General features: G+C 69.5%; 53 protein-coding genes and 7 pseudogenes (2 of these 60 only partly in view). 27 read left to right on the top strand and 33 right to left on the bottom strand.

Translation table 11 applies throughout. The features are described 5' to 3' along the window. Positions 1–192: the 5' end (the start) of a peptidoglycan-binding protein gene (locus tag A6A29_RS46205; protein ID WP_073718707.1), read on the bottom strand. It extends 888 nt beyond the left edge of the window; the window shows 192 of its 1,080 coding nt (coding positions 1–192); the start codon lies at positions 190–192; its stop codon lies beyond the left edge, outside the window. Further along, the gene (locus A6A29_RS46210; protein WP_073718708.1) at positions 189–860 is read right to left on the bottom strand and encodes a hypothetical protein; all 672 of its coding nucleotides are present in this window, start codon (positions 858–860) and stop codon (positions 189–191) included. The genes A6A29_RS46205 and A6A29_RS46210 overlap by 4 nt, the downstream gene beginning before the upstream one ends. A 134-nt stretch (positions 861–994) precedes the next feature. On the opposite strand from A6A29_RS46210, the gene A6A29_RS05440 reads away from it, so the two are divergent. From A6A29_RS05440 to A6A29_RS05450, 3 genes are read left to right on the top strand one after another with little or no spacing between them, the layout of a single operon-like run. Then, on the top strand, positions 995–1,705 hold the full coding sequence (locus A6A29_RS05440; RefSeq protein ID WP_073718709.1) for a response regulator transcription factor: 711 nt from the start codon (positions 995–997) through the stop codon (positions 1,703–1,705). Continuing rightward, positions 1,702–3,225, top strand: a complete 1,524-nt coding sequence (locus A6A29_RS05445; RefSeq protein WP_079182576.1) for a sensor histidine kinase — start codon at positions 1,702–1,704, stop codon at positions 3,223–3,225. Before A6A29_RS05440 ends, A6A29_RS05445 begins: the two co-directional genes overlap by 4 nt. Next, the gene (locus tag A6A29_RS05450) at positions 3,213–3,716 is read left to right on the top strand and encodes a hypothetical protein (RefSeq protein ID WP_338012853.1); all 504 of its coding nucleotides are present in this window, start codon (positions 3,213–3,215) and stop codon (positions 3,714–3,716) included. Before A6A29_RS05445 ends, A6A29_RS05450 begins: the two co-directional genes overlap by 13 nt. 39 nt (positions 3,717–3,755) lie before the next feature. Here the strand turns inward: A6A29_RS05450 and istB are convergent, their stop codons facing one another. The 9 genes and pseudogenes from istB to A6A29_RS05490 all read right to left on the bottom strand — a co-directional run bounded on the left by istB (position 3,756) and on the right by A6A29_RS05490 (position 11,527). Next, complete coding sequence (istB, locus tag A6A29_RS05455; RefSeq protein ID WP_241838325.1) at positions 3,756–5,120, bottom strand: IS21-like element helper ATPase IstB; 1,365 nt, start codon at positions 5,118–5,120, stop codon at positions 3,756–3,758. A gap of 746 nt (positions 5,121–5,866) precedes the next feature. After that, positions 5,867–6,286 (bottom strand): hypothetical protein, encoded by a 420-nt coding sequence (locus tag A6A29_RS44665; protein WP_143196949.1) that lies wholly within the window; start codon positions 6,284–6,286, stop codon positions 5,867–5,869. A gap of 550 nt (positions 6,287–6,836) precedes the next feature. Beyond that, positions 6,837–7,178 (bottom strand): glutamate ligase domain-containing protein, encoded by a 342-nt coding sequence (locus A6A29_RS05460; RefSeq protein WP_198952987.1) that lies wholly within the window; start codon positions 7,176–7,178, stop codon positions 6,837–6,839. Continuing rightward, on the bottom strand, positions 7,175–7,702 hold the full coding sequence (locus tag A6A29_RS05465) for a C39 family peptidase (protein WP_073718711.1): 528 nt from the start codon (positions 7,700–7,702) through the stop codon (positions 7,175–7,177). Before A6A29_RS05465 ends, A6A29_RS05460 begins: the two co-directional genes overlap by 4 nt. A gap of 36 nt (positions 7,703–7,738) precedes the next feature. Beyond that, positions 7,739–8,830 carry a D-alanine--D-alanine ligase family protein gene (locus tag A6A29_RS05470; RefSeq protein ID WP_073718712.1) on the bottom strand — a complete coding sequence of 364 codons (1,092 nt, stop codon included), beginning with the start codon at positions 8,828–8,830 and terminating at the stop codon, positions 7,739–7,741. Beyond that, the gene (gene dapF / locus A6A29_RS05475) at positions 8,827–9,627 is read right to left on the bottom strand and encodes a diaminopimelate epimerase (RefSeq protein WP_073718713.1); all 801 of its coding nucleotides are present in this window, start codon (positions 9,625–9,627) and stop codon (positions 8,827–8,829) included. Before dapF ends, A6A29_RS05470 begins: the two co-directional genes overlap by 4 nt. 313 nt (positions 9,628–9,940) lie before the next feature. After that, positions 9,941–10,785 (bottom strand): annotated as a pseudogene (locus A6A29_RS05480) (helix-turn-helix domain-containing protein). A 27-nt stretch (positions 10,786–10,812) separates the two neighbouring features. Beyond that, complete coding sequence (locus A6A29_RS05485; RefSeq protein WP_198952988.1) at positions 10,813–11,322, bottom strand: DUF6879 family protein; 510 nt, start codon at positions 11,320–11,322, stop codon at positions 10,813–10,815. Next, positions 11,300–11,527, bottom strand: a complete 228-nt coding sequence (locus tag A6A29_RS05490; RefSeq protein ID WP_073719021.1) for a hypothetical protein — start codon at positions 11,525–11,527, stop codon at positions 11,300–11,302. Before A6A29_RS05490 ends, A6A29_RS05485 begins: the two co-directional genes overlap by 23 nt. 358 nt (positions 11,528–11,885) lie before the next feature. Between A6A29_RS05490 and A6A29_RS45135 the strand changes: the two genes are divergently transcribed. Continuing rightward, complete coding sequence (locus tag A6A29_RS45135) at positions 11,886–12,086, top strand: hypothetical protein (protein WP_158074364.1); 201 nt, start codon at positions 11,886–11,888, stop codon at positions 12,084–12,086. Between the two features lie 972 nt (positions 12,087–13,058). Here A6A29_RS45135 and A6A29_RS45720 read toward each other — a convergent pair. Both A6A29_RS45720 and A6A29_RS05500 read right to left on the bottom strand, forming a co-directional pair. Next, the gene (locus A6A29_RS45720) at positions 13,059–13,274 is read right to left on the bottom strand and encodes a hypothetical protein (RefSeq protein WP_198952989.1); all 216 of its coding nucleotides are present in this window, start codon (positions 13,272–13,274) and stop codon (positions 13,059–13,061) included. Positions 13,275–13,447: 173 nt separating this feature from the next. Continuing rightward, the gene (locus A6A29_RS05500) at positions 13,448–13,870 is read right to left on the bottom strand and encodes a DUF6003 family protein (RefSeq protein WP_073718714.1); all 423 of its coding nucleotides are present in this window, start codon (positions 13,868–13,870) and stop codon (positions 13,448–13,450) included. Between the two features lie 243 nt (positions 13,871–14,113). Between A6A29_RS05500 and A6A29_RS05505 the strand changes: the two genes are divergently transcribed. Then, positions 14,114–14,524: an FhaA domain-containing protein gene (locus A6A29_RS05505; RefSeq protein WP_073718715.1), complete on the top strand. Its 411-nt coding sequence runs from the start codon at positions 14,114–14,116 to the stop codon at positions 14,522–14,524. A 26-nt stretch (positions 14,525–14,550) separates the two neighbouring features. Here the strand turns inward: A6A29_RS05505 and A6A29_RS05510 are convergent, their stop codons facing one another. Beyond that, a complete protein-coding gene (locus tag A6A29_RS05510; protein ID WP_073718716.1) occupies positions 14,551–15,396 on the bottom strand; it encodes an RNA polymerase sigma factor SigF in 846 nt (281 codons plus the stop codon). A 245-nt stretch (positions 15,397–15,641) separates the two neighbouring features. Between A6A29_RS05510 and A6A29_RS05515 the strand changes: the two genes are divergently transcribed. The 3 genes from A6A29_RS05515 to A6A29_RS05525 all read left to right on the top strand — a co-directional run bounded on the left by A6A29_RS05515 (position 15,642) and on the right by A6A29_RS05525 (position 18,209). Further along, complete coding sequence (locus A6A29_RS05515; protein WP_079182579.1) at positions 15,642–16,055, top strand: ATP-binding protein; 414 nt, start codon at positions 15,642–15,644, stop codon at positions 16,053–16,055. A 129-nt stretch (positions 16,056–16,184) separates the two neighbouring features. Further along, the gene (locus tag A6A29_RS05520) at positions 16,185–16,424 is read left to right on the top strand and encodes a hypothetical protein (RefSeq protein WP_073718717.1); all 240 of its coding nucleotides are present in this window, start codon (positions 16,185–16,187) and stop codon (positions 16,422–16,424) included. Positions 16,425–16,964: 540 nt separating this feature from the next. After that, positions 16,965–18,209, top strand: a complete 1,245-nt coding sequence (locus tag A6A29_RS05525) for a PP2C family protein-serine/threonine phosphatase (RefSeq protein WP_073718718.1) — start codon at positions 16,965–16,967, stop codon at positions 18,207–18,209. Between the two features lie 224 nt (positions 18,210–18,433). Here A6A29_RS05525 and A6A29_RS05530 read toward each other — a convergent pair whose 3' ends face one another. Beyond that, the gene (locus tag A6A29_RS05530; protein WP_073719024.1) at positions 18,434–18,823 is read right to left on the bottom strand and encodes an ATP-binding protein; all 390 of its coding nucleotides are present in this window, start codon (positions 18,821–18,823) and stop codon (positions 18,434–18,436) included. Positions 18,824–19,972: 1,149 nt separating this feature from the next. On the opposite strand from A6A29_RS05530, the gene A6A29_RS05535 reads away from it, so the two are divergent. After that, a complete protein-coding gene (locus tag A6A29_RS05535) occupies positions 19,973–20,299 on the top strand; it encodes a helix-turn-helix domain-containing protein (protein WP_073718719.1) in 327 nt (108 codons plus the stop codon). Between the two features lie 914 nt (positions 20,300–21,213). Here the strand turns inward: A6A29_RS05535 and A6A29_RS46215 are convergent. Further along, positions 21,214–21,431: pseudogene (locus A6A29_RS46215) on the bottom strand (hypothetical protein); the annotation flags it as partial. Next, complete coding sequence (locus tag A6A29_RS05545; protein WP_073718720.1) at positions 21,424–22,689, bottom strand: PP2C family protein-serine/threonine phosphatase; 1,266 nt, start codon at positions 22,687–22,689, stop codon at positions 21,424–21,426. The pseudogene A6A29_RS46215 and the gene A6A29_RS05545, both read right to left, overlap by 8 nt. Positions 22,690–23,653: 964 nt before the next feature. On the opposite strand from A6A29_RS05545, the gene A6A29_RS05550 reads away from it, so the two are divergent. Then, positions 23,654–24,847, top strand: a complete 1,194-nt coding sequence (locus tag A6A29_RS05550; protein ID WP_073718721.1) for a PP2C family protein-serine/threonine phosphatase — start codon at positions 23,654–23,656, stop codon at positions 24,845–24,847. Positions 24,848–25,612: 765 nt separating this feature from the next. Here the strand turns inward: A6A29_RS05550 and A6A29_RS05555 are convergent. From A6A29_RS05555 to A6A29_RS46220, 5 genes are all read right to left on the bottom strand, one after another. Further along, positions 25,613–25,837, bottom strand: coding sequence for a ferredoxin (locus tag A6A29_RS05555; RefSeq protein ID WP_241838326.1), 225 nt, complete (start codon positions 25,835–25,837; stop codon positions 25,613–25,615). A 4-nt stretch (positions 25,838–25,841) separates the two neighbouring features. Then, entirely contained in the window at positions 25,842–27,083 is a 1,242-nt protein-coding gene (locus A6A29_RS05560; RefSeq protein WP_073718722.1) for a cytochrome P450, read from the bottom strand. 110 nt (positions 27,084–27,193) lie between these two features. Then, entirely contained in the window at positions 27,194–27,343 is a 150-nt protein-coding gene (locus A6A29_RS45140) for a hypothetical protein (RefSeq protein WP_158074365.1), read from the bottom strand. Between the two features lie 271 nt (positions 27,344–27,614). Further along, complete coding sequence (locus tag A6A29_RS05570) at positions 27,615–27,836, bottom strand: hypothetical protein (RefSeq protein ID WP_143196950.1); 222 nt, start codon at positions 27,834–27,836, stop codon at positions 27,615–27,617. A 358-nt stretch (positions 27,837–28,194) separates the two neighbouring features. Beyond that, positions 28,195–28,341, bottom strand: coding sequence for a hypothetical protein (locus A6A29_RS46220; RefSeq protein ID WP_241838327.1), 147 nt, complete (start codon positions 28,339–28,341; stop codon positions 28,195–28,197). Positions 28,342–28,466: 125 nt separating this feature from the next. On the opposite strand from A6A29_RS46220, the pseudogene A6A29_RS05580 reads away from it, so the two are divergent. From A6A29_RS05580 to A6A29_RS47925, 6 genes and pseudogenes are all read left to right on the top strand, one after another. Further along, a pseudogene (locus tag A6A29_RS05580) lies at positions 28,467–30,148 on the top strand (ISAzo13 family transposase). A 112-nt stretch (positions 30,149–30,260) separates the two neighbouring features. Next, positions 30,261–30,458, top strand: a complete 198-nt coding sequence (locus A6A29_RS45145) for a hypothetical protein (protein WP_158074366.1) — start codon at positions 30,261–30,263, stop codon at positions 30,456–30,458. Positions 30,459–31,261: 803 nt separating this feature from the next. Then, positions 31,262–32,821, top strand: coding sequence for an RICIN domain-containing protein (locus A6A29_RS45150; protein ID WP_073718726.1), 1,560 nt, complete (start codon positions 31,262–31,264; stop codon positions 32,819–32,821). Positions 32,822–33,154: 333 nt separating this feature from the next. Further along, positions 33,155–33,832 (top strand): annotated as a pseudogene (locus tag A6A29_RS46225) (tyrosine-type recombinase/integrase); the annotation flags it as partial. Positions 33,833–34,246: 414 nt separating this feature from the next. Next, positions 34,247–34,903 carry a hypothetical protein gene (locus A6A29_RS45725; RefSeq protein ID WP_198953013.1) on the top strand — a complete coding sequence of 219 codons (657 nt, stop codon included), beginning with the start codon at positions 34,247–34,249 and terminating at the stop codon, positions 34,901–34,903. Continuing rightward, a pseudogene (locus A6A29_RS47925) lies at positions 34,900–34,962 on the top strand (DNA-binding protein); the annotation flags it as partial. The gene A6A29_RS45725 and the pseudogene A6A29_RS47925, both read left to right, overlap by 4 nt. A gap of 3 nt (positions 34,963–34,965) precedes the next feature. On the opposite strand, the pseudogene A6A29_RS05600 reads toward A6A29_RS47925, so the two are convergent. After that, positions 34,966–35,837 (bottom strand): annotated as a pseudogene (locus A6A29_RS05600) (ISAzo13 family transposase); the annotation flags it as partial. Between A6A29_RS05600 and A6A29_RS05605 the strand changes: the two are divergent. From A6A29_RS05605 to A6A29_RS05640, 8 genes and pseudogenes are all read left to right on the top strand, one after another. Then, positions 35,825–36,130, top strand: a pseudogene (locus A6A29_RS05605) (tyrosine-type recombinase/integrase); the annotation flags it as partial. The pseudogenes A6A29_RS05600 and A6A29_RS05605 sit on opposite strands and share 13 nt — an antisense overlap. 118 nt (positions 36,131–36,248) lie before the next feature. Beyond that, positions 36,249–37,145 (top strand): HipA family kinase, encoded by an 897-nt coding sequence (locus A6A29_RS05610; protein ID WP_073718727.1) that lies wholly within the window; start codon positions 36,249–36,251, stop codon positions 37,143–37,145. Further along, positions 37,145–37,528, top strand: a complete 384-nt coding sequence (locus A6A29_RS05615; RefSeq protein WP_073718728.1) for a DUF3037 domain-containing protein — start codon at positions 37,145–37,147, stop codon at positions 37,526–37,528. The genes A6A29_RS05610 and A6A29_RS05615 overlap by 1 nt, the downstream gene beginning before the upstream one ends. 228 nt (positions 37,529–37,756) lie before the next feature. Beyond that, a complete protein-coding gene (gene fabG / locus A6A29_RS05620; protein WP_073718729.1) occupies positions 37,757–38,518 on the top strand; it encodes a 3-oxoacyl-ACP reductase FabG in 762 nt (253 codons plus the stop codon). A 20-nt stretch (positions 38,519–38,538) separates the two neighbouring features. Continuing rightward, positions 38,539–39,294: an SDR family oxidoreductase gene (locus tag A6A29_RS05625; protein ID WP_073718730.1), complete on the top strand. Its 756-nt coding sequence runs from the start codon at positions 38,539–38,541 to the stop codon at positions 39,292–39,294. A 118-nt stretch (positions 39,295–39,412) separates the two neighbouring features. Next, positions 39,413–40,993 carry an ABC transporter substrate-binding protein gene (locus tag A6A29_RS05630; protein ID WP_073718731.1) on the top strand — a complete coding sequence of 527 codons (1,581 nt, stop codon included), beginning with the start codon at positions 39,413–39,415 and terminating at the stop codon, positions 40,991–40,993. 77 nt (positions 40,994–41,070) lie between these two features. Beyond that, complete coding sequence (locus tag A6A29_RS05635) at positions 41,071–41,754, top strand: uracil-DNA glycosylase (protein ID WP_073719026.1); 684 nt, start codon at positions 41,071–41,073, stop codon at positions 41,752–41,754. Between the two features lie 303 nt (positions 41,755–42,057). Further along, positions 42,058–42,531 carry a hypothetical protein gene (locus A6A29_RS05640; protein WP_073718732.1) on the top strand — a complete coding sequence of 158 codons (474 nt, stop codon included), beginning with the start codon at positions 42,058–42,060 and terminating at the stop codon, positions 42,529–42,531. Between the two features lie 78 nt (positions 42,532–42,609). Here A6A29_RS05640 and A6A29_RS05645 read toward each other — a convergent pair whose 3' ends face one another. Together A6A29_RS05645 and A6A29_RS05650 are read right to left on the bottom strand one after the other, a co-directional pair. Next, positions 42,610–43,080, bottom strand: a complete 471-nt coding sequence (locus tag A6A29_RS05645; protein WP_073718733.1) for a hypothetical protein — start codon at positions 43,078–43,080, stop codon at positions 42,610–42,612. A gap of 240 nt (positions 43,081–43,320) precedes the next feature. After that, positions 43,321–43,833 (bottom strand): DinB family protein, encoded by a 513-nt coding sequence (locus A6A29_RS05650; RefSeq protein WP_073719027.1) that lies wholly within the window; start codon positions 43,831–43,833, stop codon positions 43,321–43,323. Between the two features lie 193 nt (positions 43,834–44,026). Here A6A29_RS05650 and A6A29_RS05655 point away from each other — a divergent pair, with 193 nt between their 5' ends. Beyond that, positions 44,027–44,932 carry a Gfo/Idh/MocA family protein gene (locus tag A6A29_RS05655; RefSeq protein ID WP_073718734.1) on the top strand — a complete coding sequence of 302 codons (906 nt, stop codon included), beginning with the start codon at positions 44,027–44,029 and terminating at the stop codon, positions 44,930–44,932. On the opposite strand, the gene lnt is transcribed toward A6A29_RS05655, so the two are convergent. The 4 genes from lnt to A6A29_RS05675 form a co-directional block, all read right to left on the bottom strand. Beyond that, positions 44,856–46,505 carry an apolipoprotein N-acyltransferase gene (gene lnt, locus A6A29_RS05660; RefSeq protein WP_073718735.1) on the bottom strand — a complete coding sequence of 550 codons (1,650 nt, stop codon included), beginning with the start codon at positions 46,503–46,505 and terminating at the stop codon, positions 44,856–44,858. The two genes, A6A29_RS05655 and lnt, sit on opposite strands and share 77 nt — an antisense overlap. A 325-nt stretch (positions 46,506–46,830) precedes the next feature. Beyond that, positions 46,831–47,325 (bottom strand): nuclear transport factor 2 family protein, encoded by a 495-nt coding sequence (locus A6A29_RS05665; protein WP_073718736.1) that lies wholly within the window; start codon positions 47,323–47,325, stop codon positions 46,831–46,833. Between the two features lie 138 nt (positions 47,326–47,463). Further along, positions 47,464–48,330, bottom strand: a complete 867-nt coding sequence (locus A6A29_RS05670) for a universal stress protein (protein ID WP_073718737.1) — start codon at positions 48,328–48,330, stop codon at positions 47,464–47,466. 221 nt (positions 48,331–48,551) lie between these two features. Further along, complete coding sequence (locus tag A6A29_RS05675) at positions 48,552–49,598, bottom strand: ferric reductase-like transmembrane domain-containing protein (protein ID WP_073718738.1); 1,047 nt, start codon at positions 49,596–49,598, stop codon at positions 48,552–48,554. Between the two features lie 228 nt (positions 49,599–49,826). Between A6A29_RS05675 and A6A29_RS05680 the strand changes: the two genes are divergently transcribed. Both A6A29_RS05680 and A6A29_RS05685 read left to right on the top strand, forming a co-directional pair. Continuing rightward, complete coding sequence (locus tag A6A29_RS05680; protein WP_073718739.1) at positions 49,827–50,498, top strand: hypothetical protein; 672 nt, start codon at positions 49,827–49,829, stop codon at positions 50,496–50,498. A gap of 287 nt (positions 50,499–50,785) precedes the next feature. After that, positions 50,786–51,442 (top strand): sigma-70 family RNA polymerase sigma factor, encoded by a 657-nt coding sequence (locus tag A6A29_RS05685; RefSeq protein ID WP_385729551.1) that lies wholly within the window; start codon positions 50,786–50,788, stop codon positions 51,440–51,442. On the opposite strand, the gene A6A29_RS05690 is transcribed toward A6A29_RS05685, so the two are convergent. The 4 genes from A6A29_RS05690 to A6A29_RS05705 all read right to left on the bottom strand — a co-directional run. Further along, positions 51,439–52,854, bottom strand: a complete 1,416-nt coding sequence (locus A6A29_RS05690; protein WP_079182582.1) for an MFS transporter — start codon at positions 52,852–52,854, stop codon at positions 51,439–51,441. The genes A6A29_RS05685 and A6A29_RS05690 overlap by 4 nt on opposite strands. Before the next feature lie 93 nt (positions 52,855–52,947). After that, complete coding sequence (locus tag A6A29_RS05695) at positions 52,948–54,207, bottom strand: ATP-grasp domain-containing protein (protein ID WP_073718741.1); 1,260 nt, start codon at positions 54,205–54,207, stop codon at positions 52,948–52,950. After that, positions 54,204–55,313: a pyridoxal-phosphate dependent enzyme gene (locus A6A29_RS05700; protein ID WP_073718742.1), complete on the bottom strand. Its 1,110-nt coding sequence runs from the start codon at positions 55,311–55,313 to the stop codon at positions 54,204–54,206. Before A6A29_RS05700 ends, A6A29_RS05695 begins: the two co-directional genes overlap by 4 nt. Beyond that, positions 55,310–55,643, bottom strand: partial view of a class I SAM-dependent methyltransferase gene (locus tag A6A29_RS05705; protein ID WP_073718743.1) — the final stretch only. The gene runs 407 nt beyond the window's last position; 334 of the gene's 741 nt are visible here — the last part of the coding sequence; the start codon falls outside the window, past its right edge; its stop codon occupies positions 55,310–55,312. Before A6A29_RS05705 ends, A6A29_RS05700 begins: the two co-directional genes overlap by 4 nt.

A 55,643-nucleotide genomic window follows, 5' to 3' on the forward strand; every position in this document is an offset into this window, starting at 1 on the left:
GTCGAGCTTGCCGTCGACCGTCCTGGACTGCACGAGGTCGGTGCGCACGACGGCCGTGGTGGCGGGCGGCAGGTCGCCGCCCCTGCCGGAGGCGCCCGCGTCGTCACCGCCGCCGAGGAACAGGACTCCCCCGGTGACGGCGGCGGCGACGGTCACCGCGCCCAGCGCGAGGAAGGCGGCGCGGCGCTTCACTGCATGCCGTCCAGACCGTCGAGCAGCTTCGACTCGCACGCCTTGCGGGCCTGCTTGTACGACGGCGACTCCTGGTCGATGGACGGGGACCCCGGGGTCGGGTCGCCGCCGGGGATCGCCTGGCCGCCGGACATCGTCGGGTTGGTGAACTTGGAGACCTCGTTGTCCCGCATGCACTGGGCGTGCGCGAGCATCGACTCGTAGGCCTTTTGCTGGTCGACCTTGGGCGTGGCGTCCGACGCGGCCAGCAGCTCGGGGACGCAGGCGCGGTTCTTGCCACCCTTGATGCCCTCGTTGTTGCCGGGGCGGGAGCCGATCTCGTTGATCTTCGCCCAGTCGAGATACCCGCTGAGCTTGGGGTCGGGGAAGTCCTTGTAGCCACCCTTGGCGCGCATGCACTGGACGTACGTCATCTGGGCGTCGTAGAAGGCGCTCTTGGCCGCGGGCCCGGTGCTCGGCGTGCTCCCGCTCTTCGCGGTGCTCTCGGCCGGGGCGTCCGGTACGTCGGCGATCGCGTCGTCCTTCTTCGCTCCGTCGGCGCTGTCTCCGCCGCCGCCGCAGGCGACGGAGAAGGCGAGTACGGGCACGGCCACGAGGGTGACCACACGGAGCCGGGCGGTGGCGCGGAGCCGGGCGGTGGCACGGGAATCGGTCCTGAGGAAGCTCATGCGCTTCACGTTCGCCGTCGCGGATGATGACGGGTCCATGGCCACATGATGGGAACGTAACAATGCCCCCGACCTGCGGGTCCATCCCGTACGAAGCAGGCGGTCCCGGTCCCGGCATGCCCATAATCGGCCCCATGCCGCATGTGCTGCTCATCGAGGACGACGCGTCCGTACGGGACGGAATGGAGCTCGTGCTGCGCCGGCACGGGTACGGCGTGGACACCGCCGCCACCGGCGAACAGGCCCTCGCCCTGCTCGCCGGGGAGCGGGGCGCGCGGGTCGAACTGGCCGTACTGGACCTGATGCTGCCCGGCATGGACGGCTTCGAGGTGTGCCGCCGCATCCGCGCCCGCTCCGCGACCCTGCCGGTCATCATGCTGACCGCGCGCGGCGACGACTCCGACATCGTGACGGGCCTGGAGGCGGGCGCCGACGACTACGTCGTCAAGCCGGTCACCGCGCCCGTGCTGGAGGCCCGCATCCGGGCCGCGCTGCGACGCGCGGAACCGTCGCCCGCCGGGTCCTCCCCCGGGCAGGCGGGCGGCCCGCCCGACCTCGGGGGCCTGCGCATCGACCGCGCCGGCCTGACCGTCACCAAGAACGGCACACCGGTCCCGCTGCCGCCCACCGAACTGCGGCTGCTGCTGGAGCTGTCGGCCTGCCCCGGCCGGGTCCTCAGCCGCGAACAGCTCCTCGCATCCGTCTGGGACCACAGCTTCCTGGGCGACTCCCGGCTGGTGGACGCGGCGGTCGGGCGGCTGCGGGCCAAGCTGGAGGACCTGCCGGCGAAGCCGCGCTACGTACAGACGGTGCGGGGCTTCGGCTACCGCTTCGGGCCGCTGTGACCCGGAGGGACAAGGGAGGCACGTACGGCGCCGCTTCGACACGGCGCTCCCTGCGGCTCCTCGTCGGGCTGCGCAGCCGGCTCGTCGTCGCGTTCGTCGTCGTCGCCCTGATCAGCGCGGTGACCGCGACCGCCCTCGCCTACCGGGAAGCCCGCACCGCCGTTCTCCAGCGCGCCCAGAACGCGACCGTGAACGACGTCCGGGAGCGGGTCGGCACGGTGGCCGCCGACTTCGACGTACCGCCCGACCAGCGGTCGCTGTCCCGGTTCACGGCACAGGTGTCGGAGGGCATCGGCGGGAAGATCGTGGTCGCCCACTACCAGGACCTCGTCGCGGTCTCCGACTCGCTCGCCGAGACGGAGGGCCGGATCACCGCCGAACTGCGCACCGCCGTCATGACCGGCGACGACGCCGAGTTCCAGCGGGTGGTGTGGCGGGGCGAGCCCTACCTGGTCGTCGGCACGCCCGTCACGTTCGCCGACGGTGACCGCAGCGCCTCCGGCCTGGAGGTCTTCGCGATCGCCGATCTGCGGGCCGAGCGCGACGACACCGCCGCCCTGCTCGACTCCGTACGGGACGGCATCGTGCCGGTGGTGCTGCTGGCCGCCGTCCTGGCGCTGCTGGCCGCGAGAACGGTCCTGCGTCCGGTACGGAAGCTGGGCCGCGCGACCCGTGAACTCGCCTCCGGAGACCTCGGCAGCCGGGTCGCCGTCTCCGGCCACGACGAACTGGCCGAACTGGCGAGGACGTTCAACGAGACCGCCGACGCGCTCCAGCACTCCGACGCGGAACTGCGCGAGCAGGAGGCGAAGGCCCGCCGCTTCGTCGCGGACGTGTCGCACGAACTGCGCACGCCCCTCGCGGCGATGACGATGGTGGCGACCGTCCTGGACGAGGACGCCGACCAGCTGCCGCCGGACGCGGCGCGGGCGGCCCGTACCGTCGGCGCGGAGACGGCCCGGCTGTCCCGGCTGGTCGAGGACCTGATGGAGATCTCCCGCTTCGACGCCAAGGCGGTACGGCTGAACGCGGCCGGGACGGACCTCGCCGGCACCGTACGCGCGTCGCTGGCGCTGCGCGGCTGGACTGACCGGGTACGGACGCACCTCCCCGAGGGCGTACGGGCGGTGGTCGACCGGCGCCGCATCGACGTGATCGTCGCGAACCTGGTGGGCAACGCGCTGCGGCACGGGGCCCCGCCGGTCACCGTGACCCTAGGGACGGCCCTCGCGCCGGACGGGGAGTGGGTGACGCTGGAGGTCGCCGACCACGGTCCGGGGCTGCCGCCGGAGGCCCGGGAGCGGGTCTTCGACCGCTTCTACAAGGCGGACGCGGCCCGCACCCGTGGCGCGGCCGACGACAGCGGCCAGGGAAGCGGTCTCGGCACGGCGATCGCACTGGAGAACGCCCGGCTGCACGGCGGCACGATCGACGTGGCCGCCGGCCCGGAGGGCGGGGCGGTCTTCACACTGCGGCTGCCCCTGCGACGTACCGAGGGGAGCCCGGAGTGCCCGGAGTGAAGGTCCGACAGGGGTTCGTGGCCGCCGTGCTGGGGGCCGCCCTCATGGGCTGCGGCGTCCAGCCGACCGGAGTGATAGGCGCGGGCGAGCCCGCGTCCGGACTGACGCGCGGCATCCGGCTGTACTACGCCTCCGCCGCCGGGCTGCGCGGGGTGCCCCTGATCGACGTAGAGGTCGAGGACCTCAACACGGTGATCAAGTACCTCGCCCAGGGCCCCCCGCCCGCCGAACAGCGCGACGGCCTCACCTCGCTCGTCCAGCTCGGCGGCTACCGGGCCACCGGAACGGGCACCCGCGTCACGGTGCGCATCGACGGCGCCTACACGGCGACGGGCCGCGACCAGGGCACGGGCCAACTGGTGTGCACCCTGGCGCGCGCCCAGTCCGTCATCGACCCGAAGGTGAGGACCGACGACGTCGAGGTCACGCTGCGCCCCTCCGAAGGAACCGCGCTGGGCCCGTACCGGTGCGCGGAGTTCCTCAACGGGTGAGGCGGACCACGGCAGATCCCGGCTCGGAGACGACAGCCCTCAGCGGACGGCCGCGGACGCGAAACCGAAGCCGCCGTGGTCGCGCATCCGGTAGTTGTCCCCCTCGACGCTGATGATCTCGCAGTGGTGGACGAGACGGTCGACCACGGCCGAGGCCACCGCGGCGTCGCCGAGGACGAGGTCCCAGCCGCTCAGGGGCTTGTCGCCGGTGACGACCAGCGAGCCGCGCTCGTAGCGGTGCGCGACGAGGCGGGAGAAGAGCTGGGCCTCTTCGGCCTCCAGGGGGAAGCAGCCCAGTGCGTCGACGATCAGCAGGGGGTACCGGTCCAGCAGGGCCAGTTCCTTGGTGAGGCGGCCCGCGGCCTTGGCGTCGGCGAGCCGGGCGGCCCATTCGACGGCGGTGGCGAACAGCACCTGGTGGCCGGCCTGGCAGGCGCGCGTACCGAGGGCGACGGCGAGGTGGGTCTTGCCGGTGCCGGGCGGGCCGAGGAGGACCACGTTCTCCTCGGCGGTGATGAAGTCCAGCTTCCCGAGCGTGGCCACCGCCTCCCGGTCGAGCGACCTGACGTAGTCGTGGTCGAAGTCCTCCAGGGTCTTGGGGGCGGGGAAGCCCGCGGCGCGGATACAGGACTCGGCGCCCGAACCTCCACGCGACGAGGCCGACATCGCCGCCGAGGCGGAAGGCGCCGCCCACCCCACCGCCGTGACCTCGCCGTGCGACCCGCCGGACTGCTTCGGGATCAGCTGCGGATTCCCTCCCCCGTGACCGTCCCCATGACCACCGCACCCACCGTCCCCATGACCACCCTTCCGCGACTCCAGCATGGGGCCCGACATATAGGCCAGAATCGCGGCGGACAGGATGAAGGCCATATGGATCACGGTCCCCCACAGCAGCGCGTGCCGGGAAGTGTGGTGCACATCGACGAACATCTGCAGCAGATGGACGGACGAAATGCCCACGATGGCGGTGGCGAGCTTGACCTTGAGCACGTTCGAGTTGACGTGCGAGAGCCATTCCGGCTGGTCTCGATGGCCCTGGAGATTGATGCGCGAGACGAAGGTCTCGTAGCCGCCGACGATCGTCATGATCAGCAGATTGGCGATCATCACAACGTCGACCAGTTTGAGGACGGCGAGCATGACATACGTCTCGTCCGCGTAACCGTTGATGACATGACCGATTAATTTCCACAGCTCGTTGAAGAACTTGTAGACATAGACGCCCTGCGCGGCGACCAGTCCGAAATAGAGCGGGGCCTGGAGCCAGCGGGTGGCGAAGAGGGCGTATCCGAGCGCGGCGGGCGCGAAACTCGCCACGTCCCCCGGACCGCGGAACGAGCCCGGAGCCGGGGCCGGGGATGAGGAGTTGTGGTCGTGGGCGGGCATGTCATAACTGGTCAACAGCATCTCCAACGACTGCAACAACGGGAGGCTCCACCATTCTGATGGGCCCTCCGCCACCCATCTGAATTCGGTGCACTCGTTGGGATGAATAGAATTTCGGTAGGACAAGAGCCAGTTCACGCGATTGCGCGTCACGCGCACATCGCACGCTGTTTCCGGAAGGGCGAACGCGAATTCATCACACCGGAATCCGCACCCGATCTGTTCGCGCATTCCCGAGCGATCCAGGGAACGGCTTCACGTCCACGGAGCCGACCCGGTGGCGAATCACACCTATTCCGCCTCAGACCGACGACCTCTCCCCCGCCCCCTTCGCGCTCAAGGGAGCGGAACGGAAAAGGACCAGGTCAGAGAGTGTCTGACCTGGTCCTTCAGCGAGCCCCCTGTCGGATGCGAACCGACGACCTACGCGTGACAAGTCGTCGGATCTTGCCCCGGTGGCCGTCCGGGGCATCCGCGGAAATCTCGTGTCGGCAGCTCACGGCACCCGACGGACAGTCCCGGACAGCGATGGACGATTACGGACACCGCTCCGAATGAGACTGCGACTGCGACTGGCTACCCCTTCGGCACGATCACCGGAAGGCATCCGCGACGTCACTCGAATAAGAACTGATGTGGTGTCGCCGTCACCTCGGGCGCAGCCCGAAGGGGTACGGATGACCTGCGGGGTAGTGGTCGTGAAAGGTGCTCGGCAGTCGTTGTCGGTTGCCGTTCGACGGCTCACAGCGGCCCAGGGAATGTTATCCACGGTGAGCGCGGCTGTCCCACTCAGCCCGCCGTCGCTGGCAGAGAGTCGAAATGCCGTCCTTCACCACTGTGTAGACGAGGCCGTAACCGGCAATGTTCAGCGTTCCCTTGGCGCTGGTCGTCGTCTGACACGCGGGTATGTGCACCGTTGGTGCACAGCGGCCCGCCGTTGCGCCAGCTGCGAAGTTCGACGTGTCACACCAGGCGTCCCCTCCGCGCTGCGACTCGAATACAACACGGCCACTGATCGTCTTCGCGCTCGACGTCGGGTTCTGCGCGACCAGAACGCCCTGCGCGTCGTTGTTGCCGTTGAGCACGATGCACGTCGCATGGCATCCCGCATCGAAGCCCTCGTCCAGCAGATGGACGGCGATGCCAGCAAGTCCATGGATACCCGCGCCGAGCTGATCCACATCGGACGCCCCTCCATCCCAGTCATCATCGATGGCCTGCCGTCACTCGGTAGCTCTCCCGAGCGCCCTGCCACGATCGACTGATTCCGTCGACAGCCGCGCTGCCCGCACACGGCATCCCCGCCGCAGTCGCTGAACAGCAGCCCCAGGTTGTCGACGGTCACCCCCTACTGCGGGCAGCGACGGCGAGCATCGAGCGATATCGGCAGGTCTCTGCAGAGGCGCAGGAAGCACTGACCGCGAACTTTGAGCGAGTTTCCGCCGCTGCGATCGAGGCGTTCTCCATGGGGGACGTGCTCATGAGCAACATGGAAGCGCGGGAAATCAGCCGGGAACGGTTCACGAGCGCGGCACGGGAGGCTATCGGCAAGGCGTCGACGCCGGACGTGTGATCCGATCAAGGCTGAAGCAATTCACGCTACTTCGACTCCGCACCAGCCCCAGGGATCGCGTCACGCTCCATCAGAGTGTGAATCTACCGGGGACTCGTCCCATGTGTTCGGCCATCGGACCTCTTCAAGGGCGGCCCCGGCTCGTCGTGCCGAGCCCGTCAAAGCCCGGTGACGGGCTGCCCGGTGAGGGCCTGGGCGACCTGCCACAACATGCCGCCGCGCGAAGCCTTCGTCAGCACGACGTCTCCGGGGCGGAGAAGAGAACCGACGTAGGCCGCGGCGGTCGCGTTGTCGGCGACCATCGCCACGTCCGGCACGCCCGCTGCACCCGCCGCGAGCGCGAGTTGCTTTGCGAGGTCCCCGCCGACGGCGACGACGAGATCGACACCGTTCTCGGCTGCCATACGCCCGACAGCCCTGTGTGCCTCAAGAGCTTCGTCGCCCAGTTCCAGCATTTCACCGAGTACGGCGATCCTCCGGCCATCTTCTGCCTCGGTCATCGTGACTCTCCAATCTGGTTGAGTGGAGCGAAGGTGATGGCGCGGCCGGAGTACGAGGCGGTCAGACGACTCAGCGGTACGCGGTCGTGTGTCTGTCCCCAGGCGGACGGATCGCGAATGAGGACGTCGGGGTCCGGGCCGGCCTCGTAGCCCCGGGCGATGACCAGGTGTCCGCCCTTGCGTCCGTCATCGGGGAACTGCTCTGTCACCGACATGATCAGTGGGGCCACTTCGAGGCGGGCGACCAGGCACTCGGCCGTGACCGGCTCGGCGCGGGAGGGAACGCCGAGCTCAGTCGCCAGGTTGGCGACGCCGGCATGCAGCGCTCCATGTGGGGTCAGAACCTCTTGCTTGACCGCGAGCTTCAGCAGTTCGGTGACGGATGGGGCTTCACTGCCGTAGGCGAGCAGGATCATTCTCAGCGAGGCCAGGCCGCACGCCCGGTTGGACCACTCAATCCGGTCTCCCAGTGCCCACCCTCCATGGAGATCCCATTCGGCGGGGGCGATGAGCTGTCGGCACATGGGGACATCGTGGACGCGGGGCACAGCGGCTTGCTCCTACGGTGAGACGACAGCCTCCCGAATCGGTGTGGAGGGAGCGAACGCGGGAGTGGGCAGGGGAACATCGTATGGCGGGCGGGTCAGGGCCTCGTGAAGCATCGCCAGGACGATATCCGTATGTCCGAGCCCGACCATGGCCGCGCCGACGGCAAAGTTGCTGCCCCAGGACATGCCTGGCGTCGTGTTGACCTCCAGGGCGTTCACCCGGCCGCTCTCAGTGAGCATGAAGTCCACCCGGGCCGACCCGCGCAGGCCCATCCCCTCCCAAAGGGACTTGGAGTAGCCGTTGATCTCGGCCAGCAGCGCCGGTGTCAGGTCGGCGGCTCCGACCGTCACCGTGCCCCTGGAGTCCGCATCGAGCTTCGTGTCCGCGTCATAGAAGTCGGCATCGGTGACCTCGGTAGCCAGCGGCGGGAAGACGAGTACCGCGCCTCCGGGCATCTCCAGCAGGCCCACGGTGAGAGGCATGCCGGGGATGTAGTCCTCGACCAGGACGGGATCTCCCTCATCCCGGGCAGCGTCCGCGAGTGCCATCGGAAGGGCGCCCTGGTCTCGGACCAGGCTCATGCCCACGCTGGAGCCGCCGAAGGGCGGCTTGACCATCACCGGTGTCCCGGTCCAGTCCGCAGAGCCACCCGCCCACACCCACCAGCTGGGTGTGGGGACGCCTAAGCTCTCCATCACCCGCTTGCAGAGAATCTTGTCGGCAGCCATCGCCGACCCGGCGACGCCGCTTCCGCAGTACGGCATGCGGATGTAGTCCAGGAGCCCTTGCAGGCGCCCGTCCTCACCGAACGGGCCGTGAAGGTTCGAGAGGGCCACGTCGTACCCGGCCAGTTCAGGAATGAACGTCGGCTCGCAAGGGTCCAGCACCTTCCAGCGGGCGCCGATCTCCTCCAGCGCCCCGGCCAGGGCCGTCACGGAGCGCTTCTCCACGGGGCACTTCGAGTGGTACAGGCGATCCTCAAAGCTGACCGGTCCGTAGATCAGCGCCACGCCGAGCCCCTGTCGGCCCTGCTGCCAGCCGCGAAGGGCTTGGGTGGTTTGCTGCACGGCCTCGCCGGAGGCGGCATCAAGGAAGAGGGTCATGCGAGTACTCCTTCGAAGGTGTGGGTGACGGGGCCGCCGACCCACTGGGCACGTGCCGGCCGGTCCAGGTGCGGACGTACCGTCAGTGGCTGTCCGGACCGGTTGTGGACAACGACGGGCCGCCGGGCAACCAGCCCGCGCATGGTCGCGATGACGACGGCCGCCACCGCCCCGCTGCCACAGGACAGCGTTTCGGCCTCCACGCCGCGCTCGTAGGTGCGGATCTGCAGCTCCTGACCAAGCGCGGCCTGGACGAAGTTGACGTTGGTGCCGAGCGGAGCAAGGTCGGCGTGGTGGCGGATGAGGCGGCCGACCGTGACGGTGTCGATGGCCTCAACCTCGTCCACGAAGGCGACGACGTGTTCAGTGCCGGTGTGCACGCTGTCGAACCAGGTCGGTTTGCCGTTGATGACTGCCTGGACACGGCGAGCGTGGACGGCGCCGACTTCGACTGTGACCCACACGGCGTCATCGCTCACGACGGCTTCGTGCGTCACCCCGGCCATGACAAGCCCCATCCTCTTGAGGCCGTGGTCTTTGCTCGCCGCCCAGGCAGTGCATCGCAGGGCGTTCCCGCACATGGTCGCGGTCGAACCGTCCGCGTTGAAGCACGCGACGTCGAATAGGGCCGGGTCCGTGCTGATCAGCCTGCTGATGACCAGGCCGTCGGCGCCCACTCCTGTCCGTCTGGCGCAGAGCTGTTCGGCTTCTCTCGCCCAGTTTTCGCCGCCGTCCGGCGTTGGGTCGGAGAGGAAGACGAAGTCGTTGCCGGCTCCGTGAATCTTGCGAAAGTGCATGGCAAAGCTCCTCGGTCGGATGAGGTGGCGGCTTATATGCAGTGGGTGGAGAGGGCCGGCGAGATCAGGCGAGCTCGATGGGCCGGTACGTCCGCGGTCGGCCGGCTCTTGTAGTCGAGGAGCCCGAACCTCCTGCGAAGCAGCTCCCGCACGCTCTCGCCCCGGAAATGCTTTCCGGTTACCCTTGGGCGCTTTCCCATACTTGCCACTGTCATCACCGTTTCACCTCACCGGTACACGCACGCCAGCTGTGCCGTAACGCTAGGAAAGGCGATGGCAAGAGCTCTACGAGTGTGCCCGAACTTGCCAGAAATCACCCGAGCGAGTCGATGGCTGACGTGATCAGCTCGCGTGCCGATACACCGTAGACGGCCAGGTCGGCCAACTCGCTGAATGCCTGCGCGTACAGGGCAGTTTCATGCCGCTGCGTAATAGTGAGATGCGCTGAGACGAGTTCCACGTTGACGGTGTGGTCGTCGAACAAGAAGAAGTTCTCAACAGCCACAGGCCCGAGCGGTCTGCTTTCTCGGGGATGATGTCGATACTGACCGAGGGCAGCGCTGCGGCACTCAGAAGGTAGCCGAGCTGGCCCGCCAGTACGTCGGTTCCGCCGATGCGCTTTCGAAGCGCGGACTCTTCCAGAAGGATCGCGAAGCGGTGGTTGCCGTACACGATCTCCTGCTTGTCGACCCGGATCTTCACCGCCTCCGGCACATCGTTGATGAGACCGCGCCGGTTCTGGATAGAGGTCAGCAGGGCGTTGATGTACGAGGATGTCTGTACGGGGCCTGGGATCAGGGCGTGTGAGTAGATACGGAAGCGCTGCGTTCGCTCCCACAGGGGCAGCACGGACTCCTGAGCCCGCTTGAGGCCGGAGCGTTCCATACGGCGCCAGTCGACGTACATGCCGTCGATTCCGCGGGCAGTCGAGACGAGATCCTCCGCCACACCGGCTGCCCCGCAGGCCGACGCCCAGGAATGGAGGTCGGGCTCGGAGGGCGCGCGTGTACCACTCTCGAAGCGAGAGCATTTCGACTCATGCCAGCCCAGGAGTGCGGCCAACGCCCGCTTTGTGAGTCCGGCTTCGTTCCGGATCTCGCCTAGGCGTTGGCCGAGAGCCTTGCGCGCCTCCTGGACGCTCGAAGATGGCGAGGTCATGTCGCTGAGACGGCGCTGAGCGCTGCGTCAGAGCCGGAACTGGGCGTGCGGCGTCGCGCGTTGCCACACGGCCTCGAAGGCGGCTCCACAGAGCTTCGCCAGGTCCGGTGCTTCGCTGAGCTCCAGCTCCAAGTTCTCGCCCTCACCGTCGAAATGGTTGACCAGGACGAGCCGGGAGTCAAACAGCCAGAAGTCGTTCCCAGGCAGAGCAATGGCAGTGGCTTCCCGCCGGGTCAGCCACCGCACATGCTCACCGGCAGCGACATTCAGCGCGTCAGTCACCTCGTGCTCGAAGCGGATGTATTCACTGATGGGGGTGGACACGATGCGTGCACGTCGGACCTCGACCCCTCGTGAAGTCGCCTCTGTGACCAGCGAGTGCCAGTCGGCCCAGCGTTCCGCAGGGTCTAGGGGCTTGCCGGCGGCCCAGTCGATGAAGGCCGGATCCGACTTCATATAGGCGTCACGCATCTCCAGGTGCACGGCTGTCCGCCGGCAGTCTCGAAACAGGTCCTCAAACGTCGGGATCTTCTTCACCCTTCACCTCCAGGAAGAACTGCACCATGTGCCGAGGAATCTCCACCACCGACTCGTGACCTGGGATGTCCATCTGTTCGAGGCGCTCCTTGTCGAGAACGGTGACGCCCTGGACGAGGTACTTGTTCGTCTCGTCATCCAGATAGATCGTGGGGGAGCCTCCACTGGGACTCTCCGGGTCTTTACCGAGCTTGATCAGGGCCATGATGTCCACCTCCGTTGAAGGTAACGATCGATGCGCCAGAGCCTTCCCTCAACTCCTTTCCCAGGCCAGGCACTTGCCAGAACTTGCCAGCAGAGGCGACGACCAGGAGCAGTCCCGGCGCGGAGCAGGCCCTCTCGGAGGCCGAGTCGTCGGCACGAGCGCGGACGTGGAGATCTTTGGACCGTTTCCCCCGGAAGAGAGCGCTGGAGTGCCCGCTCTGAAAGCGTCCGCTCCTTCTGATCAGCGCCGCCGCGCTGGTGGCCTCAGCGGCAGATGAGCAACTGGCGCCGGGCGGATCGGGGAGCAGGGCGCTGTGCGGTGCTGCGCGCCCTGGCTGCTTCGGTCCGAGGGCTGGGGCGTGGCGCTCGCCGAGGCCGCGGATGCGCGAAGTCAATGGGCGGGCTGGGTTGTGGGCGGACTGCGGCTTCCGCGTCATGGTCTGGACGACGACACCGTCCGCGTCGCGCAACGGCACCGCAAGCAGCAGGAAGCCGACCGCCCTGTGGAACTCTGCCTGGTCGAAACCAGGCTCGCCCTCACCCAGGAAGACGGCTTCTGACTGCGCCCCCGGCAAGGTCACCGACCTCTTCGAACGAGTCGTCGCCGCCTCCGGTCTGCCGCCGATCCGGCTGCACGGCCTGCCACAAAGCCCCGACGCTCATGCGTGCTGCCCGCATCGACGTGAAGATCGTCTACGACACCCGCGGGCACAGCGGCACCCGTATCACCCGGGGCATCTACCGGAGCGTCTCCCCCGACGTCGGGAGAAGTGCGGCCGAGGCCACCGCCAGGCTGGGCCCACGCCAACCCGGCCACATCCCTCACCTCACCCTGCCCCGCGCACCAGAAAACCCCAGGTCACGGGCTATGTGACCTGGGGTTTCGCGGAGCCCCCTGTCGGATTCGAACCGACGACCTACGCATTACAAGACCGTGAGCGATCATGTTGCCCAGTGCCGCATAGTGCCGCCTCGTGACGTTTCCGCTGATCAGAACAGGTGCACCCGGTTAAGCCGTGCCGCCCCGCGCTGCGCCGTCCAAAGGCGTCTGTCCACCGGCTGTCCACCGGCGCACCTGGCCGATCAGCACGTAGTGACCACCCGCTGGCACACCGACGCCGTGGACGCTCAGCCAGTCCCCAGGGCTGACTCACTTGTCGAAATTCAACAACTGCCCGCTTCGGTGGACTTCTCTGTAAAGCGTAACCATGCGCTAAGAGCAAGCCACAGGGTGCGCTGTCCGCCGAGTCCTTCCGTGCCGGGCAGGAAGTGGGTGAGCACCCGGCGTACGAGCGACCGTTGGGCGTCGCGGGAAGCTGGCACCGGCGGGTCGGACCGTTCCGTACGCGGCTCGGGCGTCTCGTCCGTGCTCGGGGTAACGACATGTGCACTTCCTTGCGGCTGCGGTCACGGCATCCGGGGGGCCGGAGCAGACCCTCACGGCTGGCGTCAGTTTTCAGTACCTGAAGGGAAGTTACAACCGAAACCGCCCAGCGCCCAGCGGCCGGGTCACGCGCGGCAACAAGCGGTCATCACGGCGGTGCGCGGCGCGACTTCCTCCAGCCCTGCCCATAGCGCGGCCACGTCCAGGTCCGTGCCAGGCCCCTCGACCCCAGCGTGTTGACGGCACCGGAGGTCAGCGCCAGCGAAGCAGCCCCGCGCACTGCGGCGCGCCTGCTGCGTACCTCGCCCAGGGCCCACATACCGGCGGCGATGCCGCACCACAGCAGCCCGTGGCCGACGCTCATATTCCGCCGTGGCAGGTCGGGTTCCGCTCCTGGCAGCGAACGGGCGGCCACCCGATCGGGCACCGAGCGCCCCGCCCCACTCATCACACTCTGCCCTCGGCCCCTCGGCAAAAAGCCCTGCAAGTCCCTATATCTACAGCGTGTTGTGGTGCTCGGGCGGTGCCGCCGACAGCTCACACCGTCAGGCGGCCGATGTCCTGGGGGTCGAGACCGGTCAGCTGGATGATGCGCGGAGCGGGAATGCCCGCCGTCAGGGCCCTGTGCACAAGGCCCTCCCAGTCCTGGGTCGTCTGCCGGAATTCCAGCAGCTCGCTTTCCATGTCCGTGACGGATTGGGGTGCGGACTCCTGCTGTACCCGCAGCGACTCCTCCTCGCTCAGCGGCACAGGCAGACACTCCGCGTTCTCGGGGATGAACGCCTGTGCCGCGGCCGGGAGAATTCTGACCTGCTCCGAAGAGGCCGAGACTCCATGAGCCTGCAGCCACCCCAGTACGGCTGGTGTTTGTGCGCACTCCAGGGCACCGACAGCAGCCAGGGCCGCCCCCAGCCGGGGGTGGCGGTCAGGAAGAAGGAACAGGTAAGCGTCATCGGCCATCGCGCGGAATCGCCTTCTCGATCGAACCTCATCAGCGGGCGCACTGATGCTAGCGCCCCTGCCCGGCGCCGACTCCCGCTCTCGTTGCGCCGGCTGCAGCCCCACCGGCCGAACCATGCTCGGGCAGCGACGTGACGTGGTCCGGCTCCTCACAGAGCGCCGGGCGGTCCGGTCGGCCGGCCGGACCACAGCGCCACCCTCATGGATGAGCGTGCTGGGGAGAAACCCGGGCAGGCGCACACGATGCACTTCCTTGGAACCGCCGAACGTCTCATGGAGCGATGCACAACACCCCTGTGGGACCTGATGCGCCCCCCGAGGCAGCGACACGGAGAGGTCCTGGCGATACTGCACCGGCGGGTTGACGACGGCGCCCTCATCCTGGGCAGACAGCGCGTCGTCGTTCCCAACGCCTTCGTCATCGAAGTGCTGCCCGAGATCCACCGGCAGCTCACGGCTCATGCGCTGCCGGTGGAGCCCTGCCTCGTGAACGAGGTCCATCGGTACGCTGCCGAACAGGGCTACACCTTCGCCGGCCGTGTGGCCGTCGCCCTGCGTCCCGCACCTGACGAGGAAACCGTCCGGTTTCGCATCCACAGCCGTATCGCACCAGCCGCAGGACAGCACCACGCGTTGGCACGCAGAAGACGATGACCAACTGCGATCCGGCCGTTTCGGCGTCAGCTAGCGGAGAGCATTCCTTCGCGCAGGCGCGCCAGCGTGCGGGACAGAAGGCGGGAGACGTGCATCTGGGTGACACCGAGGCGCTCACCGATCTGCGACTGGGTGAGTTCCTCGACGAACCTCAGATGGAGGATGCGCCGGTCCCGCTCGTTGAGTTCGGCGATGAGCGGAGCGAGTGCGTGGAAGTCCTCCACCAGCTCCATTGCGGGGTCTTCCCCGCCGATGAAGTGGGCCAGGGCCGCTTCGCCGTCATCGTGGTCGCCGTGGACGGCGGCGTCGAGGGAGGTGGAGTTGTAGCCGTTGGAGGCCATCCGGGCTTCGACGACCTCTTCCTCGGTGAGGTTCATCAGCGCGGACAGCTCGCTGACCCTGGGGGCGCGGCCGAGGCGAGTGCTGAGCTCCTCGGTGGCCTTGGCGAGCTCGACGCGGGCCTCCTGGAGGCGGCGCGGAACGTGGACGGCCCAGGATGTGTCGCGGAAGAACCGCTTGATCTCACCGACGATGTAGGGCACGGCGAACGTGGCGAACTGGACTTCGCGGGAGAGTTCGAAGCGGTCGATGGCCTTGATCAGGCCGATCATGCCGACCTGGACGATGTCCTCCATGTCGTCGCCGCGGTGGCGGAACCGTCCGGCGGCGTAGCGGACCAGCGACATGTTCAACTCGACGAGGGTGTTGCGTGCGTACTGGTACTCGGGTGTGCCCTCTTCCAGTGCGGCGAGCTGGCTGAAGAACAGCTTCGACAGGTCACGGGCGTCCTTCGGTGCGACCGTCTGCGGGGAAATGACTGTCGGCAGTTCCGCGATGCCGGTGTCCCTGGATGTCCCAGTAGCCGTCTTCATGCTTTCCCTCCCTGTCCGCCGGCCCTCTGTCGTCCCCCGACAGGCCGGTCCACGTCACGTACCCCCGAGCGCGTGCTTCATACCCGCGCGGTGGATCAAGGTTCGTGATGCCCACCACGTGGCCGCACGACAGCGACGTCAAGCCTCGACAGGGGGCAACTCAAAGCTGGCCGGGCTGTTACAGGGTGCACTTCGTGGGCAAGTGTGCATCCCGGACAGAGGCCACCCCATATGAGGAGGGGCTTATGCGGACCAACCCCACATGGCTGGACGCCCGACCGCCGGACCGAGTGGCTTTCGCCAAACGGCCGGAAGTCGTCGCGCAGACGCGAGAAGTCGCTCGCGCATGGATGAGCGCGCTCCGCCCGGCTGTCGACCCCCCGGCCGCCGCAAGCGTCGAACTCGTGGTATCCGAACTCGTCACCAACGCCGTACGGCACGCACGAGGGGCATCGTGCTCCTTGCGCCTGCAGGCACAGCCGGACGGTATCGCGGTCGTTGTCACCGACGCAGACCCCCGACTGCCGAAAGAGCGGCCACCCGACCTCACCGGCGGCACCGGCGGCTTTGGCTGGCCCATGGTGCACAACCTGGCCAAGGCGGTCACCGTGACGACGAGGCCCAGCGGCAAGACCATTCGAGCAGTCCTGCCCCGGTAGTGCCCGCACCCCCGCCGCACGGTGGATGCCGCGCAGCGCGCACCGCAGGCATCCTGACCCGCCAACGGGACAGGGCGCACGGAGGATTGCCCTCGGCATGACGGAGCCCGGGCCGGGCAGGAGAGACCAATGGACGACCTATCGCAGCTGCTGCAACAGACGATGCGCCGCCGCCACCTGACGCCGCAAGCCGTCGCCGACAAGACCGGCATCCGCACCCCGCGCATCCGGGCCTTCGCCGAGGACGGCGCGGAGGGACCCATCCGCCCGACCGAGGAGGAACTGTCTGAACTAGCGGGCGCCCTCGCACTGCCGCTGCAGGCTGTCAAGGCCGCCGCTCGGCCGAAGGTCACGGCAACTGCCCCGTGACCCGGTGCGTCGGACGGGTCCTCCAAGGTCTTACGTGTCGTAGGTGGCCGGGACGGCCCATCAGCTGACGGGGCGGGGCAATGCGACCAGACGGTGGAAGGCGGCGGCGAGCTGATGTCACCAGGGCCAGGTTGCTGCGATCCGCAGGTAGAGGCGACAGCCGCCACAGTTTAGACGGGCAACTACCTCCAGGATCCGGTAGCGGAGTTTCTTGGAGATCCTCACGAAGGCCGGTTGTGCGGTGCAGGTGGACCGCTGCAGCGGCGAGGTGCAAGTGACGCCGGGTTGATCTGCGGACAGGCGGGGAGGGGCGGTGCCTGCTCGGGGTGCCGTCAACAAGGCGGCGAACCAGCCGACAAGCAGCCCGTCGTGCAACATGCCACCTGTGGCGTAATGAGCACCTTGGGCCGGTTGGTCCCGTCAGGCTGTGCGGACTGATCACGGTCGTGTCAGGCCACCCAAACCGAACACCGGACCGCCCGGTGAACGCCCGCCCCCCGTACGGCCTGCGGGAACAGGAAGCAAGGGGAGGCCGGACCGATGGCAGGAGACGGGCGAAAGAAGCCGCACCGGGTCGAAGAGGACCGGTCGGAAGGCTTCGGGGAGCGCCTGCTGGGTGTGCTGCTGGACCGCGCCCACGAGATGCCCGCGCATCTGATCGCTCCACTGATCGCGGAAGAGGTGGCCAGCATCGGAGGACGCGACGTCTCCATCCTCCTGCAGGACTATGAACAACTGCTCCTCGTGCCCCTGCCCGGCCAGCGGCTGGTCGTCGGCGATCCCCAACCGGTCGAAGACTCCCCAGCCGGCGATGCGTTCCTGTATCGCAGGACCGTGGAGGTTCCCCAGGACGGCGCTGTCCGCATATATCTGCCGCTCCTGGACGGCAGTGACCAGATCGGCGTCCTGACCGTCACTCTCGATGACGTCGATGACGACGACCGGCGACTGCTGCGCCGCCTCGCCGGCCTGGTCGCCGACATGATCGTCACCAAGGACGCCTACACCGACCAGTTCTTCAAGGCCCGCCGCCGCGCCCCCATGGATGTCGCCGCCGAGATCCAGTGGTCACTGCTGCCCCCGCTGTCGATGACCGTCCCCCAGGTCGAAGTCGCCGGGATTCTCGAGCCCGCCTACTACGTGGCCGGCGACAGCTTCGACTACGCGCTCAACGACGACGTCCTGCATGTGGCCATGATCGACGCCATGGGCCACGGCCTGGACGCCGCGACCGTGGCGACCGTCACCATCGGCGCCTACCGCCACGCTCGCCGCGCGGATACCGAACTGTCCGAGATCTATGCCTTCATGGACCAGGCCGTCAACGAACAGTTCGGTCCCGACCACTTCGTCACCGCGCAGATGATGTGCCTGAACATCACCACCGGCCAACTGCAATGGGTCAACGCCGGCCACCCCGCGCCGCTGCTGATCCGCGACCGCACCGTGATCGGCCGGCTGGAAAGCCCCACCACCCTGCCGATCGGCTTCGGCGGTGACCAGCCCCACGTCAGCGAACGGACTCTGCAACGCGGAGACCGCATTCTGTGCTTCACCGACGGCCTGATCGAGGAACACCAGCCCGGCGGAGAAGAGTTCGGCGAGGAACAACTCATCGAATGGACCAACCAAATCCTGCAGGACCACACCGCGGTGCGAGCCGTGGCCAGAAGGCTCTCCCACACCTTGAAACGGGAACGGGGCGGCGTGACCAGCGACGACTCGACCATCTTCCTCATCGAATGGCGAGGAGGCAAAGCCGACCACCTGGCCACCCTCACATGAGCCGACAGCACCCGGACCACGTCACCGAGCAGTACCTGCGTTGATCTTCGGATCCTCTGTGGTCTTCGGGCGGTCGCCGCAGGGTGCCCGTCAGGCGCTTCTGTCCTCGCGGTCCGCGCCCGGGCGGGTCGGGTGGGGTGCCGGACGGTGGTGACGGGTCTGGCCGCGTGTACCCGTCTGTGGGATGCGGCTGGCACCCCTCCCGAGGTGCGGGTGCTCCGGTGCTACCGGGGGAGGAAGGCGCTGACGGTCTTGCCGCCGGCCGCCCGGCGGGTGACGGCGGTGGTCCGGGCGAGGTGGTTGACCATGGGCCAGCCGAATCCTCCGGTGCCGCCGGTCCGGTCGGGGGTGCGCATGCGCGGGGCCTGCGGGCTGGGGTCGTGCACGGCCACTTCGATGCTGTCGGGGTGCGCGGTCAGGCTCAGGGTGCAGGTGCCGCCGCCGTGGCGCAGGGCGTTGGTGACGAGTTCCGAGACGACCAGGACCACGGTGTCGGCGGCCTCGGCTCCGATCGGCTGTGCGAGATCTTCGAGGAAGTCCCGGGTCTCCTCGCGTGCGTCGGCGACGGATGTCGCGGAGCGGACGGTTACCGCGGTGATGCTCATCGTGTCCATCAGGTCACCCGGTCTCTGGATCGTCATTGCCCGGTCCTGCCTATGTAGGGCCTATGCCCGGCCTGCGGCCCGCTAACCCGGCCCGCTCCCGCCTTCCCTCACCGTTCGAGGTCGATTACCTCCCCGCCAAGCACGCCAAAATCTGCGGTGGCCGGAGTAGACATCGGGTGGTGGTGTGGTTATGGTTTCTCTCGTAGCCGAGATCGAGCAGGGCCCGGCAGAAACGAACTGCCAGGCAGCAGTACCCGTAGTTGTAGTTCGCAGTGCGGTGCGGTGGTGGAGTTCCGAAGCCAGGGTTGTTGCAGGACGGCGACGGGACTGACGACCGGACCGGGTGGCCCGCAGTAGTCAGGGGCCGCCGCGAGCAGTACCGCAGTTCAGTCAGTGCAGTACCCGCACGTGCGGGTCGCGGTATCCAGCAGTGAAGTGAGCGGTTCCTCGGTGAAGGCGTCGGCTGCGGGCGTACGCACCGGGAGGTTCGGCAGTGGGGTTCCAAGCCAGAGCAGACGCAGGACGGGCAACGGGGCTGGCTGCCGAAGAGTGGCGCTGTCACAGGTCACCAGCAGTTCGGTTCGGTGGTGGAGTTTCGGAGCCGGAGAAGTTGCAGGATGGCGACGGGGCTGACGACCGGACCGGGTGGCCCGCAGTGATCAGGGGCCGCCGTGAGCAGTTCACGAAGTGGCATCACGCAGCAGCACGACCAGGAGCGGTTCCTCGGTGAAGGCGTCGGCTGCGGGCGTACGCACCGGGAGGTTCGGCAGTGGGGTTCTAAGCCAGAGCAGACGCAGGACGGGCGACGGGGCTGGCTGCCGAAGAGTGGCGCTGTCACAGGCCACGGAGCAGTACGCAACAGAGCAGTACCAGCAGTTGGTAAGTGATTGATCCCAGAGGGAAGAACGGAGGAGCCAGGCGCCATCAGGATCGCCCGGGCGGAAGTCTTGAGCCCGGGTACCGCAGGACATCGATAGTGAGGTGGTCTCCGGTCAAGCAACCGCGATCCCCGCAACCCCCGGACCTCTTCCCGGCGGGCATGCGGAAACACAGAGCCGGCGTAGCCGATCAAGGCCGGCTGATGGTGTAGCAGTTCCTTCGGGGCCCGGGTGCCACATGGCACCCGGGCCCCTCCAGCGCGTTCCACAGAGAGGTGACATGACAGCAGACGACTCGTTCGGCCGACTCGACGACGACGACTACCCCGCCTACACCATGGGCCGGGCCGCCGAAATGCTCGGCACCACCCAGGGCTTCCTCCGCGCCATCGGCGAAGCCCGCCTCATCACCCCACTCCGCTCCGCGGGCGGCCACCGCCGCTACTCCCGCTACCAGCTGCGCATCGCCGCCCGCGCCCGGGAGCTCGTCGACCAGGGCACCGCCATCGAATCCGCCTGCCGCATCGTCATCCTCGAAGACCAGCTCGAAGAAGCCCAGCGCATCAACGCCGAATACCACCGCGGCACACCGGAGGCGAAGCCGTAGCCGCCGACTGCGGCCCGAGAGCCGCGGCCCCGCCCCACCGGCATGCTCCGGGCGTGCTGCTCAGGCGCTATCCCAGGTATGCGCATCGTGCCCAGCAGACCGCCTGCGGGCGGGAAGCCCTGTTCGAGCCGCGTCGTGTCGCGCAGGGGCGACCTGAGGAAGGCGTCAGGGCCTCCCGTTCGACGATCGGGTGCTGACGCCGAACAGGGACTGGGACCCGGACGTAGCCCGCCCATTCTCCTGGTCCCCGGCGCGAGGTCGGGGCAGTGACGCGCGGAGTAGGGAGAGCGGCGCCACCTCGTCGGTCTGCGGAGGTCCCGGCCGGGTCACGGGACATCGCCAGCCCAGCCCACTGTCCCGGGCATTGAGGCGGGGTGTGCAGTTGGCGCGGCCGGGCCTGTACATGCCCTCATCCGCGATTCCGAAAGGCTTCGCTCTGTCAGCGGACGTTTCCTGTGCCCGCGCTCTTCGAACACGCCCTGCGTGATTCTGTGCGCCACGTCGGGAAGGGGTGGCCGCTGCGGACAAGGGAGATGTTGCGGCGGGTGTGTGCGCCTGTCATACACAGCTCATGCCCATGCGGTGTTCCTTCTCCATGGCGTGGGCGCTGAGGGCGAGCTTGGGGAGCTGCCCATGGGTGACGGCCGCCGCGCCAGAAAGATCATCGGGGTCCTGGGCGGTCTCCTGGTCCGGGAGGCGGGGCCGTACGGTCCGCCGGTACAGGGACCGCGCGGCATGCGCTGAAGGATTTGGGGCCGCGCTACTTCAAGGTGGGGCAGATGCTGTCGACCAGGCCGGACATGGTGTCCGAGGTCATGGTCGAGGAGTTGCAGAAGCTCCACGATCGTGTGGAGCCTTCTCCGTTCGCGGATTTCGAACCGGTGTTGGTGGCCGATCTCGGCCCTGACTGGGGTCCGAGCCACGTGGAAATGCAGATGTGCAGGCGGTTCTTCCTCACGCGCCGCACTGGTGAACACGGCGGAAGAGTCGCTCAGGCGGACCGAGTCCCCCAGGACCTCCGATACCCCCCGTTGCCTCCAGACGGTCTGGGGAGCCAGCCGACCCTGATGACAGCACCGCCGAAGACCACGGTCTTCCCGGGTATGGCCAGTTGGAACCCAACTTCAGTGATCTACAGGCTCCGGCGGCTCGGTTCGCTGTCCGGCCGTGGGGGAGGCTTCGGCGAGGTCGGCACCGTGGTTGGCGTCCCGCCGGGTGGAGTCGGTGCCGTACCAGTCCAGGCACATCACGGTGGCGTCGTCCTGCAGATGCCCGTCATGGGCACGGACGACGTGCTCGATCAGGACACGGGCGGCCTCCCGGGGGTGCAGGTCCTCAGTGCTCCCGATGAGGGCGGGCAGATCGAGGTCCGCGGCGCTGCGCTCCTGCATTCCGTCGGTGAGCATGATCAGCCGGTCTCCTGCCCGCAGGTCCAGGTGCTGGACCGTGTAGGTGTGCGGGGCCAGGAAACCGAAGGGCATGTCGATGGCCGGCGCGATCTCCTCGACTTTCCCCCCGCGCAGGCGCAGCGGCCAGGGGTGGCCGGCGTTGATGAACTCGGTTCGACCGTCGTGCAGGCTGATCCGCAGCAGTTGTCCGGTGACGTAGCGGCCGCCGCTGTGCTCGGCCACGGCCTGGTCGGCGGTCCGCGCTTGCTCGGCGAGGTCGGCTCCCTGCCTGCGGGCGCGGCGCAGTGCGCCGACGAGGAGGGTGGCCAGGAGGGCGGCGTCGACGTCGTGCCCCATGGCATCGGTGACGGACAGCTGGACGTGGTCGCGGTCTACGACGTAGTCGAAGGTGTCGCCGCCGACGAACTCGGCCGGCTCCAAAGCCCCGGCGACCGCGAACTGGGCGGCCTCGCAGGCCAGCGAGGTGGGCAGCAGCCGGTGCTGGATCTCGGCAGCCAGGCTCAGCGGGGTGGTGCGGCGGCCCCACTGGTACAGGTCGGTGAAGGGCCGGTTCGCGATGATGATGTAGGACAGGGCGTGGGCGCTCCGGCTGATTTTCAGCAGCGTGTCCGGGCCGGGACGGCGGGGCAGACACAGCTCCAGCAGCCCGAGCGCGTCCCCGCGGTTGGTGACCGGTGCGATGACCCGTGTCCAGGCACCGCCCCCTGGGGGCTCCACGTGCGGTCGCTGTGTCCGGATGACTTCCTCGTAGACGGTGCCGGAGACGGCGATCGGGTCTGCGGGACGCTCCAGGTCGATGTCGTCCGCGGTACTCAGGCGGACGACGGAGGCGCCGGTGAAGTCGGTGATCAGGAACGACACGGACCGAGCCCCGAGCTGTCTTCGCAAGGTCGCGGCTATCACGTCGACGGACTCCACCGGCGGCGCGGCCTCCGCCGCGGCCAGCGCCTCACCCAGCCCGTCCGTTCCGCTGTCCCGCATGGGAGCGCCCTTCCTGTCTTCGAGCCCGTTTCAGTACCCGTCCAGGTACGCACCCGGTGAAACGACTTCTGGCGAGCACGGAAAGGCAAGCTACCCCACTGCGGGTACGGGTTCGCATGCGGCCGAGCGAAATGCCGCCGCGGGTCCGCTCGGCGCCTGCTGCGGCTGTCGTACGCGGCAGGGCCGCTGTGCACCGCGAGCCGGCCGGCAGACGCGCGCCGCCGTAGGACGGTGCAGGTGACTCGCCCCCGCCGAGATCCGAGTCCAGGTGCCGTGCCGCCGGGGGCGCAGGCACGGCGCAGGCCCCTTGCCCGGGGAACACCTCCGGGCCGACCCGGCCTCAGGCTTCGCCGCGCGGCCTCTGTTCGCGGCGGTGGCGACGCAGGAGCCGGAACGGCTGTTGGCGGCACCCGACAGGCCACCGTCGGATTGGCTCGGGGCGCCGGGGGAGGACGATGGGGGTGTGGTCGAGGGGGGACCCACACCGGCCTGGAGACCGGTCTCGTGGTCGAGGCCCTCGCAGGGGCGGGCCGCCACGGCATCCTGACTGTCACGCGCATCCGCTGACGAACACATGCTGCGTGCGGCAGCTGCCGGTCATCCGGTGATGCTCCGGTTTGGCCACAGCCGGCACCGCTCGCCAGAAGGGCTCAGAAACAGAGGGACCGCCGCCCACCGAAAAACTCCTGTGAACGACTGGACTCTGGCCGTCCGCTGCCATGTCGGACCACTGCGAGCCCTGGCCGGGAAGGACGAACCCTTGCGACGACCCCGCAGTACGGGCCCGCGCACCACCGTCGGGTCTCGGAGTCCTGAACGCCGCCGACTCCTCCCTGGCGGCCGATCACTTCCTGCGGCTGACCTCTGGCGGCACGGTTGTGCGAACGCAGCCACCGAATTCCTCCTCAGAGGCGCTGAGGGACGTGTCAACGGGCAGAAGCAATCTTAACTTTTGGAGGCTGTGGTGGCGTGTGATCGGATTGGACTGGCTGAGGTGCTGGCGGCGGCGGAGGATGCCGCGCCGGTGGACTCGCTCGATGTCGTGGCGCGCAATCTGCGTACCCGGTTCGGCGCGCGGTACGTGTCGTTCCTGTTCGTCGATGTGGTCGGCAGGCGTCTGCTACGGGTCAACGACACCGCTGGCATCTCGCAGGAGCACCGGGCTGAGAGAGTCCCCCTTGCCGGCAGCGGCACCTACGACAAGGTTCTGCGCGCTCAGAAGCTGGTGCAGGTGGAGGAGGACGGGCAGGGGCAGCGGCTGCTCGCGCCAGTCACCAACCGCGGTGACACCATCGGTGTGCTCGAGCTGTTCCTCGACGTCGTGACCGAGAGCGTACTGGAGCAGGTCGAGGAAGCTGCGCACGCGCTGGCGTACATCATCGTCACCGACCGCCGCTTCACCGACCTTTACCACTGGGGCAACCGCACCACGCCCGTCAGCCTGGCGGCGGAGATCCAGCGCCAGCTCCTTCCCTCCGCCCCCTCCTGCGATGCAGCCGAGTTCGCCCTCGCCGGAGCCCTGGTCCCGGCCTCCGACATCGCCGGAGACACCTACGACTACAGCCTCGACAACAACGCCCTGCACCTGTCCGTCACCGATGCCATGGGCCACGACGTCAACGCCTCCCTCATCGCCACCCTCGTCGTCAACGCCTCCCGCGGCGCCCGCCGCGCCGGAACGGATCTCGCCGAACAAGCCCGCCAAATGCACCAGGCCCTCCTCAAGCACGGGCACCACACCTTCGCCACCGGCCAGCTGCTACGCATCGCCCTCGACGGAAGCCGCGCCCAGCTCGTCAACGCCGGCCACCCCGGACCGCTCCGGCTGCGCGACGGCATGGTCGAGGAACTGGTCCTGGCCGTCGACATGCCCTTCGGCTTCACCCGGCAGGGTTCCTACCAGGTACAGGACATCGACCTGCGCCCCGGTGATCGGCTCGTGCTGTACACCGACGGCATGCAGGAGCGCGAAGCGCAGAGGGTCGACCTGCCCGGTCTCCTGCTCCAGACCGCCGCAGAGCACCCGCGCGAGGTCGTCCGCACATTGGTCGCTGCGGTAGCCGACGCCTATGGTGGCCGACCGCCCAAGGACGACGCCACCGTCCTGTGCCTGGACTGGCGAGGCCCCCGCAATGAAACCCGCCGGTCGGACGCCTGAGCCCGTGGTGATCCCGGGAAGGCACGGGATCCTGCATTCGCTGCCCCCGCTCCCCTGGTACCGGAAGCCGGGCGACGTACGGGATTGCGCCGCGTAAGTCCGATCGACGTCAACAGATCCGTGGAAAACCCCCTCTGAGTCCCTGGTCAGACTGCACGACGCGCACTACAGGCAGTACGGCATGATGCTGCACCAAACCCCTATGTACGCCTCTGGGTCACCGGCGGCCCTTGAGTGTGCAAGCGAGCCGTATGCGGAAGCGTGTGGTCCAAAACCGACCTTCACATCGGTCACGGATCTTCTTCCGGAGCGCTGGACCATCTTCTTGCGGTTGCCGTACTGCTGACCGGGCAGGCCAGCGTGTACGCACCCTTCACGGTGGCGCACAGCGTCATCGAGATGTCCGCGCAGACTTGGTACCGCCTTGAGCCTGGCATCGGAGCCGAGGAACGAACCCTTCGCCACGTGAACAGTCGGCTGCGGAGCCGACGGGAGCAGGCGCGGTCGGTCGGTACGGACGAGAGCCCGGAAGCATGCACGCACCAGGATCATGCGCGCCGCCGCATGGACGAGATCGTGACCTTCCGCCGGCGCCGCGCGCGGCTGATCCCCGGGGGGTTGCGGCATTCGACGGCCGTGGGGTTCCGGCGTCCGAGGCCGCGTGGAAGCGTGGCGGACGGGTCCGTGCACGTGAGAGCCCCCCACCGGACCACGGTATTCACGGTGTCCGGTGTGGGGCTCTCGGTCCGGGAAATGCCACGGTCGCTACGAGTCCGGGGAGGTGAGGGCGATGGCGCCGGCGGGGCAGAGGCCGACGGCCATCCGGGCGGCGGCGCGGTGCTCGGGTGCCGGTGCGGGCTGAAGGAGTATCACCAGGCCTTCCTCCTCGTCCTGGTCGAAGACTGCGGGAGCCGTCAGGGCGCACATGCCGGCACCCGCGCAGCGCTCACGGTCGACGCCGAGACGCAGCGGCGCTTGCGGGTCGCTCACGGCGTTATTCCTTGTCCCAGGTGACGGGCAGGCTGACCACGCCGTAGATGTTGGAGCGCTCACGCAGCGGCACCTCCTGCGGTGGCACCGCGAGGCGCAGGGTGGGGAAACGGGCGAGTAGCGCCGGGAACGCAACGGCCATCTCGACGCGGGCGAGCTGCTGGCCCAGGCACTGGTGGGCGCCGTGGCCGAAGGCCAGGTGCCCGGTGGCCTTGCGGTGGATGTCGAGCCGGTCGGGGTCGGGGAACCGGCGTGGGTCCCGGTTGACGGCCTGGACGGAAATGGTCACCGTCTCGCCCGCCCTGATGAGCGTGCCCTCCACCTCGACATCCTCGAGCGCCGACCGAAGCAGAGGGTCGGCCACGCTGAGGTAGCGCAGCAGCTCCTCGACGGCCTGCTCGGCAAGGCCCGGGTCGGCGCGCAGGGCGTCCAGTTGGTCGGGGTTGCTGAGCAGGGCGAAGGTGCCGAGGCCGAGCATGTTCGCGGTGGTGTCGAGTCCGGCGGCGAGCAGCAGCCCGCCGACTCCGGCCAGTTCCTCGTCGGTGAGGTCGGAAGTGGTCAGATCACTGAGCAGATCGTCGGTGGGCTCGGCGCGCTTGGCGAGGACGAGTTCGCCCAGGTACTGGACCAGCGCCATATAAGCCTCGCCCGTCGCCTCCGCATCCGCCGTCTGGTCGAAGAGGGTCGCCACGTGGCGCTGGAATCGCTTCCGGTCGGTGTACGGAACGCCGAGCAGCTCGCAGATCATGAGCGCGGGCACGGGTTGCGCGAACGCCTCCACCAGGTCGGCCGTGGGTCCGGCCTGTTCCATGGCATCCAGGCATTCCCCGGTGAACTGCTCCACGCGTTCCGTGAGTTGCCGCATCCTGCGGACGGTGAACTTGCCGGTGAGCAGGCGCCGGTAGCGGGTGTGCTCGGGGGCGTCGAGGCCGATGATGTCGCCGACCGGTGCCGGTGGTAAATCCCCTGACACGCCCTCCATCGGCATCGGCAGATGCAGGAGTTCGTAGCGTGAGCTGAAGAGGGGGTCGGCCAGGATCGCGCGGGCCGTGGCGTGGCCGGTGACCAGCCGCCCCACGTGTCCGTCGGCGTAGCGCATGCGGCGCATCGGCTCGTCGCTCAGGGCGGTGAGTTCCTCCGGCGGGTCGAAGGGGCAGCCGGTGTGCCGGTCGGTGGGCAGGGTGGGCGGATCATCGACGTTGATGTCATCGGTGGTGGCGCCGGCGGACGTCGGGTCGTGCGACATGGGGTCCTCCTGTGATCGTGGGGCGGGGTGTGGCTGGTGCGAATCGGTGAAGTGGTTCGAGGCAAGCGGTGGTTACCGCTTCGGTCCGGTACTGAAGGTGCGGTACGCCCTTACGTGACCGACCGGGAGAGCGCCTCGCGCCAGGCGAGGTCGCTGGCGGCGCCGGAGCCGATCTCGGTGCCGAGCCACGGTCCGAGCAGGGTCTCGATGAGCGGAGTGAAGAGCGGGTACTCGGCGAAGGAGCGGAGGTCGGTGGGCATGGACTCCGTCGGCACGATGACGCTGCCGACGGCGGCGCTCCGCGCCGCCAAGGGGGGTGGACACGGTCCGCACAGCCGGGTATTGACCAACAGGCGCTCCGCCGCGGCGTTCTCGGCGCGGGCCTTGAGGCGAGTGGGGGGCGGAAGCCGATCTGCGACAGGGCGCTGTCGTCGGCGTCCGCGAGCGGCGGGGGCGGTGCGGGTGTGGGTGGTATGGCGGAGGCCGTGACCGACACCCGCTTCTTCCGGAACGGTGCGGGTGCGGGCGGCGTCACCACGAACGAGGGAGCGAGCCGCGCAGCCGTACCTCGACGGAGATCGGTGCCGGCTTCCGTGTGTCCTCGCCCATGGCGGCGGACAGCGCGTTGAGCAGGGTGGCGGACTTCGGAGGGGCGGTGAGTCGCACAGGCAGGGTGCGGGCTTCGTCAACGCCGACGTCCGCCGCGACGGCCAACTGGCGTCGGAGGATGCCGACACGGGATGTGAGGTTCATGGCGTCATCGTGGCACACGATCGACGCCATGGCGAGCCAAGTTGGCATTTCGTTGTTGATCAACGCTCTGGCCTGCAATGTCCTGCTGGATATCGTGTGATGACATACCGTTTTAGTGGAGGAAGGCCCATCGGCGACGTGGTGGCGCTGCCATGGTGGCACCATTGGGGTGGCGGGCTCGGTTTCGTCGGGTGCCCACTGTTGTCGGTGGGTTGAGGCAGGCGCTGGCGGTCATCGGTATCGGCACGTATCCGGCGACCGCGACGTGCGCGGCCCACATCCGGTTCGGGGTCAGCGCGACCCTCGGCACCACAGGATGCCGCAGTCCTTCGGGGAGGCGGGGGTGCCAGTGCACGAGTCATTCGTAGAGGAGATCCTGGAGCTGGCCGACGCTGCAGGAGGCTTCGTGTTCGGCGTCTTTGCTGCGGTGGGTGACATCGGAGCCGGTGTAGCCGGGCAGGTGCTGGCAGAACAGGCCGTTGATCGACCCGAAGATGTGCTCCACGAGGCCCTTCGCTGTCGGTGCGAACGGCGGAGCGGGCTGGACACGGGCCTTGACCGAAGGCCGGGTAGTTAGGGCCCGTAAAGAATCAACACGTTGCTTCACGGCCTCCCTGTCGTTGGTGTGGTATGCGCATACCGAGCGAGGCTCGTGGCCAACTTGCTCTGAGATTCGGGGTGTTGCTCCCTCATCTGAATGAGCGGCAGCAGCGGCTGGCGCCGGCCACCGAGGCCTGGCTGCTGGGGCAAGGCGGGGTCCGGGCCGTCGCGTGTGCCGCAGGGGTGAGCGAGACGACGGTGCGGAAGGGGGGGGCTTCGAGCTGTAGGGCGGTGAGAACCCACTGCACGACGGCCGGGTCCGCCGGGACGGCGGCGGCCGCAAGAGCGCCGAGGAGATGGACCAGCTACTCGTTCCGGCGTTGCTGGCGTTGCTGGCGCCGGATCAGCGGGGCGATCCGATGTCGCCGCTGTGGTGGACGACCAAGTCGCTGCGGCGTCTGGCCGGGGAGCTGACGCGGAAGGGCCATGCCGCTTGCGGCGCCGACCGTGGGCCGGCTGCCGCGGGAGAACGGTTTCAGTCTGCAGGCCAACGCGAAGACCCGTGAGGGCACCCAGCACCCCGACCGAGACGCGCAGTTCCGGTACATCAACGACCAGGCCAAGGACCATCGGACGGGCGGGCGAGCCGGTGGTCAGCGTGGACACGAAAAAGAAGGAGGTCGTCGGCCAGTTCAAGAACGCGGGCCTCGAATGGCGGCCCAAAGGCCGGCCGGGGCAGGTCAGCACCCATGATTTCCCCGATCAGGAGCTCGACCGGGCCGCCCCCTACGGGATCTACGACGTCACCGCGAACACCGGCTGGGTCAGCGTCGGATGCGACCATGCCACTGCAGCCTTCGCGGTCGAGTCGATCCGCCGCTGGTGGAACGGGCAGGGACGCCTCGACTACCCCGGCGCCACCCGGCTGCTGATCACCGCCGACGCGGGCGGCTCCAACGGCTACCGCACCCGGTTCTGGAAGACTCAACTGGCCGCCTACGCCGCCGAGACCGGCCTAACCGTCACCGTCTGTCACATGCCTCCGGGCACATCGAAATGGAACCGGATCGAGCACCGGCTGTTCTCCGCGATCACGATGAACTGGCGAGGCCGCCCGCTGAGCAACTACGAGGTCATCGTGGAGAGCATCGCCGCGACCACCACACGCACCGGGTTCACCGTCCATGCCGAACTGGACCCCGGCCGCTACCCCACCGGCGTGAAGGTCAGCGACGCCGAGATGAACGCGGTGCCCCTGACCGGCCACGCCTTCCACGGGGAGTGGAACTACACAGTGCACCCCCAGCCCACCGAGCCGGCGAACCCCGGTGCACCGGCCGTCGGCATCGACCGTCAGGCCCTGGAGCACCCCGACCTGACCGGAATGACCAGCACTGAACTGGCCGAACTGACCGTGGCCCTCACCACTCCCTGGCAGACACTGCAGCACAGACCGCACCACCCGACGCGACGGCGGCACCCGGCGCCGGGCCCCGGGCGGCGGCCGCAAAGCCAAACTCGACCTGGCCGACCGCGTCCTGGCCACCGTGCTGCACCAGCACCTCGCCCTGCCGCCCGCCGTGCTCGCCCGCCTGTTCACCGTCAGCAAGGGCACCATCCGCGATGCCACCGGCGAGATCAGACAGCTGATGGAACAGTACGGACACACCCCCGGCACCGCGGCGGCACACCTGAGCACCCTCACCGGCCTCCGCGTCTACGCCAGCGCACGCGGCGCCACCCTCACACCACAGGCAAAACCCACACCTTGATTCTTTACGGGCCCTAAAAGAGCGTTTTGTTCCGCCAGGGGTGTTTGGTAAGGCAGGGGTTCAAGCAGGTCGCGACCGCTTGCGTAGGCGGCCCGCGGGGTTCAATGCAGGTATGGAGAACGCTCTGTGGGACCGACTGTCGGTGGAAGTGCGCCGGGAGGTGGACGGCCTCGTTTCGGCCGGGTGGAACGTGCAAGCCATTGCCCTGATGCGTGAGCATGCCGCTCTGCCAACGCCGCATCTGCATGCGTGCGTTGATGTGGTGGACCAACGATTCAGCGTATTGCGGCACAGGCGGACGATTTCGTGACAATGCCTCGCGTGGTGGTTACGCGTCGCGCCAGTTCGCGGCCGACCCAACCGACTGGCTGATGCGGCATCGCCGTCTGGTACGGGACTACGAAGCCCTGCCACAGAGATCCCGGACAATGATCCATTTGGCCATGGCTAACAAAATGAGCCGCGAGCTGACGGGAGAATCTGCGCCAACCTGGCGAATCGAAACGGACATGAGTGTCACACCAGCATGAACATAGATCAGATGCCCGGTTGCGCCGGGCCTCCTCTGCGCGCTCTCCGGTCGCGATGCCGTCCGTCCCCGTCGTCTGGGGGAGCCCTCCCGTCGGCCGCATCTGCCAAAGGTGGCGGTGCGAAGTTGGGGCGGCCGGGAAGGCTTCCAGCCCATTCGGTGTGGCGAGGCAGCACGAGGGCGCACAGGCTAGGCGCGGGGCGCACAGCAGGGCAGGGCCGGGCTTCCGTGCACTCAACAGCCTTTTCAGCAGGTTGAGTTCATCTTCCCAAGGCCGCCGGGCACTGGCGGTGCAGCGGCGAAGCTGGACGAGGGCGTTGCGGCGGCAGAGGGGCGCGCGGCCGACCTGAGCAGGCGCCGGGCGTACACGTAAAATCTCTGCCAGGCGTACACGTAAGTTTCACAACTGCTGGCTGTGATTCTGTGCGCCCCTGGTGGGCGGCGCGGCGCTGAACCGACGATGGCTCACGGTTCAGACCGCCCGTACCTGGCGGCGTCTCAAGGGCCGGGCCGGGGAACATCCGGCCTTCCCCCGCGCCGGGTCCGCCGGTCGGCGGACCCGGGCGCTCTCCGAAAGGACGTCCATGTTACACAGACCCACAGCACTGCTCCGCCTGCTGGTGCCGGCGGTGCTCGCCGGCGGCTTCATCGTGCCGCTCTCGGCAGGCGTCGCCGCCGCCGCGCAGCCGATCTGCGTGAGCGGCGCCCTACAGTTCGACTACCAGTCCGCCGAGGCTGGCACCGCGAAGCCGACTCTGACCCGGGCCGCCCGCAACGCCTCGGTCGAGCTCTGGGGCCGGGAGCAGGCAACCGACACCGACCACAAGCTGAACACCGACACCCAGCTGACCGGTGCGGCCAACGGCTCGTTCAACCTCTGCTACACCCCGGTCAACACCACCGCCATGGATCACCTGTTCGTGCGGTTCGCCACCCGCAACAACCAGGTGTGGCGGGTCGCCAACTCCACCGGCACGGTCTACGCCCACGACACGCCGACACTGTCGAACGTATCGGCGAACGTCGCTCTCGGCACCGTCAAACCGACCACCGCGACCCGCGCCTGGCACGCTTTCGACACCGTCAACTCGCTGTGGTCGCGCCGGGCCAACTCGACCACCCCGTGCTGGACGACCGCCGAGACCAACGCCGCGACCTGCACCACACTGACGTTGCGCTGGCAGACCGGTTCCAGCGACGGCCCGTACTACGACCTGTCGAACACCGTCCACCTGGCCGACGCGGACCCGGACTCCGAGCACACCGTGCTGCACGAAGCGGGCCACTTCTTCCAGCACCGGCTCTACAACGGGACCTTCCCTGCCGTCACCAACTGCAACCCGCACTACATCTGGGCAGTGTCGTCCGCCACCTGTGCCTGGACCGAGGGCTTCGCCGACTCGGTGGCCGCCTACCTGCTGGGCGACCAGCGCTACGTGTTCCCGGACGGCTCGTCCTACCCGTTCACCCCTGCCGCGGGCTGGCAGACCGGCGACCAGGTGCAGGGCAACGTGGACGGCGCGCTGCTCCAGCTGTGGAACCAGGTGGACGGCAGCTGGGACCGCACCATCACCACTCTGGCCTCGCACACGCCCGGGACCTTCGCCGACTGGTTCAAGAACGTCCGTCCGACGGCCGTGCCGCCGCTGTCCACCACGGGCTCGGCGCTGACCGCGCTGGAGACGTACGCCATCAACTACGGCCCCACGGTCGTCGGTGACAACGCCTACCACGCGCTCAGCAACGGCGGCGGCGTCGCCCTCCAGCGCGGCGGGACCTGCAGCGTCACCATCTCCACGGTGGCCCAATTCGCCGCCCTGGACACCTCCCGGGCCTCCCAGCGCTGGAAGTTCACCTCCAACGGCGACGGCACCGTGCGGATCTACGACAGCTGCCCGATCCCGCTCTACCTGACCGCACCGACCACCGCCGGCGGCCAGATCGCACTCCAGGCCGTCAACCTCGGTGCCGCCAACCAGCGCTGGCAGGTGACACAGAACTCCGCCGGCACCTACACCCTGACCAACCCGGCCACCGGCTTCGTCCTCGACGGCAACGCGACCGCGGGCCAAGCTGTCACCGCCAACACCGCCTCCGCCGGCTCGGCCAGCCAGAAGTGGGCGTCGGTCTTCTCCATCTCCTGACACCGGCCAAACCCCAGCCCTGATGGCCCCCGAACCGCAGGCTCAGGCTTCAAGTCCCTGACAGCCCACCGCAGTCAAGAAGCCGCTGCTCGACCATGATGATCGCGAGACCGACCGCGAACGTCTGGCCGGGCGATCTTCCATCGGGCAGGCAGGAAGGCGGGTCTCCTGCACACCTCCTGGGCGTCGAGTCTCACGGGCGCTCGGTGGGCGGACCACGGCTCGGACGCACCCGTCCCCGTGGTCCGCCCGCCCTTCGCATAGCCACCAAGGCCCAGTCACCTCATTGTGTTAGCCGCTATAAGGGACTGGGCTTTTGTCCTTCCGGGGCCGGGCGAGTTTGAGGAGAACCCCATCAAAGGGGTGTGCCCTGGACGATGCCGCCGAAGGTGGCCGAGGTGGAACTTCGGGTCGTCGCCAACCCGAGGCAGGACGCGAACCTCCTGGGAGCCGTCTCATATGTCGGCAGCTATCGCAGGGCGCGTGGCAGGCGGTTGGTCGGCATGTTTGCCGGAATGTACTACGGCGGACTGCGCCCGCCGGGGGCCGTCGCCGTGACGCTTCAGGACTGCGATCTCCCCAAGGAGGGCTGGGGGATGGCGAACCTGCACCGGACCGGACCGGCGGCCGGCAAGAAGTGGACCAAGACCGGCGAGGTCCATGACGACCGCGGCCCGAAGAACCGCGACCCGGCAGAAGGCCGGCCAACCCCTCTGTCCCCCAGCTCGTGGCCATCTGGCGTGGCAGCATCGAAACGTTCGGGACGGCCGACGACGGCAGGCCGTTCTTCAACGAACGCGGGGGCCTGGTCGGTGCCTCCACCTACTCACGGGTTTGGAGCGAAGCGCGCGAACTCGGACTCCCACTGGAACTTGTCAAGAGCCCGCTGCGGATCGGCCTTATGACCTACGCCACTCGGCGCTGTCCATGTGGCTGAACGCTGGAGTGGACCCGACCGAGGTCGCCGCACGCGCTGGCAACACCGTGGAAGTTCTGCTGTCGCGCTTTGCTGGGGAGCTGTGAAGGCTCCGAATCTGATTCGGCCGGTCGCGACCCCGGCCGAACCTTCTTCAAGCAGCCCATTGGTGTTGGCGGCAATCTGAGAATGTGTCTTCCTTTAAGGTAGTTAGCTGACGGCAGAGCAATTCGGGGCTGATTGGACTGGATTTTCTTGCCAGGGGCATGTCGGCCTTGATCTCGTCGGTACGAGAGCCTGTTGATGTGTCACGGGAAGCCTCGCTGACTATTTTCGTCCGCTGGCTTCTATGGCCTCCGGCCTACCGAAACTCCTCGATCTCTTGCGGCCCCCGGGTCTGTCTCCGTGGCCCGCTTGCAAACGGTATGCCGACCCTGGCCTCGACTTGTACCACGTAATCCCCGGCTCGTGAAACCGGGGATATTTCGGAGCCTTGCAGATGTCCTTCGGTGGAGATGCTGAAGGACGCCTTGTTCCGCTGTAAGCACATCCCAGCAAGAGGAGTCTTCCCTCTGACTGCCGTTGTTGATGAAAGGTTCCTGCCCTCGGATCGGCAGCGAGACGACCTGCCGGATTGGCTCGGCCAATGTCTGCGAAACGGCCACGCACTTCGTGCCTTCCTGTCGTCCATCGCCCTGGCGGCACTGAGACCGCAGGAAGCCGTGGCCCTGCAGCTGCGTGACGTGCATCTGCCCGACGAAGGCCCGGGCGAGCTGGTGATTCGTCCTCGCTGTCCCGGGAAGGGGGACGAGGCGGTGGAGGGTGCGGGTGTGGTGCGGCTCGTCCCGGCAAGCCCGGAGCTCGTGGTGATTCTGAGGGCGGATGTCACCCGGCGTTGCCTTGGTCCTGAAGAACTGATGTTCACCCGCGATGACGGTCGGCCGCTGCCCGGTGCCGTCTACCGCAGGGCATGGCATCGGGCGCGGAAAGCCGTCCTGGAAGCGCGTGGATTCGACGACATGTTTTCAGCAACGGCTGTGGGCGGGAGGCTTTCTCCGGTTGCCCGCCCGCAGCCCCATGCTTCACTCACACAGGACTTTTCATGCCCGCACGCCCACTTCCTGTTCCCTCCGCCGTACTCGGCGCTGTCGGAGCAGTTTTCCTGAATGTCAAAGACGCGGCCGAATACCTCGGCCTTTCGCCACACACCCTCCACGTCTGGCGGCACCGGCGGCAGGTGGCGCACGGTGATCTGCAGGCCGGTCTCGGCGGCCAGGACGGCCAGTTCCGCTTTCCAGGCGGGGGTGCGGTAGCCGTTGGAACCGCCCGGGTCCGCAGTGACCAGCAGTCGTTGGGCGTGCGGCTAATCGCCCTGTCCGCGTGAGTTCCACCAGCGGCGGATCGAGGCGACCGCGAAGGCGGCGGTGTCGTGGTCGGTGCCGACGTTGACCCAGCCGGTGTCGGCTGCGATGTCGTAGATCCCGTACGGAATCGCCTTGCCAGGACCTTGCCGGTCCAGGAAGTCATGCGTCTTGACCTGCACGGGCTGACCGACCGGGTGCCACGCGCGCCCAGTGTTTGTCGCCGACCAGTTCCTTCTTCTTGGTGTCCACGCGGACGACCGGGTCTCCGACGTCGATGTGGTCCTGGGCCTGCTCGTTGAGATAACGGAACTGGGCATCCCAGTCTGGGTGCTGGGCGCCTTCGATGGTTCTGACGTTGGCCTGCAGGCTGAAGCCCTCCTCCCGCAGCAGGTCACCGACCGTGTCGGCGCTGACCTTGTGGCCCTGACGGGTCAGCTCGCCGGCGAGATTCCTGGTCGACTTCGTCGTCCAGCGCAGCGGCGACATCGGATCCCCGCGCATGTCCGGATCCACCAGGGCAAGCAGCGCAGGCCGCAGTCCCGAGTCCAGGTCAGCGGCCTTCTTCCGTCCGCCGCTGGGCCCGACGGACTCGGCCCAGCGGCTCTGCTCCCGCCTCCAGCTCGTCCACGCCCTTGCGGACCGTGGTCTCGCTGACGCCGGCGGCCCGCGCGACGGCGCGGATCCCGCCGTGGCCCAGGACGCGGGCCTCAACTCCCATCAGCAGCCGTAAACACATGGAACACCTACACGTGGAAGCCGGCGCTGGCCAAGGCCGGTGTCATCGCGCCGCATCCCGAAGGGGCGCAAGCGTGGCAGTGGGAGGCGGCGCCACGGGATGGCTTCCATGTACTCCGGCACACCTACGCCTCGATCATGCTGGAGGCGGGGGAGTCCGTGGTGACCCTGGCGCGATGGCTCGGACACTCCTCGCCGACTGTCACGCTGAGCTACTACGCTCACTTCATGCCGGAGGCCGGGGCGAAGGGGCGGACCGTCATCGACGGATTCCTGGGGAGTCGGAGGGAGTGACGTGCCGGTGGAAACTCCCCAGATTCTCCCCAGGGCTGACGGGGGCGAGACCCGCCCGGCGGTACGGTGCGACTCCGTCTGCGGATTCGCAGGGAGTCAGGCCATATAGCCTGGGTAAATGCTGACAGAAGTCACGGCGACCCGCTATGTCACGCCTCTGCGTGAGGGCGGCTCGCTCCCGGGCATCGTCGAGGCCGACGATCTCGGTACGTATGTCATGAAGTTCACCGGCGCGGGGCAGGGCCGCAAGACGCTGGTCGCGGAGGTCATCTGCGGGGAGCTCGGCCGGCGGCTGGGGCTGCGCGTCCCCGAGCTCGTGACCATGCAGCTCGACCCCGTGATCGGGCTCGCCGAGCCGGACCAGGAGGTGCAGGAGCTGCTCAAGGCGAGCGGCGGACTGAATCTCGGGATGGACTATCTGCCCGGCTCGCTCGGGTTCGACCCGCTCGCCTACGAGGTCGATCCGGCGGAGGCCGGCCGGATCGTCTGGTTCGACGCGCTGATCAACAACGTCGACCGGTCGTGGCGGAACCCCAACATGCTGGTCTGGCACGCCGATGCCTGGCTCATCGACCACGGCGCGACCATGATCTGGCACCACAACTGGCCGGGCGCCGAGGCGTCGGCGGCCAAGCCGTACAACGCCTCCGACCATGTCCTCGCGTCCTTCGGGCCGGACATCGCGGCCGCCCACCGCGAGCTGGCTCCGCTCGTCACCGAGGAACTGCTCACCGAGGTGGCCGCCGACGTGCCCGACGCGTGGCTGACCGACGAGCCCGGCTTCGGCTCGACCGACGAACTGCGCCGGGCCTATGTGCGGCCGCTGCTGGCGCGCGCCGCCACGATCCATGAGCGGATCTCGCTGGACGCCCCCACCAGGACCACCCCCTCCCGGGCCCCGGGGTGGCTCGCCGAACGCCTCACCCCCAGGCCGCACCCCACGAAGAACGACGGCGCCGCACAGGGCGTCGCCGGTCCGGACGGCGCCGCGCGCAGCGGCAAGGAGAACGGCTGATGAGCAAGCGCGATGTCTTCGAGTACGCGCTGCTGCGGGTCGTCCCGAGGGTCGAGCGTGGCGAGTGCTTCAACGCCGGTGTGCTGGTGTACTGCCGGGCCCGGTCCTTCGTCGCGGCCCGTACGTACCTCGACGAGGGCAAGCTGAAGGCGCTGGACCCCAACGCCGACGTGGTCGGGGTGCGGGCGGCCCTGCGGGCGGTCGAGGGGGTCTGCGGAGGCGGCGACGATGCCGGGCAGGCGGCGGGCGACGATGCCGGGCGGCGCTTCCGCTGGCTGATCGCGCCACGCTCCACGGTCGTCCAGCCGGGCGCCGTGCACAGTGGTCTCACCCTGGATCCGGCGGGCGAGGTCGACCGGCTGCTCGACCTGCTGGTGCGCTGATCCGACCCCGGTGGCGGCGTCCGGGCGGTGCCCGGTGCCGCGCCGCCGGGTGTGACATGCGGCCTCTGCGCCCGTGGGCCGTTGACACCGGGTGCCAGGGCTTCTAGCGTCACGTCTGCTGAAGGTACTAAGCGGTTGCTCAGTCATCGGGATTCTTCTGTCAGGGAATGTCCCAGGAGTGTCCCGACGTCCGCTGAGCCCCCGATCCAAGGGCGAGGAGAACCAAGCATGTCCACCACCGAGCAGCGCGTCGCCATCGTGACAGGAGCGGCGCGGGGCATTGGCGCCGCGACCGCGGTACGCCTGGCGGCCGAGGGCCGCGCCGTCGCCGTACTCGACCTCGACGAGGCGGCCTGCAAGGACACGGTCGAGAAGATCACCGCCGCTGGGGGGACCGCTCTCGCCGTCGGCTGCGACGTGTCGGACAGCGCCCAGGTGGAGGCCGCCGTCGCGCGGGTGGCCGCCGAGCTCGGCGCGCCGACGATTCTCGTCAACAACGCGGGCGTGCTCCGCGACAACCTGCTCTTCAAGATGAGTGAGCTGGACTGGGACCTCGTGATGAACGTGCACCTCAAGGGCGCGTTCCTGATGGCGAAGGCCGTCCAGTCGCACATGGTGGAGGCCAAGTTCGGCCGCATCGTGTCCCTGTCCTCCTCCTCGGCCCTCGGCAACCGCGGGCAGGCGAACTACTCCGCCGTCAAGGCGGGTCTCCAGGGCTTCACCAAGACCCTCGCCAAGGAGCTCGGCAAGTTCGGCGTCACCGCCAACGCCGTCGCCCCTGGATTCATCGTCACCGAGATGACGGCGCAGACCGCGGCCCGGGTCGGCATGGGCTTCGAGGAGTTCCAGGCCGCCGCGGCCACCCAGATCCCGGTGCAGCGCGTCGGCCGCCCCGAGGACATCGCCAACGCGATCGCCTTCTTCACGGGCGAGGACGCCGGGTTCGTCTCCGGACAGGTCATGTACGTCGCCGGTGGACCCCTCAACTGACCCGAAGGGCAACGGACATCATGACTGTGCAGGACAGTGGCAAGGTCGCCCTCATCACGGGCGCCAGCCGGGGCATCGGCTACGGCATCGCCGAGGCGCTGGTCGCCCGCGGCGACCGGGTGTGCATCACGGGCCGCGGTGAGGACGCCCTCAAGGAGGCCGTCGAGCGGCTCGGTTCCGACCGGGCGATCGGCATCGCGGGCAAGGCCCACGACGAGGCCCACCAGGCGGCGGCCGTCGAGCGTGCCATGGAGGCGTTCGGCCGGGTCGACTTCCTCGTCAACAACGCCGGTACGAACCCGGTCTTCGGCCCGATCGCCGAGCTCGACCTCAATGTCGCCCGCAAGGTGTACGAGACCAATGTGATCTCGGCGCTCGGCTTCGCCCAGCAGACCTGGAAGGCGTGGCAGAAGGAGAACGGCGGGGCGATCGTCAACATCGCCTCCGTCGCCGCGATCTCCGCCTCGCCCTTCATCGGCGCCTACGGCATGAGCAAGGCGGCCATGGTCAATCTGACCCTTCAGCTGGCCCACGAGTTCGCGCCGGTCGTCCGGGTCAACGCGATCGCTCCGGCCGTGGTCAAGACCAAGTTCGCCCAGGCCCTCTACGAGGGCCGTGAGGCCGAGGCGGCGGCGGCCTATCCGCTCGGCCGGCTCGGGGTCCCGCAGGACATCGGCGGCGCGGCGGCCTTCCTCACCTCCGAGCAGTCCGACTGGATCACCGGACAGACCCTCGTGGTCGACGGCGGGATCTTCCTGAACGCGGGTGTGGGCTGAGAGCGGCCTGAGCCGGTTTGGCCCCGATTGACTCAAGTGCCCCACCGGGTCAGCGGATTGACCCGGTGGGGCGCTGCGGTATGGTCTGCCGACCCATGGCTGATCGAGGAGCGTGCGCGTGTTCTACCGGGCCAGTCTGCAGGCTGCTGCAGCCCTTGCTTCCCTGTCTTTGCTGGCCGGCTGCGGTCTGCTGTCCGGCAGCGAGTCGGACACGGACCAGAAGATAGTCGTCGGTTCGACGAGCTCGCCCTCGACCCTGGATCCGGCGGCTGCCTGGGACAGCTCGTGGGAACTGATGCGGAACGTGTTCCAGACGCTGGTGAGTTTCCCCACCGGCACCACGAGTCCCGAGCCCGACGCTGCCGACAACTGCAAGTTCACCGACTCCACGAGCATGGCCTACCGGTGCACGCTGCGTAAGAACCTCAAATTCTCCAACGGCGAGAAGCTCGACGCCGAGGCCGTGAAGTACAGCATCGACCGGATCGTGAAGATCAAGGTCAAGGGCGGCCCGGCCGGCATGCTCGGCTCCCTCGACCGGGTGGAGACCAAGGGCGACGACACCGTCATCTTCCACCTGAACACCTCCGACGCCACCTTCCCCTTCATCCTGGCCACCCCCGCGATGTCGATCGTCGCGCCCGGTGACTACCCGAAGGACAAGATCCGCGACGACGGCAAGGTCACCGGATCCGGTCCGTACCTCCTGGACTCCTACAAGCCCGCGGTCGCGTCGGAGATGACGAAGAACCCCGATTACCGGGGCTTCGCCAACCGTAAGAACAACGCGGTCACCGTGCGGTACTTCAAGGAATCCACCCGGATGGTGACCGCCCTCAAGAAGAAGAAGATCGACGCCATCTACCGGGGTCTCACCGCCGACGAAGTCGTCAGCCTGGAGGACAACAAGGCGGACAACGACGGCCTGCAGATCGTCGAGACGGTCGGCGCGGACATCCGCTTCCTCGTCTTCAACCCGAAGGACCCGGCCGCCGGAAAGCCCGCCGTCCGCCAGGCCATCGCCCACCTCGTGAACCGGGACGCCCTGGTCGCCAAGGTCTACCAGGGCACCGCGGAGCCGCTGTACTCCATGGTGCCCAAGGGCATCGCCGGACACACCACGAGCTTCTTCGACACCTTCGGCGACCCGAGCGTGACCAAGGCGAAGGGCATCCTGACCGACGCGGGTATCACCAAGCCCGTCAAGATGACCTTCTGGTACACCACCGACCGCTACGGCTCCTCCACAAAGCCCGAATTCGAGGAGCTCAAGCGTCAGCTGGAGGATTCCGGCCTCTTCGAGATCACGCTGAAGGGCGAGCCGTGGACGACCTTCCAGGAGGGCTTCACCAAGGGGGAGTACCCCGTCTTCGGCCGAGGCTGGTTCCCTGACTTCCCGGACCCCGACAACTTCATCGCGCCCTTCGTGGGCAAGGAGAGCGTCACCGGGACCCCGTACCTGAACAAGGAGATCACCCAGCAGCTGATCCCCGCCACCCGGCAGGAGAGCGACCGGGGGGCCGTCAGCCAGCAGTTCGAACGGGCCCAGGAGATCCTGGTGGAGGACGTCCGGCTGCTGCCCCTGTGGCAGGGCAAGCTGTACGTCGCGTCCGGCGAGGACATCGGCGGCGGCGAGCGCGCACTGGACCCGCAGACCGTCATGCAGCTGTGGGAGCTGTACCGCAAGACCAGCTGGTAGGGCTCGCGGGGGCCGTTGTCAGTGGTCCCCGGTAGGTTCTGTGGTCAAGAACCGATTGCTTACCGGAGGTTGTGGACGTGACCGACACCGACCTGCTGCCCGAGTCCTGGCGCGGCGTCCTCGGCGAAGAGCTGCAGAAGCCGTACGTCAAGGAGCTCGCGGACTTTGTTGAGGAAGAGCGGGCCAAGGGGCCGGTGTATCCGCCGCGCGAGCAGGTCTTCGCCGCGCTGGACGCCACCCCGTACGACCGGGTGAAGGTCCTCATCCTCGGCCAGGACCCGTATCACGGCGAGGGCCAGGGGCACGGACTGTGCTTCTCCGTGCGGCCGGGCGTGAAGACGCCGCCCTCGCTGCGCAACATCTACAAGGAGATGAAGGAGGAGCTCGGCCTGCCCGTCCCGGACAACGGGTATCTGATGCCCTGGGCCGAGCAGGGAGTCCTCCTGCTCAACGCCGTGCTGACGGTACGGGCCGGAGAGGCCAACTCGCACAAGGGCAAGGGCTGGGAGAAGATCACCGACGCGGTGATCCGCGCGGTGGCCTCGCGGCCGGACCCGGCGGTCTTCGTGCTCTGGGGCAACTACGCGCAGAAGAAGCTTCCGCTGATCGACGAGGAGCGCCATGTGGTGGTGAAGGGCGCCCATCCCTCGCCGCTCTCCGCCAAGAAGTTCTTCGGCTCCCGCCCCTTCACCCAGATCAACGAGGCCGTCGCCGCCCAGGGGCACGAGGCCATCGACTGGCGCATCCCCGACCTGGGCTGAGTGTGCGGGAATGGCGACGGCCGTAGAGCCGAGGGATGTCCCGCCATCCCGACGGACCACGGGCCGGTTCACCCCCGACGGATCGGGACCCGGTCGGGGATGAACGGCCCCGGTGGATCGGCGCGCGGCGGCGGATACGGTGCGTCAGAAGGTGGAGAAACGTCCGCATACTGGATGTATTGGGGCGTTCCGACAACGCCGCGAGTCGCCGTAGCTGTCGCCGTGCGCCCACCGGGGCTCGTGGGGCATCCCTTTGGCGTCGGCACGACCGCAACCGGCTGTACGGGCACGAGGGAGAGCGCAGTGATGGAGCAGCAGGAGGCGTCCCCGGACGCCGTCATGACCAGGATCGGCCAGGCGATCATGCTGCTCCACGGCGGCGACCGGGAAGAGGCGCGCAACCGCTTCGCCATCATCTGGTCGGAGATCGGTGAGGACGGCGACGCCCTCCACCGCTGCACCCTCGCGCACTACATGGCCGATACGCAGGACGACCCGGCGGATGAACTGGCCTGGGATCTAAGGGCGTTGACGGCCGCGGAGGGGCTGAGTGACGAGCGGGTCGCGGAGCACCAGGATTCCCTGGCGGTGCGGGCCTTCTACCCCTCCCTGCATCTCAACCTCGCGGCGGACTATCTGAAGCTCCGGCGGCCCGACGCGGCCCGGACCCATCTGCACCGGGCCAGGGCGGCGGCCGAAGTGCTCCCGGACAGCGGGTACGGCACAGGGGTCCGCACGGCCATCGAGCGGCTGGAGCTGCGGATGCGGCAGGCGTGAGCTCGCCGTGGCCCACCGGCTTCCGGCCGGTGGGCCGGGGCGCACGTGGGTGCGTGGGCCGGGCGCGGGTGCGGGGGCTCAGCCGCCGTACGTCTGGTCACAGATGGTGGACTGGGGGCTGCCCGCGGGCCAGCCCCCGTACCCCCGGCCGAGCGCGCAGACACCCGTGCCGCCGGCGGGGGCACGCGGTACCGCACGCGGTTCGGGAAGCGGGATGCGCGGCAACCGGAGTGGGGTGCGCTGCCGGGACGGGTCCGCGGCCTCCCGCTGCCGCGGACTGCGCGGTACGACGCGCGGGGTGCCGGACGGCGCCCCGGTGGAGGCGGCGGACGAGGGAGCGGCGGAGGAAGGGGAGGGTGTCGGGTCCGGGAGAGCTTCCAGGGCCTCGCGGGCGGGTGGCTGCACGATCTGCGGTGCCACGTCCTGGACCGGTCTGCCGACGCCGGGCCGCGGCGGGAATTCCGCCGACGGCTCCACCGACACGCAGCCGGAGACGGCCGTGACAGCCACTCCGACCAGGATCTTCGCGGTGATTCTCGTTCGATGCACCCGGGCAACTCTGCTCTGCGCAAAGGCTGTCCGGGGGGCCGGCGCGGCAGGATTGGCCCACACGAGTGACCCGGCCGAAACCCAGCGCGTACAGGCAGCCGTGCGCCGCAACCCCTACCGATACATGCTGGACGAAGTCGAACTCACCGAGCCCGCCCCCGACCCCCGGCAGGCGGATCACACCGCACCGCACCGGGACCTGGTGCGGGTGTGTCCGGGGTACCCGCGGCGCCGTGGGCGTCAGACGCCGGTGGCGCCGTCGACCCGTTCGCGGACGAGGTCGGCGTGGCCGTTGTGCCGGGCGTACTCCTCGATCATGTGCGTGTAGATCCACCGGAGGTTGTACGTCTCGCCCCTGCGGCTCAGCCCCGCGGACATCTCGTCGAGGCCGACCTTCGCCGCGTTCTCCCGTGCCTGCGCGATCTCCGCACGCCAGGTGGCCTCCGCCTCCGCCCAGGTGTCCGCCTCGGTGAGATGGAACTCGGCGTCCGGGTCCTCGTCGGTGCCGTAGATCGGCGCCGCGTCCTCGCCGGCCAGCACGATACGGAACCAGCCGCGCTCCACCTCGGCCATGTGCCGGACGAGCCCGAGCAGTGTGAACTCCGACGGCGGCACGGACGCCTCCCGCAGCTGGGCGTCGGTGAGCCCGGCGCACTTCGTCGCCAGCGTCTCGCGGTGGAAGTCCAGCCAGCCCTCCAGCATCGGACGTTCGGCGGCGTCGACGGCGGGTTCGGAGCGTTCAGGAGCGGTCATGGCGGTCATCCTCGCTCATCGATCATGGCTCCGGCCAGGCAATATCGTTGCCACGCCCCGCACAGGCCGCGCGGTGGCCCGGCGAAACGGGTACGGGTTCGGCCCCGGTCGGCATCGCCGGCCGGCCGCCGTCGCGGCGCACGTATGCTGCCGGAACCACGTCAGGCATATGACACAGCGATAGGGGACCCTTGTGAAGGTCGGTTGCATCGGGCTCGGCGACATTGCGCGCAAGGCATATCTGCCCGTGCTGACCACGCTGCCGGGAATCGAGCTGCATCTGCAGACCCGCACCCCCGCCACGCTCGCCGCGGTCGCCGAGACGCACCGGATTCCGGCAGGCCAGTGCCACACCTCCCTCGACTCCCTGCTCGCCCAGGGACTCGACGCCGCCTTCGTGCACGCCCCGACCGCCGTGCACCCGGAGATCGTCGGCCGGCTCCTGGAAGCCGGTGTACCCACGTACGTCGACAAGCCGCTCGCCTATGAACTCGCCGGTTCCGAGCGGCTGGTGAGCCTCGCCGAGGAGCGCGGTACCAGTCTCGCCGTCGGCTTCAACCGCAGGCTCGCCCCCGGCTACGCGCAGTGCCTGGAGCACCCGCGCGAACTGATCCTGATGCAGAAGAACCGCGTCGGTCTGCCCGAGGACCCGCGGGCCATGGTGCTGGACGACTTCATCCATGTCGTCGACACGCTGCGCTTCCTGGCCCCCGGCCCTGTCGACCACACGTCCGTACGGGCCCGGATCGTCGACGGTCTGATGCACCATGTCGTGCTCCAGCTGTCCGGCGACGGGTTCACCGCCATCGGCCTGATGAACCGGCTCAGCGGATCGACCGAGGAGATCCTCGAAGTCTCCGGCCAGGACACCAAGCGCCAGGTGGTGAACCTCGCGGAGATCATCGACCACAGGGGCCAGCCCACCGTGCGCCGGCGGGGCGACTGGGTGCCGGTCGCCCGGCAGCGCGGCATCGAGCAGAGCGTGCTGACGTTCCTGGACGCCGTACGGGCCGGGGAGACGCTCAGCGCCCGGGACGCCCTGGCGACCCATGAGCTGTGTGAGCGAGTGGTGCGGGAGTCGCTGGAGCAGGCTTCCTGAGGGACCGCAGCCCCTCGGCGGCGAGCAGGGCCGCTAGTGCCGCCAGCGCGCCGTACACGGGCCAGTCGCCGAAACGGACGTAGAGCGTGGTGCCGCGGGCCAGCGGTACGTCGAAGACGGCGGCCGCGCTCGAACCCGTACCGAGCCGCCCGCCCACCCGCTCTCCTCGCGGCCCGTACACCGCACTGGTGCCGGTGAGCGTCGCGTGCACCATCGGACGGCCGCTCTCGGCGGCCCGCAGCGCCCCGAGCGAGGCGTGCTGGCCGGGCGCCCAGCTGTGCTGGAACGAGGACGTCGACGACTGGGCGATCAGCAGTCCCGCGCCGTCCCGGGTCAGCTGCCTGCTCATGTCGGGGAACGCCGACTCGAAGCACACCAGCGGGCCGAACCGCAGCCCCCGCTCGCCCGACGGGGTCATCACCACCGGCCGGGTGCCGCGCAGCCGGTCCTCGCCCGCCGCCTTGCCGACCGAGGTCGCCCAGCCGAGCGCCGCACGCGCCGGGACGTACTCGCCGAACGGCACCAGCCGCATCTTGTCGTAGCGGTCCCCGGTGGGCCCGTCCGGACCGATCAGCACCGCGGACTTGAAGATCCCGGTCCGGCCCGACGCGTCCGTCTGCCGGGCGTCCACGTTCACCAGCACCTCGGCACCCACCAGCCGCGAGAGCGCCGCGAGGCGCGACGCGGTCTTCGGACTCCTCAGCGGATCCACGCCGACACTGCTCTCGCCCCACACCACGAGATCGAGATTCCGGCCCGCCAGCGAACGCGTCAGCTCCTCACTGCGCGCGAGGCGGCGCTCAACACTGTGGGGACCCTCCACCACACCCGGCTGCACGACGGCGATCCGGGCCGTCGCGACGCGCTCCGGCCGCGGCGCCCAGCTCCAGATCGCCGCCACGGCGAGGGAGCACGCCACGAGGGAGACCACGGCGGCGGCGCGGGCGGCGGGCGCGACGAGCAGCAGAACGACGCCGGTGTTGACCGCCAGTACCAGCAGGCTCACCAGCCACACGCCGCCCACCGACGCCACCCGGAGCGCAGGGGCGAACTCCCACTGGGAGGCGCCGAGAAGCCCCCAGGGGCCGCCGAGGCCCTCCCAGGAGCGGACCAGCTCGATCATCAGCCAGCCGGACGGTACGAGGACGACCGCGGCCACCGAACGCGGAGCGGACGGGGCGCCGCCGAGCAGCCGGGACACGAGCAGTCCCCACGGGGCCCAGAGCAGGCCGAGCAACGCCGCCAGGACCACGATGAACACATGCAGGCTCGGCATCAGCCAGTGGTGCACGGCGATCATGAAACCGGTGCCGCCGATCCACGCGTCCAGCGCCGCGCGCCGCGGCGTCGCCGCCGACCGGATCAGCAGGAGCAGGGGCACCAGCGCGACATGGGCGAACCACCAGAGCCCCGGCGCGGGGAACGCGAGGGCGGGCAGGGCCCCGGCGAGCAGGGCGGCACCGCCGCGCCCCCACGGGGAGGCAGGCAGCCGCCGACCCGCCGCACGCGGACCGCCCGGTGCCCGCGCGGCAGGGGTGGTACCGGTCGGAACGCGCCCGTCCCGCATCCGCATGGCGTGCCCTCCTCGTCCTGCCCCGGGCGAGCAGTGTGTTTGCGCCGGACAACGGCTTCGTGCCCAGTGACCACGTCTACGTGCCCAGTGTGAGGGAGGGCAACCGGAGGCGACAGGGCACCCGGCCGCGGCGCGTCGCCGTCCGGGCGGCGCTGGACGGATGGCGCTGGACGGATGGCGCTGGACGGATGGCGCTGGACGGACGGCGCTGGACGGACGGCGCTGGACGGACGGCACGGGAGACGGGCGGCGCGGAATGGACGGCGCGGCGAGGGTGGGCGGCGCCGGACGGGAGCCGGGCGGCGGGACGGCCGGCGCGCGGGGCTCAGACCGGGGCGGAGCCACCCGGCGTACGTCGCCACTTCTCGTGGACGACGACGGAGCGGATCCGCCAGCCCGACTCCGTACGCAGCAACTCGAAGGTGTACCGGCCGCCGGAGACGAAGTCCGGTGCGGTGTCCCCGCCCTCGGCCGTGCCCGGACGCGACCCCGCCACCAGTCGCATCGGGTTGAGGTAATCGGCCTGTACGTCGGCCCGGTCGCCCGGATAGCCGCCGAGATCCTGGAGGCCGATGCGGCGGTTGACGATCAGATGCTGCCGGACGGGGAAGAGCCGCATCGTTTCCGTCAGCCACTGCGCGACCTCGGTGGCCGGGCCCTCCACACCGCCCGCTTCGCGGTAGTCGGCACGGCCGTCCGGGGTGAACAGATCGCCGTAGCCGGGCCAGTCGCCGTCGTCGACCGCCACCGCATAACCAGTGATCACTGCATCGATGGCGAGCTGGTCCATTACGGTCGCGAGTGCCACACGCTGCGTCATTGGCCAAGTCTCTGTCAAGACGCGCGTGAGGCCAAGGGTTCCGCGCTGTCGGTCACTCGGGCGGGCCGGGTGCCCGGCCCGCCGCTCGCTGCGCCGCTGCCCCGCCGCGCGCTCCGTTTCCGGCCTCCTGACCTGTCGTCAGCAGGGGACGACGGCCACCGGCCCCAGCGCGTGTGTGACCGTCGTCTGTGCCACCGGTGACAGGCCCAGCCCCAGCGCCTCGCCCCCCTTGCGACGCCCGATCACGGTCAGTGCCGCCGTGGCCGACGCGGTCACCAGGGTGCGCGAAGCGGAACCGCTCACCGGCTCGCGTACGACGTCCACCTGCGGGTACTGCTCCTGACGGCCCGCCGTGAGCTCCGCGAGAGTCCGCTCCGCCGCGCCCGCCGCAGCCTCCCGGTCGAAGACCGGACCGCCCGAGAGCATCGAGGAGAACATCGTCCAGCCGTGCACGATCCGCAGGCGTGCGCCCGGACGGGAGGCGGCGGTCTCGAAGGCGAAGTCCAGCACCGCCTCGCTGCTCTCGTCGGCGGCCACCCCCGCCACGATGTCGGGGAAGGCGCTCTCGGCGGCCTCCGCCTCGTCCTCCTCCGCGCGGCCACTGTGGACGACCACGACGGGACACGGAGCCATCGACGCGGTCGCCAGGCTGTTGGAGCCGATCATCAGCGACCGGAATCCGCCCAGCCCGCGTGAACCCACCACCACCATCGAGGCGTCCCGGCCGAGCGCGACCAGCGCGGCCGACGGGAAGTCCAGCGGGGCGAGGGTGGCGGGATGCAGCTCAGGAGCGATCAGCGTGGTCCGGCGTACGGACTCGGTGAGCAGTTCCTCGGCCTCGCGCAGCTGGGTCTCCTGACTGATCCGCCGGGTGAGTGGCCGGACGTGCACGATCGTCAGCGGCAGCCCTCGCCGCACGGCCTCGTGAGTGGCCCAGTCGAGTGCGTCCCAACTGTGCGACGAACCGTCCACAGCGGCGATGACGGGAAGCTCGGTGGTGGTCATGAATCCCTCCAGGGTCCGGGTCCTGCACGTCCCAGCCTTGTCCTTCCCGGCACGGAACGGGAGGGACTTTCGGCCCTGACAGCGGGTCGGAAGCCCTCAGTGCGTGCCGCGCGTCCCGGCCGGGCGCCCATATGTCCCGTGAAAGCGCCTTTTCCGTACGCTACGGCCGGTCGGCGCCCGGCGCCCTGGTGAGGTGTGCCGGTGGTGAGGGGGCAGGCGTGTCAGTCGTGGTGGTGACGGGAGGACGTGTCGTCCGGCGGCACGGTCCGGCCGCCGTCATTCCCGCTGACCACGACGGCGACGAGGGCCACGAGGATCCCGGCCACGGCGAGCCGGCCGCCCAGGCGCAGGGCCCAGCCCGTCCGGGAACCCGAGGAGTCGCCGGGCCGCGCGGACAGCTTCTCCGAGCGGCGGGCGGGCCGCAGCAGCCGGAGGAGCAGCAGCGCCGCGATCGGCAGCTGGAGGAGCCACACGGAGGTGCGGAACCAGCCGTCGTACCAGACGTTCGTCCCGTACAGCAGGGTGTGCCAGACGCTCAGGACGTAGACGACGATCACGCAGCGGTGCAGGATGCGCCAGGTTCTGGGGCCGATGCGATGCCGCACGTAGAAGAGCAGGCCCAGCGGAACCGCGAGGTACAGGGCCGCCTGCCCCACGGGGATGGCGATCCGTCCGGTGCCCGAGTCGTAGCCGCCCGGTACGAAGGCTTCCGTGAGGGCGGTGGCGAGCGCCGAGTTCCAGCCCGCCGTGTCGTGCCGTATCAGCTCCGCGGCGAACAGCAGCGCGTGGGCCGCGATGAGTGCGATCGTGTTGAGGCTCGTCGTGCGGTGCAGGCGCTCCAGCCGGGGGCCCGACAGCGGCAGGCGCCCCGGGCGCGGGCCCGACAGCAGCAGCCCGAGGATGACCGTCCCCCATGCCCAGAGCAGTGCGGACCAGCCGAACGCCTGGCTGAGGAAGTACATCCAGAAGCCGCCCACGTCGGCCATGAACGGCATGACGGAGACCGTCGAGGAGGACTTGTCGCGGATCCGGACGTAGAGCACGGCGAAGACGGCCGCGGTCACCGCGAGGGCGACCAGGCCGTCGGGCAGGGAGGCGCGCAGGTCGGAGCGGAGCGTGGGGCGTGGCTGCCGGGTGACGGGAGAGGTGGGGCCCTCGACGGGTGCGGGTGCCTCGGTGCCGGGCGGTTCGGGTACGGGTGCCTCGGTGCCAACCGGTTCGGGTGCGGCGGTGTCGGCCGGCTCTGGTGCGGGGGGCGGGTTCGTCATGCGGCCTCTTCGGGGGCGTCGGCTGGCGGGCGGATGCGTGTCCTCGGCCACGAGGTCCGCGCACACGCGTTGTTGGAGCAGTCGGGGGCAGGAGGACAAAAGTTCCCCGCACGTGGCTGTGACATGGATCACTGATCGCGGGTGTCATCCGATATCCGATGAACCCGTCCCATTTACTGACCTGTTGGTCTTCTCGCGGGGGCGGGTGACGCTGGCACGATGGCCGCCATGAGAGGCGGAACCGCCCCCCGCGCAGTACGGACCGTGGTGTTCGCGGCCGTGTGCGTCGCGGTGTCCGGACTCGGCCATGCGCTCATGTCCGGTGGGTCCCTTCCGCTGCCCAGCCTGGCCTCCGCCTTTCTGCTGGTGTGCGGAGGCGGCTGGTGGCTGGCGGGCCGCGAGCGGAGCGCCCCGGTGACCGCGGCGGCGAGCGCCGTCGGCCAGCTGTCGTTGCACACCCTCTTCACCTCCGTGCAGCCCTGTCTGCCGGGCCTCGTGGGCCCGGACGGCCACGGGGGCTCCGGTCACCCGTCCGGCGTCATGACGCACTCGGCCCATGACGCGATGGCCGGAACACCCGCCGACGCCATGACCCTGGCAGCCTTCGACGTCACGGCGGTCAGCACGGGCATGGTCGCGGCCCATGTGATCGCCGGACTGCTCTGCGGCTGGTGGCTGTGGGGAGGCGAGGCGGCGCTCGTCCAACTCGGCCGCTCCCTGGCCCTGTTCGTGTGCGCCCCGCTGCGGGCCGCCTGGCGGCTCTGGCGCGCCGGAGGAGCCGACCGCACCCCGGTGACACGGTGGCGGACCCGCCGCAGGCCGGGGCGCCGCCTTCAGGATCTCCTCGCGCTGCACGGACTCTCCCGTCGGGGACCGCCCCTTCGCGTCCGCACGCACTGACCTCCGCCCGCCCCTGGGCCCGATCCGGGCCGGGGCGGCCCAGGTGCGCGCCCATGACACGGGTGAACACCTGTGACAGGCATGCCGACTCCCCGGGACGCCGATAGCGCCCGGAGGCCGGTCACGAGGAGCCGCGCGGTATCGCGGCGGCTCCGCGAGGACGCTAAGGAACCGTAGTGACACCCCCTGCCCCGATGCCCCCTGCGCGATTGCACCCCGCCCCCCTCCTTCCCGGGCGCCCCACGTCCGCCGCGCGGGTGCCCGTCACCCCGTTACCCGCCGCCCGCGTGCCCGCGGTGCGGATACCCGCCGCTCCGGTGCCGCCCGCACGGCCGTCCCGGCCCCGGGTGTTCGCCGCCCGGCAGAACGACGCACAGATCACCGACTGGGCGCTGGCCGCCGGTGGCGGCGACCGGGAGGCCGCCGAGCACTTCGTCCGCGCCACCTACGACGACGTCAGGAGGTTCGTCGCCCACCTCAGCGCCGATGCCCCCGGCGCCGACGACCTGGCCCAGGAGACCTATCTGCGGGCCATGAGCGGCCTGGCGAGGTTCGCGGGCCGGTCCTGTGCCCGAACCTGGCTGCTGTCCATCGCGCGGCGCGTCGTCATCGACCGCCACCGCACGGCCGCCGCCCGGCCGCGGATCGCGGACACCGCCGACTGGCAGGCGGTGGTGGAGCGTGCCCAGCCGTGGCAACTGCCCGGATTCGACGAGTCCGTCGCGGTGTTCGACGCGCTGCGGAGCCTGGAGCCCGCGCGGCGCCAGGCCTTCGCGCTGACCCAACTGCTGGGTCTCTCCTACGAGGAGGCGGCCGCCGCCGCCGGATGCCCCATCGGAACGGTACGTTCCCGGGTCGCGCGGGCCAGACGGGATCTCGCGCTGCTGTGGGGCGCGGAGCCGGGCGGCCGGACGGCGGCGCGGGAGCGGCAGGGATGTTCCTAGCGCGGTGAGCGGAACGGGCCGCCGGGACCACCCGGCGGCCCTTCCGTGTCCGGTGCGCGTGCTGGGCGCGATGGCCGGTCCGTGCCCGACGGGCCTGCTGGGCCGGATGGCCGTTCCGCGTCCGACGGGCCTGCTGGGCTCGATGGCCGGTCCGTGCCCGACGGGTTCTCCGTGGCTGACGGGTGCCCGGCACCGGCGTCCGGGCCGGTCCGCCGGCCGAGGAGGAACAGGGGCAGCAACAGCCCCTGCACACACACCGCCACCCAGAATCCCGGTACCGCGTCGGCCGCCTCCGCCGCCCCGTACACCTGGCCGCCGACGACGCCGCTCCCGAACGCGCCGATCCCCGCCGCCAGCCGCTGGCGCCCGAAGACCGAGGCCGCGGGGGCGGAGGAGCGGGCCAGGGCCTCCAGGTCGTTCTTCAGGAAGAGGACGATCTCGCCCAGGCACATCAGGGCGCTGCCCGCGCCGATGCCCGCATATCCGCCGCAGGCGATGCTCGCCGCCCCCGCCGCCATGGCGCCGAATCCCACCCGCATCGCACCCCGGTACGTCAGCGCCGCGATCCGGTGGGCCAGCAGCGGCTGGGCGACCACGAGGAGACCGGCGTACCCCATCAGCACGCCGCCGTAGAAGGCCGCCGAGGTGCGCGGGACCGCGTACAGCGCCACGTAGTGCTGGAAGAACATGAAGACGTACACGCTCAGAACGGTCACCGCGAAGGGGGAGGGCCCGGCCCGTCGTTCCCGGCGCCGGTCCTCGTGGCAGTCGGCACTCCGCCCACCGGGCCCCTCCTTCCCGCCCCCGCCGGTCGGGCCCGCCGTCGTGGTGCCGTTCCCCGGCGGCAGCAGCGCGTGGCCGGCCCCGACCAGTGCGAACAGCCCGGTGACGCAGGAGAAGACCACCGCGGGCGAGCCCAGCACGAACGGCGCCGCGAGCGGCGGCCCGAGCGCCATCCCCGCGTTGAACGCCGAGCCGCTCACCGACAGCAGCCGGGGCCGCTCGGCCTCGGCGGCGCCGTCCACGAGGTACGCCTTGTTGGCGGGCAGATAGAGCGCTGCCCCGGCCGACACCAGAAACAGGGCGCCGACCGCGAGGAACGGACTGGTCAGCCCCGGTACGAACGCCGCGAATCCGGTCGTACGCAGCGCCAGCGCCACCCACATGGCGCGCCGCAGCCCGATCCGCCCGGCCACCGGGCCCGCGACCACGCCCCCGGAGAACTGCAGCAGCGAGGCGACGGCCAGGACGAACCCGACCGTGCCCAGCCCCAGCCCGAGCCGCTGGTGCAGCAGCACCGACATGTAGGGCAGCACGGCGAAACTGCCCAGCGTGATCAGGAACGAACCGGCCAGCAGGAACACCTGCGGGCCCGTGAACCGCCGTCCACCGGCCGCCCGTTCAGCGCTCACCCGCGCCTCCCGCTTGGCGTACGCTCATGCCCGCTCACTGTTCCCGCCCCGGCGTAAGCTCACGTCCGCTCACTGTTCCCGCCCGGCGTACGCTCAGGCCTCGCCGACGACGATCGGGCGCACCCGGGTCGCCGCACTCCACGCCCGGTGCTGTGCCAGCTCCGCCGTGGCCCCCTCGGCCAGCACGATGCCGGTACAGCCGCGCTGGTCGCCGACATGGGCCAGGGACTCCCCGGGCTCCCGGGTGGGATACCAGCACACGGAGCCGGGGAACGCGGCCAGTTCGCCGAGACCGTGCCAGCCCTTGAGCACCCCGGGCCGGTCCGCGTGCACGAGGACGAAGCCGTACGCGGGCCCCTTCCGGTCCAGCGGATCGTCCATCAGACGCGGCCGCCTGCCGAGGGCCTCCTCCATCATGGCCGTGTACACATTGGTCCCCAGCGAACGGCACAGCACCTCGCCCACCAGCGCCCCGCCGATCCTGCGGTTGATCTCGACCAGCTCCGGGCCGTCCGCGGTGAGGATGAACTCCACATGGGCGAAGCCCCGGCGGTGCCCCGCCGCGTCCAGGACGCGGCCGACCCAGCGCTCGATGCCGCCCCGGCTGTCCGCCTGCCCGTCCGCCCGTCCGTCGTCCGGCCCGTCGTCGGGCAGCGCGACCGGAAAGGCGGCCGCCTCCTCCCGTACCGCCGGTTCCCGGGACGTCTGACGGCTGAGCACCCCGAGCAGCCGGGTGGTGCCGTCCCAGCTCAGGGTCTCCGCGCTGTACAGCGGCCCGGCCAGGAACGCCTCGGCGAACAGTGTTCCCATGAACGGCCGTCGCCCGGCCTCGTCGAGCGCCCGGTGCAGCGACTCCTCGTCGTGGACGATCCAGACATTGCGCGACGAGGTGCCCGCGGAGTCCTTGAGCACCGCGGGCAGACCCACCCGGCTCAGCACTTCCCCGGCTGACGCCCGGTCCGGACCGACGCGTACGGCGGTGCTGGTGCTCAGTCCCCGCTCGTGCAGCAGGGCGCGCACCCGGGACTTGTCGCGCAGCAGCCGGACAGCTTCCGGGTCGGGGCCCGGCAGCCCGAAGTCGGCGGCGAGTTCGGCGGCGGGCACGCCCCAGGTGTCGGTGGTGTTGATCAGCCCCGCCGGAGCGGGTACGGCGGCCAGCGCGCGACGGGTCGCCTCCGGGTCGCCGGTGTCGACGTCGACGACGGTCAGCGCGTCCGGCGGCAGCGTGGCGAGTTCGTGCCGGTACACCGACCGGTCCCCGGTGAGCAGGCACAGCCGGTGCCCGGTCTCCGCGGCGGCGGAGACCATCCGGCCGAGCCCGAAGGACAGGGACTCCAGTGCGACGAGGGTCATGGCAGCAGCTCCACGCTCGGTACGGGGGTGGGGGCGTTGTCGTCGTGGCCGGCCCGGTGAGCGGTCCCCGGCGCGGGGCGTCCCGCCCACTCCAGTACCGACCACGGCGGTCGCAGGGCGTCGAGCGCATCGATGCGCCGGGGCCGCAGCGCGGCCATGTCCAGCGCCTCACGGTGGCGGGCGAAGACCCGCTCCGCGTAGCGGTGGCCGGTATCGGCACCCAGGACCAGATGCGTCCGCCCCGGAGCACGGGCCGCCTCCCAGGAGGCGACGAGGTGCGCCGCACCGGTGGAAAGCCCCGCGAAGACCGCGTGCTTGCGCAGCAGAGCGACGGCACCGGCCATCGCGTGCCGGAAGTCCAGCCAGTGCACGGTGTCGTACAGCTCGTGGCGGACGTTCTCGAACGGGATGGAGCTGCCGATACCCGCGATGATCGCCTCCGGGTCGCTGAACCCCTCGCTGCCGAAGGTGACGCTGCCGAACGGCTGGATGCCCACCAGACGCACCGGGCGCCCCGACTCCCGCAGGGCCTGGACGAGCCCGCCGGTGGACGCCCCGGTGCCCACCGCTCCCACGACGGTCACCGGCCCCTCGGGCAGGGACCCGGCGATGAGATCGGCGAACTCCCGGTACCCCTCGTAGTGGACGGCGTCGTGGTACTGCCGCATCCAGTGGAAGTCGGGGCGTTCGTCGAGGAGCCGGCGCACATGGCGTACGCGGCGTTCCTGGTCGAGGCGCAGGCTCTGCGACGGCGGCATCTGATCGACGGTCGCGCCCAGGATCTCCAACTGGGCGCGCATCACCGAGTCGACCGTCGTGGACGCCACGATGTGGCACCGCAGCCCGTAGCGGTGGCAGGCCATCGCCAGGGCCAGGGCGTAGATGCCGCTCGAACTGTCGATCAGCGTCTGTCCTGGCACGACGCGCCCACGGCGCAGGAGCGAGCGGACGGCGCCGAGTGCCGCGTACACCTTCATCGTCTCGAAGCGGGCGAGCACGACATCGCCGTCCAGCCGGATCAGGTCCGGTGCTTTCACCGCGTCGGTGATGTGTTCGTGGACGACGGCGCGGGCGGCACGCGGGCCGCGCTCCGCGCGGGGCCTCACTTGCGCCGCCCGCGGACGATCAGCCGCGCGGACCGGTGGTCGTAGCCGGATCCGTCGAAGCCGCCGAAGCACTCCACATCGGTGAATCCGGCCTCCTCGAACAGGGCGTGCAGTTCGGCGGCGCTGTAGAGCCAGGACGTCAGCGACGCGCTGCGTGCCGATGTGCCCCGCACCAGCGTCCAGTCGGTGCGCAGTCTGCGCCAGCTGTCGAGGACGACGTCCCGCTGGACCACGTACGAGCCGTCCGGCAGATCGACGGCCTGCGGGCGCCCGATCCAGCCGGCCAGGACCTCCTTGCCCATCACGTCCACCAGGAGCTGCCCGCCCGGG

The organism is Streptomyces sp. TSRI0281 (assembly GCF_001905125.1).
In the GTDB taxonomy this organism is placed as follows: domain Bacteria; phylum Actinomycetota; class Actinomycetes; order Streptomycetales; family Streptomycetaceae; genus Streptomyces.

What these genes read in the sequence shown, in the direction of transcription:
- A6A29_RS46210 (WP_073718708.1), bottom strand. Translation starts at nt 860, where the DNA reads ATGAGCTTCCTCAGGACCGATTCCCGTGCCACCGCCCGGCTCCGCGCC.
- A6A29_RS05440 (WP_073718709.1), top strand. Translation starts at nt 995, where the DNA reads ATGCCGCATGTGCTGCTCATCGAGGACGACGCGTCCGTACGGGACGGA.
- A6A29_RS05460 (WP_198952987.1), bottom strand. Translation starts at nt 7,178, where the DNA reads ATGACCGAGGCAGAAGATGGCCGGAGGATCGCCGTACTCGGTGAAATG.
- A6A29_RS05465 (WP_073718711.1), bottom strand. Translation starts at nt 7,702, where the DNA reads ATGTGCCGACAGCTCATCGCCCCCGCCGAATGGGATCTCCATGGAGGG.
- A6A29_RS05470 (WP_073718712.1), bottom strand. Translation starts at nt 8,830, where the DNA reads ATGACCCTCTTCCTTGATGCCGCCTCCGGCGAGGCCGTGCAGCAAACC.
- dapF (WP_073718713.1), bottom strand. Translation starts at nt 9,627, where the DNA reads ATGCACTTTCGCAAGATTCACGGAGCCGGCAACGACTTCGTCTTCCTC.
- A6A29_RS05490 (WP_073719021.1), bottom strand. Translation starts at nt 11,527, where the DNA reads ATGGCCCTGATCAAGCTCGGTAAAGACCCGGAGAGTCCCAGTGGAGGC.
- A6A29_RS45720 (WP_198952989.1), bottom strand. Translation starts at nt 13,274, where the DNA reads ATGAGCGTCGGCCACGGGCTGCTGTGGTGCGGCATCGCCGCCGGTATG.
- A6A29_RS05500 (WP_073718714.1), bottom strand. Translation starts at nt 13,870, where the DNA reads ATGGCCGATGACGCTTACCTGTTCCTTCTTCCTGACCGCCACCCCCGG.
- A6A29_RS05505 (WP_073718715.1), top strand. Translation starts at nt 14,114, where the DNA reads ATGCACTTCCTTGGAACCGCCGAACGTCTCATGGAGCGATGCACAACA.
- A6A29_RS05510 (WP_073718716.1), bottom strand. Translation starts at nt 15,396, where the DNA reads ATGAAGACGGCTACTGGGACATCCAGGGACACCGGCATCGCGGAACTG.
- A6A29_RS05515 (WP_079182579.1), top strand. Translation starts at nt 15,642, where the DNA reads ATGCGGACCAACCCCACATGGCTGGACGCCCGACCGCCGGACCGAGTG.
- A6A29_RS05520 (WP_073718717.1), top strand. Translation starts at nt 16,185, where the DNA reads ATGGACGACCTATCGCAGCTGCTGCAACAGACGATGCGCCGCCGCCAC.
- A6A29_RS05525 (WP_073718718.1), top strand. Translation starts at nt 16,965, where the DNA reads ATGGCAGGAGACGGGCGAAAGAAGCCGCACCGGGTCGAAGAGGACCGG.
- A6A29_RS05530 (WP_073719024.1), bottom strand. Translation starts at nt 18,823, where the DNA reads ATGGACACGATGAGCATCACCGCGGTAACCGTCCGCTCCGCGACATCC.
- A6A29_RS05535 (WP_073718719.1), top strand. Translation starts at nt 19,973, where the DNA reads ATGACAGCAGACGACTCGTTCGGCCGACTCGACGACGACGACTACCCC.
- A6A29_RS05545 (WP_073718720.1), bottom strand. Translation starts at nt 22,689, where the DNA reads ATGCGGGACAGCGGAACGGACGGGCTGGGTGAGGCGCTGGCCGCGGCG.
- A6A29_RS05560 (WP_073718722.1), bottom strand. Translation starts at nt 27,083, where the DNA reads ATGTCGCACGACCCGACGTCCGCCGGCGCCACCACCGATGACATCAAC.
- A6A29_RS45140 (WP_158074365.1), bottom strand. Translation starts at nt 27,343, where the DNA reads ATGCCCACCGACCTCCGCTCCTTCGCCGAGTACCCGCTCTTCACTCCG.
- A6A29_RS05570 (WP_143196950.1), bottom strand. Translation starts at nt 27,836, where the DNA reads ATGAACCTCACATCCCGTGTCGGCATCCTCCGACGCCAGTTGGCCGTC.
- A6A29_RS45145 (WP_158074366.1), top strand. Translation starts at nt 30,261, where the DNA reads ATGGAGAACGCTCTGTGGGACCGACTGTCGGTGGAAGTGCGCCGGGAG.
- A6A29_RS45150 (WP_073718726.1), top strand. Translation starts at nt 31,262, where the DNA reads ATGTTACACAGACCCACAGCACTGCTCCGCCTGCTGGTGCCGGCGGTG.
- A6A29_RS05610 (WP_073718727.1), top strand. Translation starts at nt 36,249, where the DNA reads ATGCTGACAGAAGTCACGGCGACCCGCTATGTCACGCCTCTGCGTGAG.
- A6A29_RS05615 (WP_073718728.1), top strand. Translation starts at nt 37,145, where the DNA reads ATGAGCAAGCGCGATGTCTTCGAGTACGCGCTGCTGCGGGTCGTCCCG.
- fabG (WP_073718729.1), top strand. Translation starts at nt 37,757, where the DNA reads ATGTCCACCACCGAGCAGCGCGTCGCCATCGTGACAGGAGCGGCGCGG.
- A6A29_RS05625 (WP_073718730.1), top strand. Translation starts at nt 38,539, where the DNA reads ATGACTGTGCAGGACAGTGGCAAGGTCGCCCTCATCACGGGCGCCAGC.
- A6A29_RS05650 (WP_073719027.1), bottom strand. Translation starts at nt 43,833, where the DNA reads ATGACCGCTCCTGAACGCTCCGAACCCGCCGTCGACGCCGCCGAACGT.
- lnt (WP_073718735.1), bottom strand. Translation starts at nt 46,505, where the DNA reads ATGCGGATGCGGGACGGGCGCGTTCCGACCGGTACCACCCCTGCCGCG.
- A6A29_RS05665 (WP_073718736.1), bottom strand. Translation starts at nt 47,325, where the DNA reads ATGACGCAGCGTGTGGCACTCGCGACCGTAATGGACCAGCTCGCCATC.
- A6A29_RS05670 (WP_073718737.1), bottom strand. Translation starts at nt 48,330, where the DNA reads ATGACCACCACCGAGCTTCCCGTCATCGCCGCTGTGGACGGTTCGTCG.
- A6A29_RS05675 (WP_073718738.1), bottom strand. Translation starts at nt 49,598, where the DNA reads ATGACGAACCCGCCCCCCGCACCAGAGCCGGCCGACACCGCCGCACCC.
- A6A29_RS05680 (WP_073718739.1), top strand. Translation starts at nt 49,827, where the DNA reads ATGAGAGGCGGAACCGCCCCCCGCGCAGTACGGACCGTGGTGTTCGCG.
- A6A29_RS05695 (WP_073718741.1), bottom strand. Translation starts at nt 54,207, where the DNA reads ATGACCCTCGTCGCACTGGAGTCCCTGTCCTTCGGGCTCGGCCGGATG.